We start from the raw sequence: 57,215 nt of genomic DNA on the forward strand, positions 1-57,215 counted from the left end.
AGGCCGTGATGGCTGGGTGTCTTCCTCTTTGGTTACTTTCTGGGGGACAAGCACCAGAAAGTGACTCGCCTAGAGGCGAAAAAACTTACACAATTCCAGCAGCACACTCAAAGAATCATATTAATTACATATCAAACAACAAAAAAAGCGTCACCCCTCAGCATATTCGCTGGAGGCAACGCCTTTTCAGATCACACTAGTTATTGTTTGCGCTGGCGACGGCTAGCAGCCCCCATCAACAATAAACCAGCGCCCATCAGCGCGTAGGTTTCCGGTTCTGGTACCGTAGAAATGCTCACGCTGTCCAGGTCAAAACGCAGGTTGCTGCCACTGAAGCCTGCTGGCAGGCTGATGCCAAGCTGAACGCGGCCTACCTCATCAAATACCGCATCAAATGATTGGCCTGAGAAGCTGGTGAATGCCGGGTTGGATGGGTCAATGACCAGGTCGATGCGCGTCCAGGTGTTAGGCTCTACCCAGGTGGAAACAATCGCGCTGGCGCCAGGGTTGTTGGACGGGGCGGCAATACGGGCATAGGCTTGCAGGGCGATATCGGCATCGTGGCGGAAGTACCAGCTAAATACCAGGTCGTCACGCCAGTCACCTTGGAAGGCGCCATCGCTACAAGCTGCGCTCTCGCAGCGGAATAACACGGCTACCGAGCCAAATGCGCTGGCCGTCGGGCTGGCGGTTGTGCTGAGATAGGCACCACCATCCGCGCCACCGTTGGCAACAATCTGGTTAGGGTTGCTGCCGGTCGTCCAGCCGGAAAGACCGTCTGTGAAGGTTTCGGTGTATGGGGTGGTTAACGCGGCTGCCTGCCCGGCAAAACTCATGGTGGCGATCAACGCCAGGCTGGTAAATAAATGACGATACATGTGTTGTCCTCTTCGTGAAAATTATAATTAGTAATCAACTTGATAATGAGATTGATTATTATTTATTTTAACATGCGGTTTAACGTTAGCTCAAGGGAGTACTATCTGCAGTAATCGCTGCCTGAGCGGCCTTGCTTGTGGCAAAATAACGCCTTGGTTGCCGCTATGATGAATTTACTCTCACTCGAATCCTCCACCGAAACACTGTCACTGGCCTTGCAAACGGGGGCCGGCTTACACACATTTGATGAAGTCACCGGTCCTGCGGCATCGCAACGTATCCTGCCGGAAATTCAGCGTTTGTTGACGCAGGCAAATATCCAGCTGAGCGCATTGAACGGCATTGTGTATGGCACTGGCCCTGGTGCTTTTACCGGTGTGCGTGTGGCTGTAGGTGTGACGCAGGGACTGGCATTTGGTGCCCACCTGCCAGTGGTCGGCATCAGCTCAGTGCTGGCGGTGGCAGAAACTGCCTGGCAAGAGGCGCAGGCTGAAAAGGTGCTGGTATGCCTGGATGCGCGCATGGGTGAGGTTTATCATGCGGCATTTGTGCGACAAGCCGATGGCTGGCAAGAGGTTTTGCCGCCTGTGGTATGCAAGCCGCAAGATGTGCCTGCTGTGGAAGGCGCGGACTGGCTGGGCGCAGGGTCTGGCTGGCGTGTGTTTGAGCAAGTGTTGTCAGAAAAATATAGCGGCCAACTGGTGAGTGTGCGTCCGGAATTGATGCCTAAAGCTAGCGCGATGCTGACGTTGGCACAGCCATTGTTTGCAGCGGGCCATACCCAGGCTGCGCATGAAGCCGCACCATTGTATATACGTAACCGTGTCGCCTTGACGGCCGCTGAGCGTGCGCAAGGGCAAACGCTGTAACTGATATGAGCGCCTTGCCCCAACAGCACGTCACGTTCCGCCCGATGTCTTATGACGACCTGGCTGCGATTAGCCGGATTGAGCCGACGATTTATAGTCATCCATGGACATTGGGAAACTTCAACGATTCACTCAATGCCGGGTATAGTGCCTGGGTGATGGAGATTGCCGAGGATATTGTTGGCTATGCTTTGGTGATGATGGTGCTGGACGAAGCACATTTGCTCAATCTCAGCATTGCCAAGCCATTTCAGGGCCAGGGCCTTGGACGTACTTTGTTGGCGCATATGGTCGATGTTTCGCAGCGTCATCAAGCGGCTAATATGTTTCTTGAGGTTCGCGTCAGCAATACCAAGGCGATTGCCTTGTATGAATCTATGGGATTTTGTGAGATGGGCGTGCGCCGTAATTACTATCCCACCAAGACTGGCCGTGAAGATGCTGTATTAATGGGGTTGGCATTATGAACAGGAGTGCCTGGTGAGTTTAAGCCGTGAAGACATGTTGCGGGAATTGGAGTTGCTGCCAGTCTGGCGAGCACGTTTGCCTGCGCCTGCAAACTTGTCGCCAGTGACTATTGCAGAACCCGTTGTCACGCTGGAAGCTGCTATAGAAGCCACCGCCGCGCCAGTCTCTGCGCCTGTTGTCGAAACTGTGCCAGAAGTGCTGAATACTGAAGTATCTCTTGCGGAGAGGCTTCAAGCGCCACTGGATGCATCGCCTGAGGTGAAAGAGCCCAGCTTGCCGGAAGTGGTTGCCGAACCGTTGGTGCAAACGCCGTGGCTGCTTTATTGCCCGCACGCCAGTGATGCGCCGAGTCAGCAGTTGTTGCAAAATATTTTGCGTGCCTTGCAACTGCCGCTTGAGGAGGTCTCGCTGTACCAACAGCCATTGCAGCTGACACAAGTGAATACCCGCTTTTGTGTATTGTTTGGCCTTGAGCAGGCAAATCAGTTTTTAGCGACAAATTATGTGGAAATGGCGGCTATTCGTGGTCAGATATTGACATATGGCGACATGCTGGTGGTGGTTACTCATCACCCACAGGCCATGCTGGAAAATCCCTTGTTAAAGCGTGAAGTCTGGCAGGATATGTGTTTGTTGCTGGCCAGGCATGCAGCCGTGGCTGCTTGAAGAAATGTCTTTTAGCCCGCATCTATAAAGTAGATGTGGTTTTATGATGAATTTATGTTTTTTGACTGGAGTCTGACATGCGTCGATTATTAAATATGCTATTGCTGGTAGCTACCCTGAGCCTGTCTGGCTGTGGCTATAACCAGTTTCAAAGTCTGGATGAAGAAACCAAGGCCAACTGGTCTGAGGTATTGAACCAGTATCAGCGCCGCGCAGATTTGGTGCCTAACCTGGTGTCTACAGTGAAAGGCTACGCCAGCCATGAAGAAAAAGTGCTGACTGAAGTGACCGAGGCACGTGCCAAAGTGGGTAGCATGCAGGTCACGCCGGAGTTACTGAATGACCCGGATGCGTTTGCCAAATTCCAGGCGGCACAAGGCCAGCTGACCAGTGCCTTGTCGCGTCTGATGGTGGTGTCTGAAAACTATCCTAACCTGAAAGCGGATGCCAGCTTCCGCGATTTGCAGGCCCAGCTTGAAGGCACTGAAAATCGTGTGACGGTCGCACGTAACCGTTATATTGAGTCTGTGAAGCAATACAACGTGTCCGTACGTAGTTTCCCTAATAATTTGACCGCCATGATGTTTGGTTATCAGCCTAAGCCATCATTTACGGTTGAAAATGAAAAAGCGATTTCAACAGCGCCTAAAGTTGACTTTGGCGATGGTAAGTAATCGCTAACATGACTGCTTGCTGGAAATCATTCCTGCTTGTCTGCTGCGTGCTGTTTGGCATCGCAAGCAGCCAGGCAGCCGATGGCCTGGTCGATATTCCGCCACTGCAAAGCGCAGTGACGGATTTGACGCAGACCTTGTCCGCTGAGGAGCAAGCAGCCCTGAATCAGAAGCTTAGCCAGTTCTCACAGCTGTCTGGCTCCCAAGTGGCGGTGCTGTTATTGCCTAGCACGCAGCCAGAGGAAATTTCGCAGTTTGGTATCCGCCTGGCCGATGCCTGGAAAGTGGGCCGCGAAAAGCAGGATGACGGCGTGATTATTATCGTCGCCAAAAACGATAGGAAAATGCGTATTGAGGTCGGTTATGGCCTCGAAGGTGCGATTCCAGATGCGATTGCCAAGCGCATCATCAGCGAGCAAATTGCACCTGCGTTCAAGCAAGGCCAGTTTTACCAGGGCTTGAATCTGGCGACGGATACCTTGATCAAGCTGATTCAAGGCGAGCAGTTACCTGCGCCCACCAAACAAACGCGCCAGGCACATGCGGATGACTGGATGAGCATGCTGCCTATCCTGATGTTTGCCGCGATTATCGGCGGCGCCATCTTCAAGGGCATGCTGGGTGATTTTCCAGGTAGCCTGGTGACCGGCGGTTTGCTGGGTGGCTTGGCGGGCTGGTTAGGCGCGACAGCCTTGATTATGGGGCTGATTGGTTTGGCAGCATTCGTGTTCACGCTGGCCATGGGCGGGCGTGGTGGCGGATCCTATGGCGCGTATCCTGGCGGCTTTGGCGGTTACTCAGGTGGTAGCCGTGGCCCGGACATTTTCAGTGGCGGCGGCGGTGGCTTTGGGGGCGGTGGTGCCTCCGGTGACTGGTAATCAACCTTGAGAGTCGTATGAAACCTGTACACCCGTTCAAACGCTGGTTCAAACATGCCTGGAGTCATCCTCGGCATGTCAAAGCCTTGTTTCCGCAGCATTCGCTCAAGCAGATTGAATTAGCCATTGCACAAAGCGAGCACCATCACGCCGGTGAAATCCGCGTGGTGATTGAATCTGGTTTACCCACCTATGCTATCCTGCGCAGATTGGCGCCAAGGCAACGTGCGATCAATTTATTCGGCCATTTCAATATTTGGGATACCGAGCATAACAATGGCGTGTTGATTTACCTGCTGCTGGCTGACCATGATGTTGAAATTGTGGCCGACCGCGGCATACACCGGCATGTAGGAGAGGCTGGGTGGCAGCACATTTGCCAGCACATGGAAGGGATGTTCAGAAGTGGGCAGTTTGAAGCAGGTGTGGTGTATGGCATACAAGCGATTGGCGAGCAGCTGGCAACACATTTTCCGCCAGAAGCTGTTCCGCGTAATGAGTTACCTAATCGCGTGCTTATTCTTTAGTTTTACTCTGCCTGCCTACGCAGACCTTAACGATATCAACCGTATTTACCATAGCACTCCCTCGCTAGGATCGTTTGAAATCTGCCAGGGCGGGGGATGCACGCATTCTGATGTACTTAGCCTGACGCCAGCTGAATGGGACAACGTCACCAGGCTATTTACCCCATCCCCGCAAACAGCCGAAGTTGAGCGCGCAGCCATCGCGCAAGCCATTGGTGTGCTGGAGGATATTGTCGGCACCAAGACAGGCACTGCCGCTGATCGTGCCGGTACTTTCAATAACAGCGGCTACCTGCATCAGCAGGACTGCAACGACGAAGCGATCAACAGCACTACCTATATGCGCCTGATGCAGCAGGCTGGCCTGATGCAATTTCACCAGATTTTAGATACCCGTACACGCAAGTTCTTTTTGACCGGCTGGCCGCATAGCGCTGCTGTGATTAAAGAGGACAGCAGTCAGGCGGAATACGCCGTAGACAGCTGGTTTTACGATAACGGCTATCCGGCGACTATTGTACCAATGGCCACCTGGAAAGCCGGCTACATCCCTCAAGACAGCCCCATCCTTGAGCGTAATGATAAAGCTGAGCCAGTTAACGGCGAGTAAGCGTGAATCCGAGTTGACGTGGCCGCGCCAGCAACAAGCTGATGCCTGCCAGTAACAAAGCTGCACTATAAGGTTCAGGCACCGTGCTAGGCACATCCACCGGGATGATGGAGCCTGGTGTCACCGCCCAGGCAAACCAGAAGGTGGGTTCTTTGGTATACACCTCCTGATAGCCATAAGTAGCGAAAAACTCAAACGCGCCATCCACGGCGTTGACTACTTCAGTACCCGTCCAGTAAAACGATTGCACCTGGCTGAATGGGGCGCTTATGCCATAGTTTGAGCTGCGAGGGCCGCCGTAGGGCTCGAGCCCGAGCTCTTTGTAATAAAGTTCTGCAAATTCATCACCAGCGGCAGTGCCGTTGGTAGCAGATCTGTAGCCGCAGTCGGTGCCGCCCTCGCTCCAGTTGCAGCCATCATTACCGATATCGGTCACCGTCGGCAGTCGCCATTCATCACTGCCGGCATAACTGATGGTATTCAGGTAATGTACAAAAGCCTGCGCACCCCACCATGAGGTTTCGCCGACATTGCTGAAGTCTGTGTTTGAAAGGGTATAGGGTGTGCTGCCGAAACTGACCCCGGTATTAGCGGCGATGATGGCATCCACTACTGTGCTATAACCACTACTGGTGATCATGGTGGAAAGCAAATTGGCATCTTTTGTCCATGTAACATCGCTAATGCTGCTATAAAACAAGTCGGCACCATCAGATGTATAGCCGACCAGCGCTGCATTGGCGTGTGGACTCAGGGATAAGGAAACCAGGAAAGTGGCGGTAGCGAGTATTGCATGCATGCGATGAGGACGTGACAACATAACAAAGCCTTTCTATTGTTTGAATAATACATCCAAGGACTTCTGAGACATGTTGCAGATCACAACAGGGATTGCGTACAAGCCTGCAAGTGATCAGTCATGAATGTATATTAGTTTTGCATAAATGTAAATTATTGAGTCTGGGCGCGGTTAAGCTGCGCTTGATTGCTTGTGAATATCGGGTGTAGCTTACGGTTTGTTACTGACTCAGCCATGGTTTAAGGCTAAAATCCTGCCTTTAGATTTCAATTTAATTTACTCTTATGCGCGCCTCACAATTTTTCATTGCTACCCAAAAAGAAGCCCCTTCAGACGCCGAGCTGATCAGCCACAAACTCATGGTGCGTGCCGGGCTGATCAAAAAGCTGGGCAGCGGTTTGTATAGCTGGATGCCGCTGGGTTTGCGTGTATTGCGCAAGGTAGAAAACATCGTGCGTGATGAGATGAACAAGGCTGGCGCGCTGGAGCTGTTGATGCCTGCCGTGCAGCCAAAAGAGTTGTGGGAGGAAACCGGCCGCTGGGCGGTGTTTGGCCCACAAATGCTGAAAATCCAGGATCGTCATGAGCGTGATTTCTGTTTTGGCCCGACGCATGAGGAAGTGATTACTGATATCGCGCGTAAGGAAATCAGCAGCTACAAGCAGTTGCCTTTGAATTTCTACCAGATCCAGACCAAGTTCCGTGACGAGATCCGCCCACGTTTTGGTGTGATGCGCGCGCGCGAGTTTTTAATGAAAGATGCCTACTCCTTCCATACCAGTGCAGACTGTCTGGTGAATACCTACAACAGCATGCACACGGCTTACAGCAATGTATTTACACGCCTGGGCTTGAAGTTCCGTGCAGTGAAGGCCGACTCTGGCGCCATTGGCGGTGATGGTTCACAAGAGTTTCACGTGCTGGCAGATAGCGGCGAAGATGCACTGGCGTATTGCGAGCAGTCTGACTACGCCGCCAACGTCGAGTTGGCCGAGGCGGTTGCTACCGGTAGTCGTGCGGCCGCCAGCGAAAGCATGCGCGAGGTCGATACGCCCAAGCAAACGAGCTGCGAAGACGTCGCCAAATTGCTGGATGTGCCAGTGAGCAAAACCGTTAAATCTGTTGCGCTGATGGTAGATGACGTATTTACCCTGGCCTTGTTGCGTGGCGACCACCAGCTTAACGAAGTGAAGTTTGGCAAGGTAGACGGCGTCAAGGACTTCCGCCTGGCGACTGAAGAAGAAATCCGTGCCAATTTGAGCTGCCCACCTGGCTTTATTGGCCCGGTTGGCGTTAATGCCAATGTGCGCGTAGTGGCCGATAGAACCGTGTCACTCATGAGTGATTTCGTTTGTGGCGCCAATAAACCTAAGTTCCACCTGGCGGGTGTGAATTTTGGCCGCGATTTGCCAGAGCCAGTTATCGTGGCGGATATCCGCAACGTGGTAACTGGCGATGCCAGCCCGGATGGCAAAGGTACTTTGGATTTGTGTCGTGGCATCGAAGTTGGCCATATTTTCCAATTGCGTACCAAATATTCCGAGGCCATGCAGGCGACTTACCTGGACGAGAATGGTCAGACGCAAGTGATGGAGATGGGCTGTTATGGTATCGGCGTGTCACGTATCGTCGGTGCAGCGATTGAGCAGGGCAACGACGAAAAAGGCATTATTTTCCCGCTGAGTATGGCGCCGTTTGCCGTGGTCATTTGCCCGATTGGCCTCGACAAGAGCGACGCAGTAAAACAGGCCGCATATGACCTCTACGCCCAGTTGCAACAAGCGGGTGTGGATGTGCTGCTGGATGACCGTGGTGAGCGCCCGGGCGTCATGTTCGCCGAAAGCGACCTCATGGGCATTCCGCATCGCGTGGTGATTGGTGACCGTGGTTTGGCTGAAGGTAAAGTCGAATATAAAGGCCGTACTGACGCTGAGGCACAAAACTTGCAAGTGACTGAATGTGTGGCCTTTTTGCGTGACAAACTTGGTCAGTAATTAGAGGGATTTCATCCCTCTGTTTGGCGCCTGTGGCGGGATGAATTTGATTACAATAGACGCAATGAAAAAAGCATTCTTCTTTTTGTTTGCCTTGTTGCTGGCCGGCCTGTGTGCATGGTCAGCGCCGTCTTTTGCTGGCAACCAGAAAGAGGAGCCGCTTGCCAATAGCGTCAAGGCGCTGATGCAGAAGTCTGTCAGCGACCTCGCTGCGCCAAGATTGTTATTTGATAACGAGCTGTCGGCACAACAATGGTTGCAGGATATGTCTGCCCGCCTGGCCAAGCGTATGCCTGATGCGCAATACCGTGAAGATTTCCTTAAGTCTGTACACTACGAAGCCACACGTGCAGGGCTGGATCCGCAAATGGTGTTGGGCCTGATTCACGTTGAAAGTGGGTTTAAAAAGTATGCGGTATCCAGCGTAGGTGCCCGCGGGTATATGCAGGTGATGCCATTCTGGGTGAAGTCGATTGGTGTCAACGAGCACAATCTGTTTGATATGCGTTTAAACCTGCGTTACGGCTGTACTATTTTGCGCCATTACCTGGATATTGAACGCGGCGATTATTATCGTGCGCTGGGTCGTTATAACGGTAGTCTGGGCAAACCTGATTACCCGAACCTGGTAGTGGGTGCCTGGCGTAATCACTGGCATTATGCGCCTGCTTCAGACACGCCCAAGCTGAATGTTGCGAGTCAATAACCGAATCAAACAGATAATAAAAAACCGCGCCTAGGCGCGGTTTTTTATTATGGTCGTTCAAACTTATTTAACCACTTTAAAGCCATAGTAGGTGCCAAACTCACCTTCTGGCTCGTGGTAGACAAACATCATGCCGTTGGTATACCCCAGGCCATTAAAGTGATTTTGTGAACGTAACTTCATGCTGGCAGGCAGCGCACTTTTGCCGACAAACTGACCATTCAAGTCAAAAATCAATACGGCTTTGTGGTCGACATCCAGTAACGCCAACTCATTGCCAGCGACGCCTGTAAAGGCAATATAGTGGTCGCTGACATCGTCGTGCGCCACTTGTGCTTTGGCAAAGTCGAGTTTGATTTCCTGCAGTTTTTCGCGTTGTTTGGCATCGACGACAAATACCAGGTTGCCTCTATCCTGTTTGGCATAATAGTGTTTGCTCACGGGGTCGTAGCTGGGCATGGTGCCTGCATCGCCAAAGGCCGGGTTGAACTGGGCGACGTCGCCCGAAGTGCCTAACAGCTCGCCTTTATCACCTACATCCAGACTGTAAATGCCGGTATTGGGTGAAAAGCCTACTGCGCTGGAAATATTATAGGTAATGGTTTCCAGCTTGCCCGAGTTCGGGTTGTAATAGAGCGAACGATTGTCGTAGCCAGGTTTGGCCGAGTTGACATAGCTGCCGTCTGCCGTAAAAGCATGCACCTCGGATTTTGAAATCGGCGCTTCAAACTCGCTGCCCATCGGCGCCAATCCACCATCGGCAATGTAGTAGTGTTGATTGCTGGGTAAATAAGCCACGGCCATCGGGCGCGTAGTCGGCTTTTTAGTCAGTGGGATTTTTACGCCGACTTCTGCCTCGGGCAAAATCTCAGCATGGGCGGTGACTGTTAGGCAAAATAGTGCCAGGCTGCTCAAGGTGGTGGTGATGGGTTGCATAACGCCGTGATCCTGTTTTTATGGGTGATGAATAGACTGTTATTCTAACGTGCAAGTTTAAGATTTTGCTGACTGTACGCGCGTAATCAGCATGGCATCGCCATAACTGAAAAAACGGTAAGACTGATCAATCGCATGTGCATAAGCCTTGCGCATCAAATCATAGCCACCAAATGCGGATACCAGCATCATCAAAGTGCTTTTCGGCAGGTGAAAGTTAGTGATTAATCTATCCACCAGCTTGAACTCAAACCCAGGCGTAATAAAAATATTGGTGTCACCATGATGCGCAAACAACTTGCCCACATGCGCCGCACTCTCCAGTGTGCGCAACGAGGTCGTGCCTACCGCTGTGACACGTTTGCCACTTGCGCGCGCGTTGAGAATCGTGCTAATCGTTTCCTCAGGCAAATGGTAAACCTCGCTGTGCATATGATGCTCGGCAATATTGTCCACTTTTACTGGCTGAAACGTGCCCGCACCCACATGCAGCGTCACGTAGCGCACATGCACGCCTTTGTTGATGAGCGCCTGTAATAAGGCCTCATCAAAATGCAGGCCAGCCGTCGGTGCAGCCACCGCCCCCGCATGCTTGGCAAACACGGTTTGGTAACGCGTATCATCTGCGGCATCCGCCTTGTGCTCAATGTAAGGCGGCAACGGCAACTGGCCATATTGTTCCAGAAAGTCATACCAGGACTCATTGCCCAGCAGGCGGATATGAAACATATCAGCATGTCTGCCTAACACCTCAGCCTGATAGTCACCCGACAAATGCAACAAACTGCCCGCTTTGGGCGAGCGTGAGGACTTGATTTGCGCATAAGCCTCTTGCTCAGACAACACACGGTCTATCATCACCTCAATCTGGCCGCCAGTGGCTTTTTGCCCAAACAGTCTGGCTTTGATGACTTTTGTGTCATTGAGAACGAGCACATCGCCCGCCTCAAAGTGGTCGGCAATCTGGCGGAAATAACTGTCCTGGATAGTCTGTTGTATGGCATTGACTTCTAGCAGGCGACTTTCTGAACGGTTGGGTAGAGGATGTTGCGCAATTAAGTGTGCGGGAAGATAAAAATCGAAATCTAGAGTTTTCATAAATCAAAATTATGGTTATAATAGCTGTCTTTGAGATGTCCAACATTATATCCCATGCCGGGATGGCGGAACTGGTAGACGCACTGGACTCAAAATCCAGCGCCGCAAGGCGTGCCGGTTCGATTCCGGCTCCCGGCACCATGTAATGGTACAGAGCAGTCCAATTAATCCCGTAAATCAACGACTTACGGGATTTTTTGTGTCCATAGTAGTCCAAAGTAGTGCATTAGCATCCATGAATATTTAGGGGTAACAAAAATTACCCCAGCAGGAGTTACCCCGAAATGGCACTCACAGATACTGCTTTACGGAATGCAAAACCTGCCGAGAAGCCATATAAGCTCTATGATGAGCGCGGGCTGTAGGATGCTGAAGGTATTCTTTTCCTGCCTCATCCAAAGTTATACCTGACCTGGGTAAATGTAGTGAAGGGGGAGCAAGTAATACACGGTGTCCTTTGCTATGCAATCGGTTGAAAAAATCATTGGCCAGTTTGAATGTGCGATCTAAGGTTGCTTTGGTAACTATAAAGTCCGGCAAATTCTTTTTTTATTGGCTTTAAATATCCCATCTCGGATTCAGGAACACCTTGAAAGTATCCCAATGACTCGGTTAGCAATGGATGTTGGGTATTTGTATTTTTCTCTTTTGATGATTTGGATACTGGCTCGCCTGAGGTATTTTTTGGCAGCTCAAAAGGGAGGTGAGTCGCAGGTTCATATTCTCGACACCATTCGAGTTCATCTCCCAGCAAAGCATCTGGCCTCGCTGGGCGAGGCGGAGTAGCTTTTCCCGATGCTAATTTTGCCCAATAGCCTGTTGGCGGTCTGGGAATATTTAAGCGTTTTAAAACCCGGACTAGATAACTATCAGATACGTCGTGGCGCTTGGCCACTTTAGTGATAGGCTCTGACCAAGCTTGATCGTAAAGCTCCTGCCTGGATACACCCATATCAAATTCCTATGCAAAGAATCTATCGAAATGTAGTGCTATTATTTAATTACAATCTACTAATAACCAATCATAGACTTGGGAGAGGCTATGCGAATTATTTTTTTATTGTTTCTTTTGGCTTGTTTCCAGACGCAAGCAGAAATTTATAAAGACTTTGCGCCATTTACAACTGTCGCACAAATGAAAGCAAAGTATCCAAATGCTAAATTTGAAATAGTTAAAGCTGCATGGGTAAAGGAAAAGGATAAGTTCATCAAAATTACGGGAGATGGCTTACCAGGCACTATATACGTCGCAACCTCAAAATCATCGGATGCTGTAATTACACAACGAATTGAAAGATACAAAGCCCTAATTGCTGAAAACCCAGATCAAGACAATTCAGCTTACAACGCTGGAATTGAATTTAACGAAAAATATCTTTCCCTGCCCGACGACGAAAGATATTCGATTGATTGGCTCAGATGGGTTCCAGATGTGGCAATTCCTCTAGAGCGACTTAAAGCCAAATTTGGTGAGCCCAATAAATATGATTACGGCGAGTCTGATTTCCAACCTTTTGCAGAATGGAGTGCACGAGATTTGCATGTGAACCTATCTGATGACAAGAAGCTAGTTTATTCAATTGAATATCACTTTACTGATGAAGAGTATGACATTGCTTTAGGAGTTAAGGACGCACCTTCCATGCCTGCTGATGCTTTCAAACCAGTTCAGAAAAAGTCAAAACTAAAAACGAAATCTAAGTAGCCATATTGGAAGCATTTTCATTCAGTTGATTTTCACTGCTTTTATTTAACAAAGGTTATTAAAATGTATAAGTACAGACACGACGTAAGCAATCGCACCGTCTATCGTTTCCCTATCGAGCCCTTTATGACTGAAGCTATGCATAGAGGTAAGCGAGCTGGTTGGAATGTGTACATGGAAGTAACTATTACCTGTGCTAATAATAGATTTCTGAACAATCGCTGGGAGAAAGATGTAGTTAACTTCCCACGTCAATTCTTTGATACTCGTTACAGTAGAGAAGAAGCTCTTGCATACTTCCATAGCAATAATGATCCAAGAGGGGAAGAGATTGATCAAGAGCTCTATCAAAGACTGCAAAAGCAATATGAAAATGAGGCTAGAAATAATTCTTAAAAATACGTTATGAGAGTCTCGAGGAACTGGTCGCCATTACCAGCAAGAAAACTCCACGGGCTCAAGCTGACTGGTTTAAAAGTCACTTTGATGTCGCGATGCTGTATATGACTCTCTTGGCGTAATCATTACGCATGATGTTTTCAATGCCATCGTTGCCAAAAGGTATGGTGTATTAATTACCAAAGAAGATAAGGCAGCCGAACCAAGGCCACAAGTAAAACTACTCAAAGGGCTAAGAAAAGCCAGATCCGGGGATAAAGCTTAAAAACAACCCAATGCCTTTACTTAGGGATTCCTGAAGTGCTTGTGTCTTTTCAAGAGTTTCACCTACTATTTTTCCTAAAGACAATTAACCTAATAAAAATAAAAAAAACAGGAGATAAACAATGTCCGTAACAACATTCGCAGATGATCTATTAGAGCTGGAAGCTTTCTCAAAACGGCTTGAAAAGTTTATAGATACTGAGCATCGCTTTGTAGAGGGTGGTTTAGTACTGGCATTGAGCTCAAAATACGGAACAGGCAAAACAACATTCTTAAATATGTGGCGTTCTGCATTGATTGCAGCCGATGATAAAAAGCGAATTGTTGTCTCATTAAATGCCTGGGAAAGTGATTACTTAGGTGATCCACTCTATTCAATTGTTTCTGCATTAGCACATACATTTTCTGAGGCAGGAAAAGATGCTGATAAGGTTGTCGAGGCCGCAAAGGATTTGGGTTGGTTTGTCACAGCAATTGGCTCTCAGGTCGCTGAAAAATTTACAGGTATTAAGCCAGTTGAAGCTGGAGAGTTGGCTGAAAAGAAAAAACAGCAACGGCAGGAGGTAGTTTCAATATCAGATGCATTTTCTGTTTTTGAGAAGCGCAAAGCAGCAATGACGTCTTTGAAAAAGGCAATACAAGATCTTATAGAGTCATCAACACCTAGAGTTTTATTTTTAGTAGATGAGCTGGATAGATGCAGGCCAGATTATGCGATCACTTATCTGGAAACAATTAAGCACATTTTTGACATCAGTGGAGCAGTGTTTATTTTGGCTGCCGATAGAAAACAGCTTGAAAGTTCAGCAAAAACAGCATTTGGACAAGATTTGGATTTCAATGAGTACTACAGGAAATTTGTGCATCGCGAGGTTACTTTACCGCCGATTTCAGCTTCCGCCTATCAAAAGATTGTCGATCAATATGTGAACCGATATTTAGTGATAGAAGGTTCAAGATTTTGTTATATGAAGCTAGATCAAACTCGAGTAGAAGAAATTACCGATTTAATTAAAAAATTACAATTGACACCTCGTCAAATTCAAGAGGTCTTTCGTACTCTAGGGCACCTGCTTGAAACTGGTATCAAAGCTAACTCTGGAAATCTATACTGGGCTATTGGGGTGGGCTCTTTAGCAATGGCAATTTTTAAAATCGGAGCTCCGAATATCTTCTATAAATTGGGCAATAAAAAACTTAAACCAGAGGAGGCATTAGCCTTTTTGAGAACTGTAGAAGATATACATATTGATTGGTGGTTTGCATTAATCTTTACTGGGGATGGGTTAGATGTTTCAGAGAACACAGATTATGATACTTTGCTAAAAGAAATAGGTTTGAAAAGTGCCATTTCTCGATCTGATCTAAATGAATATAGCAACGGTTGGGGCAGGATGAGTAGAAATAGATTTCCTGAAATTTATTCAAAAATTCAACATATTGACCAATGGAAATGATTAGATTGAAGTTCGTTGCTCATAAAAAGACTCGAACTTTAGTTGCTGATTTTTTGAGATATTAAACCGCCTTGCCAAGTGCTAATTAGGCTGGCGGAGAGAGAGGGATTCGAACCTAGTCGGACACTAGAGTTTAAAACTAAGCGCTGATGAGTATTTCAGGAGGCGCGAGCCGGAGTCGAACCGACACAACTGTTCAGCCGAGAGATTTTAAGTCCCTTGTCTTATTGCTTGGAGCACGGATCTTGAGTCGGATACCATCTTAGAGCGTATAGCTGAACTTTTTTATACAGAATGCTATACATTCCACTGAGGGTGAAGTTAAACCTTGGCAGATACGGCGAAGCTTTAAGTGTCAAAACTATACTGGCGACTGGAAAGAGTTATTGGTCGTTAAATAAACTGACTATTACCAAATGCCTTTGGATCATAATGATTTTTTGTTTCTGTTAAGGTTTCTGCATATTTTGCATAGCCAGTAACACCAAATGGCATGTGCTCTAAGAATGCGTAACGCTCGATTAATAGCTTAAATTTAAAATACGTGTCCTGGTCACTACTGCAATAACAATTTATTGCCAATAATTGCGTAACATCGTAGTTAAGAAACGATCTGACGATATTACTGTACATTTTCTCATCGGGTGCAAAAGCAGATTCCTTGATACTGTCTACCGAAAAGTCGGGGTAAATATTGCTATTGGGAATGCTATTGGCAATCAACTTTAATAGTTGATACAAAACTCTAAAATATTGTCCAATAGACGCATTGTAAGTGGTTAGGTCAGTCTTTGCGGAGCTAAGGGTTGGATATCTACGAGCAATAACTATATTGTGTAGGGCTCGGGCTATGTCATTTTGATGAAACTCTAGAAGTTTGTTATGTTGATCCAGCAATGAAAAGAAAGTATTTTCAAACTGCTGTTTAGACTGAGTTTCAAGTTGTTTAGCAAGTGCATCCTGTGCCATTTCCTGAGCGTTTGCAGTCCTTTTTAATTGTTTTGTTGATGCTTTGAGCTCTTTGCGCGAGGCCTTGAGTTCTTTGCGTTGCAAATTAATGGTGGTTAATAATGCAATAAAGCTTAGAAAGCTAAAAAATGGATTTAATGTGCCGCCAACGAAATCCCCAAAGGTTCCCCATTCACCATTGGTCGTGGTAATTAAGTCACCATGAAAGTTGTAAAAATAAAAACCGAATACAAATGCCGCAACTCCCACAGCTATCCAGAAGAAAACCTCAGATTGAAATTTGAGGAGGAAACTATTTTTATTGTTCGCATTCATTGTTTTTAATCGTTAGATATCACAGACATTTGATTAGATCAGATACTAGAGAGCTATGTCTACTAATCCTTAATTAGCGGTTTTCAGTAGTGATAATGTTTGAGAAGAGCTTAGTATGTTTGTGCTTTTTTCAGCTAAACGTTTGTGCTTTTATTTCCCAACGCGTTTGTGCTCTAGCTTTTTTAAAGAACAAACGTACAGAGTGGAAGCGGTTGCGAAATGCTACGGATAGCGGAAAGTGCCGTGAAGATATGCGGAAGCTGGAATTAAGTCGATTAAAAGCGTTATTGGTAGGCTGTTTAATGTTAACTTCCAAGCATTAGCTTAGGCAGTAATTTTTTGTTTTTGAATTGTTCTCCTACTCGACTACAGTCAATCTTAAATTCATAATAGTAAAAAAGTAACACCTCATATATACAAATATGTAGCTCTAAAACTAAGGGTTGATAATGAATAGTATCGTCGAGTTCTTTGAAAAGCTGGTAACTAACTTCTCATGGTCTCGACTAACTTTAACTTTTGTTATTTTGGTTCTTTTGGCAAGTTCTTTGTTTGGTTATGAGGCTTATACTCAGCACTTTGCACTCGGGCGGCTTAACGAGCAGGTAAAGATTTTTGATCAACTAGTTGTAACATCGGAAAAAATAAACGCCCCTGAAAAAGAGCAGCTCATAAATGAGTCATACAAAAAGTTAATGGCTGCTTATAGTTCTCAAATCGACTATAAACAAGTGGTTAGTGTACGTTTAGTTGATGAGCACTCTGATGAGGTAGTAAGTGGTAAGTTGGACAATAATGATATTGAAAAGCAAGAAAATATATCTGATACAACTTTAGTCAGTAAGTATTCGTTCCCCGAGTGGTTCACGAAAAGTGCTTATATTTTACTTCCTTGGTTCATTTTATGGGTTTTGCTATTGTTCAGTTCAACCGCTGATAAAGCTAATGCTCTGGTAGGGGTAATGCTCATTGGAGCCATTTTCCTTGTTATCGGAATGGCTTTGCCGAGCTTCAAAGAATATCCTTGGATCATGAAATGGCTGTATCCATGGTGTGCAATGATTGTATTTGTCTCAATGGTTGTCGTTTGGGATAGGCGAAGAAATAATGTAGCTATTGCTTCCCCAGTTGAATGGGCTGATTGATTCAAAAGCTAGTAGAGTATTCTGTCTAAACTATAAAATCGCTGTAACAATGCTCGGTGGTTTCGCTGGTAATTAAATAATTACCAGCGTTTGTCCTACAGAAAATACAGTGTTCTTCCTATTACTATATTCATTAAATTGTAATAGTCTTCACTTAATGTATATACAAATTAAATTGTAAATGTTTAGTGTCTAATGCCTATAAACATTGACCTGTAAGCGATTTGTATATACAGTTAGGCTATGATCTCAATCGTAATTTCACCTGACATAGCTGAAAAGCTGGAAAACAAGCACAACGTATGTCGTCGTGAGATTGAACAATGTTTTGAGAACAGATACGGCAATTTTCTTGAAGACACAAGAGAAGAGCATAAAACTGATCCCGCTACACAATGGTTTGTATCTCCGACAAACTGTGATCGAAAACTAAAAGTTGTTTTTGTTTTCAACAATGGGAATATTTATATTAAAAGTGCTTACGAAGTAAATGAAAAAACAATTGAACTGTATGAGCGTCACTGTTTCAAATAATCGTAAGTAATTTATCAAATCAAAGTGGAGAGTAATATGAGTGCTGACAAGATCCCAAATACCGTTGAGGCATGGGAAACGGATGCGCTGGGTGCAGATGATGAGTTTGTAAGAGTTTCAAGTGTTGATCTTTCAACAGAAATTGATGAAGCCCTATGCCTTCAATCAATTTCAATTCGTCTTGAAAAACGGTTGGTTGATTCATTTAAGTTGTTGGCAAAGTATCATGGTGTTGGTTACCAGCCACTGATGCGTGATGCCTTGAATCGCTTTGCAAACGCTGAAATGAAAAATATCGTTTCTGGCGTTGTTGAGTCTCAACGCATCCAAAGACCAGCAAAGAAACTGCGAGTAAAGCCTATTGAGCCGCCATTGCAAGAAAGAAAGCGTGCTTGATATTTCAAACAAGTGAAAACCCGCTCCGGCGGGTTTTTTATTGCCCTGTTGGCTGGTGCCCCTTTTCGCGTCCACAATTCACCAGGCTCCAGATCTCGAAAGCTGATATTAATTGCTGAAATCTTGACTTGGTACACCGTAACAATCGTTGGGCTCATGCTGTTTGAAATCCCACAATAAAATCCCTTCAATAGTGTTGAATAGCCTCAATATTCTAACACTCATGCCAACTGCCCACTGAGGTGGTTTTTCATGTTATAACAAATGGCATTTCTATCCCAGAAAAGACAGTTACTTTTACTAAAGTGGGGTANNAGCCTCAATATTCTAACACTGTGTTCACCATTATGAGCTGAGCATCAATTCCAGTATCTACTGAGCACTAAATCCGATATGAGTGAAGCAGTGATTCCAGTTGAGTGGAGCAGTAACAAGGATGACGATTAAATTTCATATCACAAATGCCTACTCTATATCATTGAAGGCTATTAAAACCTATACATTGCTGATATTCACTTGTAATCAAACTTGAAGTAAGCTAATTTAGCTCTAGAAATTGCTTTACTAAACTAACAATAAATTTGAATAAAAACATCGAATTTCCGGCATGAGGGTTCAATGCTGGACTGACTACTTCAGGGGGTAGCTTATGTTTCACAATCTGACTATCAACAGAATCATTATCCATGAAGTGCATCGAAGAGATGTCAATCGCAACATAGTAGAACCCAATTATGGTCAGCAGCTTATTCATCTTGAGAACGATGCGAAAAGCGCACTTCAGATCCGAATTACTGAAGCTTTAGGTGAGTCGTCCCATGGCATTGAGATGCAAATCCAAAATACCCTAAATAACAGCCTTTGGGATTTAGCAAATCAAATTATTCAAACTACAGGCAACGATAATGCGTTTATTAACCTTTCACAAACTGTGACTGCCAATTTGGCAGAAGCGCAGAAGAGCAAAGGGATTCCTGGTGGTATCGTAGTAGTGATCGAGGGAACATGCGGTCATCCAGCACGCAATTTAATGTGCGTGATTAAAGCTGAGCCACATGCGGGATTTATTAAACGGCAAGAAGAAGGACAGCTATTACTTCAATATTTAAAGGATTTAATTCTTACTCCGCAGGCCAAGCTCTACAAAATTGGTGCATTCATCCAAGCGAATATTGATGCAGTGCCGAGTCCTGAAAACCCGTCAGCCCAATGGAAAGGATTTCTATTTGATGATCTTGCCACAAAGGGAAATCGTNNCGTCAAGGTGCGGCACAGTACTTTTACGAAACCTTCTTAGGATTGGCTTTTCCAACGGATAGTGCATTCCAAACAAAACAGTTTCATACGTTGACTAAGGACTTCATTAAGAGAGCGAATATTGATGAGGAAACTAGAAGTGATTTACTGACTGCACTAACAACATATCTCAAAGTGGATAATACAGCGACAGTGCAAGTTTCAGCTTTCTCGGAGGCTTATATTCCCACCGCAGAATTGCAAGACGCATATCGACAGCACATGGTGCAAAACAGCTTCACATTAAATGCGATCCACAAAGATCTAACTGAAGTGGCGTCAGCACTAAAACAACGCAAAATCGTGTTTGGCCACAATATCAAATTGACTGCTCCACCAGAGACATTTGAGGACTTTGTGAACATGAGCGTAATTGATGGCGAACCCACCGCAGATGGCCAAACACCTAAGTGGACCCAGATAATTATCCGGGGTCGAATTATGGATCAAGAATGACGGAACAGGAGTTCCTTAAGCGCTGGGAACAGGAGAAACCGGTTTACCAGGCTTGGGCTGATTTCATTAAATACACGATTGAGCAGGCTTTAAAAACGTCCATTGCTCCGACCCAACTCGATTACTTTCTGAAGGTTCCCGTAAAACCGAGACTTAAGCTTGACTCTACTTTGGTGGATAAGGCTTTCTATCGCAAGCAATACGCAAATCCTTACGATGATGTTACCGATAAGGTCGGTATGCGGTTTGTCGTTCTACTGACTAGCGACATCAAAAAGGTCTGCCAAATTATTGAGGCGCCAGAAAACAAACTGTTCTGGGATGCTTCCAAGGACAGAGATTATGAAGCTGAGCGCTTAGAGAAACCGTTAGAATTCTCATACCAATCGGTGCACTTCGTACTTCGCGCGACAAAAGGTAATAAATTTTCGGGTATTGAAATATTAGAAAATACTTCCTGTGAGGTCCAAATAAGGACATTGCTGCAACATGCCCATAGTGAACTGACTCACGACACGCTATACAAGCCTAAAACGGTTGCGCAGCCAGGCGTTAAAAGAACTGTTGCAAAAAGTATGGCTTTGATCGAAGCAACAGACGAGTTCTTCGAACAGGCAATGCAAGACATTGCGAAGGCAATCAAGCCACAAAACGATATCCTTGATTTATTAAAGGATAGATATCAAGCAAATATTCACCAAAATGTGGGTGAGGAACCATCAAATCAACTTTTAGTAGATACTTATTTTGAATTACTGCCTGAAAATCCGATTGCAGATATTTCAGCGTTCTTGGATAAGGTTGGCTATATCTACCCGAAAATAAAACAATACCGTGAAATCCGACACATATTTTCACAACCAGCCATATTGCTTATTTATTACTTAGCATCTCATAGTCCTGCCAGGACTGTGGAGATGTGGCCTTTAGATAGGGATGACCTTAATCTGGTGTTTAGTGATCTCGGCATCAAGTTACCAGATTAAGAAATCGATTTCATTAGTCTTAGGAACCAAACTGCCGCTTCTACTTTATCAAGCAGCAGTTTGGATTAAACAAAGTATTATTGACCAGTAAGCTTTTTCTTTGCGCGCAATTTACGCATAGATTCCCCCTTCAAATGAAGTACATGTGACTGATGCACTACCCGATCCAGGATAGCGTCTGCCAGTGTTGGATCCGGAAATAGGTCATGCCATTGCTCAAAGGGATATTGAGTTGTAAACAATAGAGAGCCTGAGCGCATCCGTTGATCGATAATATCCAGAAGGACATGGCCAACGGATATATTGATTTGTCCATGTCCAAAATCGTCAATAACTAATAATGCCGGTTTAATGAGTTTAGTTTTTAGACTGGCTAGTGACCCGTCAGCTAGTGCTGTCGCAATATCTGAAAGCAGCTGATTACTACGTATGTATATCACCGATATGCCGAGCCTGCATGCTTGAGTTCCAATAGCAGTTCCAAGCCAGGTTTTACCAGTACCAGTCGCGCCGCGGATGGTTAAATTTTGCTTTCGATGTATCCACTCGCATGTTGCCAATGTTGAAATCAATTGTTTATCCAAGTCTCTACTAGGTCTGTCATCCAGATCTTCTAAAGAACACCGTTCCGGAAAGCCAGCTGACTTAATAAAACGTTGAATACGTCGAGTTTCCCGATTGGTTATTTCGTAATCAACCAGCATGGCAAATCTTTCATCGAACGATTTTACATTCAAATTTGGTTGATCAAGTTGCAAGCTGTAAGTGTCAGCCATTCCAGATAGTTTAAGTAATCGAAGGTTCGATAAAGTTTGTTCAACGATTGACATCTTATTCTCCAAAATAATTTGGTCCTCGAACATCAGAGTGCACCGTTCGATTTATAGTCTGTGAAAGTGCTCCAATATGGCGAGCCCTCAAATCAGCATCATTTTTAATAATGGATTCAATGCTACGAAGTGCAGTTATATTCAAGCTTAGGGCATAAGTACATACAGCTTCAAAGCGCTCCTCTCCATAAAGCTTCGAGATCTCCCGCATTTTTCTTGCCGCCCTGATGCCGTTGGTTGGATCGTGTCGTTCGGTTAAATGATAGGTAATCATTCTTTCTGCATTTTCGCCTACGCTCTTCGCCCACCTGAGTAAAGCTAAAGGCTCACCTTCAAGAACGTTACGATGCGCGGCTGGCATATGATCTTCTATTCTGGAAAGGCCTCCAATTTCATTGATGATTGCATGAATTGCGATACGTACATTTTTACGGAATACTTCAATCATCCGATCATTGAATCTGACATCTACTGTTTCACCACGATACCTCCATGGAACTGAATAAAAAGATTTCTGGTGTTCGATAAGATAATCGTCTCCAACCCGAACTGCATATCGCCAATTGGCATATACATATCGTGTTTCGGAGAGCGGGCGTAAGGCTGGCAAATCGAGTGCTTCGAATCTACTTTTCCTGCACCCTTCCATTTTCTTAAAAGGGCGTTCATTCAGAGCAATATTTAATCGACGAATTTCTTGATTTGCTTCTTCTAGGCTAAAAAATATCCGATCTCTTAAGGCAAACAAAACCCATCGCTGTGCGATCTGAACGCCAGCTTCGGCTTTAGCATTTTGCTTAGGTGATTTAGGCTTAGTTGGTAGTGATGCTGCTCCATAGTGTCGGAGAAATTCCGAGTAAGCAGGATTGATAGTTATACGATCACGCTCCCGTCGACTTACAGCAGCCTTAAGATTGTCACTGACAATCCAATTCGGAATTCCTCCAAAAAACTCCAAAGCATTAGTTTGAGCACTCACCCAACACTCTGATGTTTGTTGCCAAACGGCTTCAAGATAGGTGTAGTTAGAACATCCCATTACAGCAACAAAGAGTTGTGCGTAACGGGAAGCCTCTCCAGACATGCTACGAATTTCAATGGTTTGGCCAGCGAAATCAGTGAACATTTTGTCCCCAGGGCGGTGAATTTGGCGCATGACCAGTCTTTGAGCACCAATCCATTTTCTATACCCGGCAGTAAATTGAGAGTATCCAATACCGTTAGGATTGTTTTCTTTCCATTCCCGCCATAATTGTTCTCTGGTTGCTTCGGGTCGAAGCATTTCCTGATGTATGTGTGCCCAATCAGGATTTTCTTTTGTTGTCCTAGTTCTCTGTGTAAGACTCAGAGCTACTTGCCACGCATCATCATCTAATTCGTTCAACTCTTCAGAACTTTTATTGCTTTTTTTAATGGCATCAACAAGCCTGGATACTGTATTGGCTGCAACACCAATAGAGCGGCTAATCGCACGAGATGATTGTTCGGGGGTATGAAAATACAGCCGTGAGATTTCACGCTGTAAATGTATTGGAATCCGCATCAGGGATTTTCTCCTTTATTTAGAATGCGAGAACAGCTGCTTAACGCAATCTTTTCAATCACAGGGATGAAAAAGCCCATCACGCGTGACTTGACATCTTCACGCGTGGCGCAGATACTACAGTTTCAAGTCGATTACTTGATAGCAGTTCGCAACCCGAGGCCGGAATCCTCGGGTTTTGCGTTTTATGGGCCCACAATGGATCAATCAATTTCATCAGGGCATTTCACGTCTCCTTCCAATAATACGCATGCATTCATAGCGTCCTTCTGAGTTGTACTTTTTCTTGGCTTAAACACGTAGCGCTTCGGCCATAAATCTTCTATTTCACACTCCAACAATCGCGCAATATGGCTTGCTACCGCATAAGCAGTAATTCGATCATGAATTACATTGCTCACCACACCACTGGCTACACCAAGGGTGCGTGCAATTTTCGCTTGGGTTATTCCAAGACGTCGAAGCCGATAATTGATTTCAATTCCATCCATATTGGAGATGACAAAGTCCGTATTAAAGAGTAACCTATCTCTATTAAGTATTTTATATCTCTTTAGAGATAAATTAATATATCTTATACTGATATGAATAATCAAGCCATACGTTCAACTTCCTTATCTAATCTTGATAGCATTGGAACAAGATTATCTTCGCTATTAGCTATGTTTGGATTGAGCCAATCTGAATTTGCTGCAAGGGTTAAAGTGTCGCAAGGTTTTGTCAGTGATGTTCTGAGAGGCATCAAAAAACCTGGTGCTGAATTTCTCTATGCCTTAAAAATTGAATTTGGCATCTCAATAGATTGGCTTTTGACTGGCGAGGGCACCATGAAAGGTGAAACTCAAATTGATATTTCTTTCTTACGAATGATTCAGCTTCAAATATCAATTGCCAGAGGGGCTATTCTAAAGAAAGATATTGCAGCAAAAGCTATCATGCTCCTAATCCAGAATAACAAGTTAAATGAGGCTGGCACGGATCCTGAAATCAAAAAGTTCTTGGATGGGATAAAACCTGATATTGAAGATTTTGATTTAGCGATTGAGCTTTATAACGGTCATTTGTGGACTGATGAGACATTACGTCAACGTAATATCATGGCCGCTGTAGCAGCGCATTTTGAATCCAAAAACACTGTAGATCCTTTGAGTTTACTAACCCAACAGCCAACGTCGATTAGCATCAACATTAATTCTATTCAGCGTAATGCTGGACGAGACTACTACGAAGGATGATTATTTAATCTCTGATACTGCATACACTCATCATGACTAATCAAGCTCAAAATATAGAATTGAACATTGCTGAACAACAAAGAAATGCCAACCGGGACTACTATGAATTAAATCTACCCGTATCAATGAAGGTGTATATGGCGACTCGTTCAGATGAGGAGCTGGACCGAGTGGCATTGGGTAATCAAAGAATGTTTAAGTATCGCTTCGGATTGAATGCTAATTCGGTAGTACGTACTAAAATCATTGCAATCAAAAATCGATACAACTTAACCGACATAGAGGTAAAAACATTGATCAAGTCTGGTCAAATTAGAGTGAATCAGAATAAAGTTCTTGTCACACCAGACAAAGTGTCGCCTATTATTGGTTTCGTTATATTGGTAATCATCAGTTTCGTTTGTGGGATTAATTTGTTTGCCATTACTGGTTCATCCAGCGTATCCGTATGGGGAATACTTTTGGCACTAGGCACGATCCTAAGTGTATGGGGTATTTGTATTTATCATATTAAGAAATTCATGGTTGCACCTTGGCAAACTCTAAAACATTCCGGGGTTCTGAAGGACTTACCAAAAATAAAAATCTTGGATAGCCTACGCGTACGTTCGTTTACGATTGAGTAAGCTAACGATTTAAACTGATTTTATTTTTTCCAACTCACTTGAGATTTTATTTTGCAACTCAGCAATATTTAATTCTTTATCCAAGATTAAATACGATAGTGTAAGTATTGTCAGAGGGTGTATTCCCATGGCTGTCGCCAAGCTATCAATCTTCTCTATGGAAGGTCTCTTTTTTCCATTCTCCAGGACTGACACATAAGTTCTGCTTGATATGTCACTAAAAAACTCTTGCGTTAATCCTTTACTTATTCGAATCTCTTTGATGGCTAAACCCAGCGCTTTTTGAATTTCCATACGAAGCCCCTATAAAGGAGCTTATATAGCCAAAATGTGTCCTAAAGGACTATAATCTAAAGGACACATTCATCGAATATTCCGAAATAATGTTAGTAACAATTGATGAGGATAATATTCCGCATACTAATATAGGCGATCTTAATCCCAATTATTGGCGCTACGTCTATCTTGTTGATTGTGATTATTGGTTTCACGCAAACTGCACTTCCATTAAAGGAAGCTCTGAATCAATTGAAATAATTATTGGTGCAGATGATGATTTACTGAGTTTGATCAAAAACACAGAATTAAAAATCAACCATATTTATCTGATGAACTCTTTCACATTAGATGGCGCCAGGACATGGCAAAAAGAAATAATTAAATCAGTGTATCAAAACAAAACCGATGATACAGAAAAGGTCACGATCGAACTAAACGACGGGCGCCTCTTCAGTCTGTCAAAGAAAGAAAGCCTCGTGCAAATTAATAAAGTGTACTCATCAATTAGTTAGCATAGGACACATTATTAGGATGCAAATTATCACACTAACCGTAGCAGTCGGAGGACGAATAACCCTTAACCAGGATTTCATGAATCACCTCCGCATTAAACCAGTAGGTTAATATGATTGTAGAGTCTAACAGTGCTGCAAACCTTGTACAGATTCGTGCTTTGGCTCTTCATGCCTTCGGTTCCGAACCGGTTGCTGAGTCTTGGCTCAATCAATATCACGCCTTGTTAGGGGGTGCTCCTATCGTTATGGCCAAATCATCCTCTGGATTTGCTGAGGTTCAGAAAATATTAAGTGCCATAAATTATGGCGGAGCGGTTTAAGCTCAAGCGATTCAAGAATTCAGCTGAAATGTTGTTCGATGATACTGTTAACACATAAAAGAAATGAGTCAAAGATGGCTAAAGAATTCTCGGATATTCGGTTAAATATGAGATCTGAATCGCAGCTGCGTTCTCAAGCTATGACAGAACAACTTTTAAGAGAGTTGCCACTTCATCAATTAAAGCAAGCATATGGCCTCTCTCAACTAATGCTGGCTCAAGTATTGAATGTTCAGCAACAATCAATTGCAAAATTAGAAAAACGCGCAGATATGTATTTATCTAGTTTGAGGACCCATATCGAGGCAATGGGTGGCGAGTTGGAAATTGTCGCTTGTTTTCCTTGTGGCGCAGTAAGTATAAGCAATTTTTCAGACTTGAAAATTGAAGTTGCGCCTGACAAGAGCGCGCCACTTTAATGCATAAGGTCTAGTTGTCAGATGATCTCTTGATCATCAGGTTTCTAGGTCAAAGTGGTATGCGTCTGATTTATGTACGTTGATGTATACGGACAATAAAGTTTAGGCATAAACAATAGAGTTTAGTGGTAGTTTCAGGCTGGAGTTGATATTGCAAAAAGCCTGTAATATCCTGCAAAGTCAGGTATTTTCAATTAATTCACAGAGGGCTTGAATATGAGAAGTGACTCAGAGAATGAAGAATTTAATGACTCTTTGACTCCCTCAACCCGCAAACTGCATCAATTGTTAGCAAAGAGAGATCTAAATAGCTCTCGGATGCTGACTGCAGAAGAAATCGATTTATTGAGAAAAAGCCAGCGCGAAATGTCTGAGACTTACGCAAAATTGTCTGAATCACATTTCTTCGGAATGTTGGCCGAAAAGACCAACAATGTAGCTTCTCTTGATGAAATCAAAAAGGCGATCTCAGATGGTTGGGCTGGGATAAATAAAGAAAAGTGATAAGTGAGCCATGCTTAATGTAGCGATTTACCTAAGTATTATTGGTACCATCTTTGCCATTGGATTGTCCATTTTTGCCTACAAAATGCACAACTATAAGAAAAAATTAGAAAACAAAAAACAAATTCAATAAGCTCACTTAATCCGGAAGCCAATGAAGTGCAGCTACAGATTAATAATGAATGAACTATGTTGATGAGTTTACCCCCTTAGGTCAGATTGAGAGCTTCTAATTATCTGCGTGGATTCACCGACTTTAGTAATTCCTGTGATCAATATTTCCGTCAGCCCTCAACCATAGGATTATCAGGATTGGCTTGACCTTACCCATATGGGAAGGTTTAAAGTGTGACTCACGACTATGCAAGGAGTCCGTGATGACTACAGAACGCATCGAAAACAAGAGTTCAAATCCTGACATTATCAATTTGCCCATTGACGGTATGACCTGCGCCAGTTGTGTAGGTAGAGTGGAAACTGCATTATCAAAAGTGGATGGTGTAGGCAGTGTATCAGTCAACTTAGCCACTGAACGTGCAGATATTCACTTGGTAAAACCAGTGGATCGCAAAGAATTAATCACCGCAGTTGAAAATGTGGGATATAGCGTGCCAAGCAATACGATAGAGCTCTCTGTAGAAGGAATGACATGCGCCAGTTGTGTAGGTCGCGTGGAAAGTGCCATCAAAGGAGTGCCAGGTGTTTCTGAAGCCACAGTAAACTTAGCGACCGAACGAGCAACCATTAAAGGAAATGTTTCAGCGAATGAACTGATTTCCGCGATCACTAATATCGGATATGAGGCAAAAGAGATTTCTTCAGGATTTGAGCCTGATAACGATGCCAATAGTCTCAAAAAAGATGCTGAAAGAGCAGCGCTAAAACGCGACCTGTACTTAGCCACCGCCTTCGCTTTACCCGTGTTTCTACTTGAAATGGGCTCTCACTTCATTCCGGGCGCGCATGAGTTGATTCTTTCTACAATTGGCATGGATTGGAGCTGGTACCTGCAGTTCGCATTAACAGCAATTGTATTGACCATACCTGGACGGCGTTTCTACCAGAAAGGCTTTCCCGCCCTTTATCGCCTAGCCCCAGACATGAACTCTCTTGTTGCTGTAGGAACTACGGCTGCATTTGGATATTCTGTTGTCGCGACATTCATCCCTCACCTTTTACCTGATGGCACAGTCAATGTTTACTACGAGGCTGCAGCGATCATTGTTGTATTGGTTTTGCTTGGTCGTTATCTCGAATCGAAAGCTAAAGGTCGTACATCAGAAGCGATTAAGCGATTGGCAAAAATGCAAGTCAAAGAAGCGCATGTGATGCGTAATGGAAGTTTTGTAAGTATTGCAATCAATGACGTAGTAATAGATGACATGATTGAAGTAAAACCAGGCGAAAGAATACCCGTGGACGGCACAGTCACTGATGGTCAAAGCTTTGTAGATGAATCAATGATCACGGGTGAACCAATACCAGTTGAAAAAACACAAGGTTCACGCGTTGTAGGCGGAACCATCAACCAAACAGGCGCTTTTAGAGTGCGTGCTGAAGCCATTGGTGGACAGACCATGCTTGCACAAATCATCCGTATGGTTGAACAGGCACAAGGTTCCAAATTGCCTATTCAAGCGGTCGTCGATAAGGTCACTATGTGGTTTGTGCCTGCGGTTATGCTTGCAGCCGTTATCACCTTTATAGCTTGGATGATATTTGGGCCATCTCCAGCTTTGACATATGGACTGGTCAATGCCGTGGCTGTATTGATCATTGCTTGCCCGTGTGCGATGGGCTTGGCCACACCAACCTCTATTATGGTCGGTACTGGCCGAGGTGCTGAATTGGGTGTGCTTTTCAAAAAAGGCGAAGCCTTGCAAATGCTGAAAGACGCTCAAGTAGTGGCCGTAGATAAAACCGGCACGTTAACGGAAGGTCGTCCAGTGCTGACCGATTTAGAAGTCGCAATAGGCTTTGACCGCAGTGATGTTCTAGCAAAAGTGGCAACCGTGGAATCTCAATCTGAACATCCAATTGCCCGTGCCATTGTGGCCGCAGCTAATGAAGAGAGCATTATATTGCCGGAATTGGACGATTTCGAATCCATTACCGGTATGGGAGTTCGAGCAACGGTAGGAGGGGCGAAGATTGAGATAGGTGCCGACCGATTTATACGTGCACTCGGTCTAGGGGTAGAAAACTTTGCAAACACAGCTGAACGACTAGGCAAAGAAGGCAAGTCACCTTTATATGCGGCGATTGATGGAAAACTGGCAGCGATTATTGCAGTCGCTGATCCCATCAAAGCTAGCACACCACTAGCGATAGCCGCATTGCATCAACTAGGCCTGAAAGTGGCTATGATTACCGGTGACAATGCCCGCACAGCCCGTGCAATCGCAAATCAGTTGGGTATAGACGAAGTCATCGCTGAAGTAATGCCTGAAGGTAAAGTCGAAGCAATTCGTCGCTTGAAATCGAGTTACGGGTATACCGCTTTTGTGGGAGATGGTATCAATGATGCGCCGGCACTGGCTGAGGCTGATGTCGGCCTCGCCATCGGTACCGGAACCGATGTGGCTGTGGAGTCAGCCGATGTGGTTTTGATTTCTGGCAATCTTCAAGGCGTTCCAAACGCTATTGCCTTATCAAAGGCAACCATAGGCAACATTCGGCAAAACCTGTTCTGGGCCTTCAGCTATAACACGGCATTGATACCGGTTGCTGCTGGGGCATTGTACCCAGCCTTTGGATTATTGCTGTCGCCAATCATTGCAGCTGGCGCCATGGCCTTATCGAGTGTATTTGTACTTGCAAATGCTTTGCGGTTACGTCGTTTCCAGCCGCTAGTTGCTTAAGAAATATGTACATAAAAAAGCCTGTTGATAAATTCAACAGGCTGATGATTTACTACTGGCGAGGTGGGAAGCCGGCTTTTTCCAAAGCAGAAACTATCAGACCTGGAGCAGCAGAGCTTTCAACTGTCACCGACCTATTTGGCGGGTCAGTCACGATATTGGCTTCTGGGTCTACATCTTTAATGGCCTTGGTGACACCCCGGGCACAACCGCCACACGTCATATTTTCAATATGTAATTGCATAATGAACTCCTTGGTTGAAGTTGATAGTATCTTAAGCATAGACCTTCCAATGATTGGAAGGTCAAGCGTTTTAGTTGATAATAAAATGAAGCAGTACAAAAGAATGTTCGCGTTACATTAAGGAGCCATCATCATGAGTCGGTTTTTCAACATCGGTCAGGCTGCCAAACAATCCGGAATATCTGCGAAAATGATCCGGCATTATGAAAGTGTTGGCTTGCTACAAGCGGCTTCACGTACTTTGTCTGGATATAGACAATATTCTGAGAAAGATGTGCATACGCTAACTTTCATCCGTCATGCACGCGATCTTGGGTTTTCAATTAAACAAATAGAGGATTTACTTGGTTTATGGGGAGACCCAGACCGGTCGAGCAGTGATGTAAAAGCACTGGCCCAAAAGCATGTACAGGATTTGGAGCAAAAGATTACACAATTAGCGAAAATTAAATCTGAGCTAAAAAAGCTGGTGGACTGCTGTCATGGAGATGATCGGCCAGAGTGTCCTATTATTGACGGTTTATCGGATCACGTTGCCTGATGTGGTTAGCCTTGAAGAATGCTTGTTATTAAAAATGTTTAATCGAGCTGTGAGGGTGATGACTTCAGAATTGAAGAGTGTTTAGGGCCATCACACTGGCATGCTCCGGCCCTATTTTTATCAGTTTGTTTTTCTTATGAGCAACATATAGGCTGCAGGTAGTACAAAAAGTGACAGTAATGGGGCAGTTAACATTCCTCCAACCATAGGAGCTGCTATCCGACTCATTGCCTCAGAGCCAGTTCCGTCCCCAATCAATATCGGAATCAAGCCAGCCAAGATCACGGCCACTGTCATGGCCTTAGGGCGTACTCGCAAAGCAGCACCTTCAATCAAGGCATCATGCCAATCTTGCTTGCTGTTTAGTTTTCCGGCTTGCCTGTAACGGTCTACAGCCTCATCCAGATAAACCAACATGATAATGCCGAATTCAGCAGCCAGACCGGATAAGGCAATCATGCCAACACCACTGGCAATAGAAAAATGGTAACCAAGCAGGTACAGAAACCAGATGGCACCCACCAAAGCAAATGGCAGGCTGGTTAAGATTAACAAAGCAGGCCCTATCCGTTTAAATGCCATAAACAGCAGTATGAAAATGATCCCTATGGTCATGGGCACCACATAACTTAGTCGTTTAGATGCGCGTTCAAAATATTCAAACTGTCCAGACCAGTTGAGTGAGTAGCCAGCTGGAAGTTGTAATTGTTTATCCAATGTGGCCTTGGCTTCGTTAACAAAACTACCCAAGTCTCTATCCTGTATATCAACATACACCCAGACATTGGGGCGTGCATTTTCACTTTTGATCATCGGCGGACCGTTGGTGTAGCTAACCTCTGCTATGGCTCCCAAGGGTACGCTGGCACCTGACTCTGTAATGATAGGCAGCGTTTTGAGCTTATCGGCGGAGTCCCGGACCTCCCTCGGAAAGCGCAGATTGATCGGAAAACGTGCCAGCCCATCAATCTTCTCGCCGATATTGTCACCGCCAATTGCGCTAGAAACCAGTTCGTTGACATCGGTAATATTCAAACCGTAGCGTGCTGCCTTCAATCTGTCGATGCGCACATCCAGATAACGTCCACCAGTAGCTCGTTCAGCAATAACCGAACCCACGCCGGGGACCGTTTTCATGATGCGTTCTACTTCCTGACCGAGTTTCTCCAAAGTGGCCAGATCCGCTCCTCCGATTTTAATACCTACCGGACTTTTGATCCCAGTAGATAGCATGTCAATGCGATTGCGTATGGGTTGCACCCAGACATTGGCCATGCCAGGTATTTTCAATCTGGTATCTAGTTCATGGATCAGTTTCTCGGTGGTCATGCCCGCACGCCACTCCGAACGTGGCTTGAATTGAATGGTTGTCTCCAGCATTTCGAGGGGCGCAGGGTCAGTAGCTGTTTCTGCACGACCTGACTTACCGAATACCGATTTCACTTCAGGCACCGTCTTAATCAGGCGGTCACTTAACTGCAAAATTTCGGAAGCTTTGGACGCAGATAGGCCTGGTAAAGCAGTGGGCATGTAGAGCAAATCTCCTTCATCAAGCGGAGGCATGAATTCACTACCCAGTTTACCGAGTGGGATCAATGTCATGACGACCAGGAGTACTGCCACCCCCAAGGTCAGTACCGGATGCTTGAGTACTTGCGAAAGCATGGGCTTGTAAATGGCGATCAACCAGCGATTTAATGGATTATCAGCTTCGGGGCGTATCTTGCCACGAATGAAAAAGGTCATTAATACGGGAATCAATGTGACTGACAGACCAGCTGCTGCGGCCATGGCATAGGTTTTGGTATAAGCCAGCGGTGCAAACAATTTTCCTTCTTGGGCTTCCAGCGTAAATACCGGAATGAATGACAAGGTAATAATCAGCAATGAGAAAAATAAAGCCGGGCCAACTTCGCAGGCCGCCTCAATAATCACCGCTGCTCTTTGTCGCTGATCAGGCTCCCCATTTGCTATGCGAAACTCTTCGAGTTTGCGGTGCGCATTCTCTATCATCACAATGGCAGCATCGACCATGGCGCCAATGGCAATCGCAATACCACCCAGTGACATGATGTTGGCATTGATGCCCTGATAGTCCATAACTATAAAACTGATCAATATACCCAGTGGCAATGCGACAATCGCCACCATGGCTGACCTGAGATGCCATAAGAACACCAGGCATACTAGCGCTACGACGAGAAACTCTTCAATCAGCTTATGAGTGAGATTATCAACTGCACGCTTGATTAGTTGGGACCTGTCGTAAGTCGTGACTACCTCGACGCCTGCAGGCAGGCTCTTTTTTAGTGTTTCAAGTTTTAATTTGACGGCATCAATCACCTGTAATGCATTTTGACCAGCACGGACGACAATCACGCCACCTGTAACTTCCCCCTCACCATTCAACTCAGCTATGCCACGGCGCAATTCTGGGCCTAGCTGCACGCGGGCAATATCCGCTAGCAGAATCGGCGTCCCCGCTTCCGAGACACTGATTGGAATGGCTTTGAAGTCTTCTAGCGTGTCTAGATAACCGTGCGCCCGTATCATGTATTCCGCCTCGCCCAGCTCAATCACTGCACCACCTGTGTCCTGATTGGCATTTTGAATGGCCGCAGTCACTTTCGATAATGGGATTCTGTAGTTACGCAATTTATCTGGATCCACCTGTATTTGATATTGGCGAACCAGACCACCTAACGTCGCTACCTCGGCCACGCCAGGGATGGTTTTCAACTCAAATTTGAGAAACCAGTCCTGCATGGCCCGTAATTCACCAAGATCATGCTGACCGGATTTATCCACCAATGCATATTCGTAAACCCAGCCCACACCAGTTGCGTCCGGACCCAAGCTAGGTGAAGCACCTTTGGGTAGGCGCGAAGATATCTGGCTTAAGTATTCCAGTACCCTCGATCTGGCCCAGTATTGATCTGTGCCATCATTAAACAAGATATAAACAAATGAATCGCCAAAGAAAGAATAGCCGCGTACTGTTTTCACCCCAGGTACGGAAAGCATCGTCGTCGTCAACGGATAGGTAATTTGGTTTTCGACAATCTGTGGTGCTTGGCCGGCCCAGGGCGTACGGATGATAACTTGCGTGTCAGACAAGTCAGGGATGGCATCCAGAGGGGCTCGTAGCATGGCAAAAAAACCCCAGGCCGTGATTATTAAGCTAACCAGAATGACCAGAAGTGGGTTGGCAGCCGACACCTGGATCAATCTAGTGATGACGCCAAGTGTGTGAGATGGTTGTTTAGGTGTATGCATGGTTACTTCTGCCCCTTCATCACACGCGCTTGGTCAGACTGTTTGTGGATATGCTCGATGTCGTACTGTTCCGTTACCGGGTCAGACTTTAGGTCGAAGCTCACTTGGTCGCCTGGTTTAAGCGTATCCAGCTGCATGACATCCTTTACCTGAAAGGCCATGGTCATAGCTGGCCAACCCAAGTCAGGAATCGGATCGTGCGCGAGGGTAACCTGACTATTTTTGCGATCTATGGCCGTCACTTTGCCGCTACCCTGTGGCATTTTCTGAGCAGACTGGGGAGTGTTGTGTCCATCCATCTTCATCGATATTTCGGTTGCTTCTGAGGGTGTTGTCTGTGAGAGCTTTGCAAGTACTCCTGAGAGCGAAGCTTCCGAGTCAATCAGGAACTGACCGGATGCCACAACCTGGTCACCGTCTGACAAACCAGAAAGTATTTCGGTATTGCCAGCATATTCTTCTCCGGTAGTCACCTCGACCGGTTTAAACCCGGTTGGCAGTTTGACGATCACCACTTTACGGGTGCCCGTCACGATGACCGACTCACTCGGAACAGCAATTGATTCATGCTTAGCACCTGCCAGCATAATATTGGCAAACATGCCGGTGCGCAGCTTGCCCTGTTTATTTGGCAACTCAATGCGTACCTGCATAGTGCGTGATGTGTTATCCAGCGTGGGATAAACATAGCTGACTTTACCTTTTAATGTTTCACCTGGCATGCCTTGTAGCTGGATGTCTGCTTCGCTGCCTAGGTGTACGCGGCCTACATCCCGCTCCGGGACTTCTGCTATTAGCCATACATTCGAAAAGTCAGTGATTTGCATCAAGCTGCTGCCGGGCATCAGTTGTGCCCCTTCGCGCAAGCCCAATTCCGTCACGATGCCGGATGCCGGGGCATAAACACTGAAGCGTGCATTGGCACGGCCAGCATGGGTGATGGCTACAATTTCGCTCTCGCTCATCCCGAGTAACTTCAGACGGTTACGTGCAGCCTGTGCAAGGTCGCGGGTATTGAACGACATTTCACCGGCGTTAGCATTCTCTGAACCAGGCTGATATGCCAATAGAGCTAAATACTCCTGTTGTGCGGTCAATAATTCAGGCGCATATACCTCTGCGACTTTTTGTCCTTTGACAACATTATCTCCGATGGCGCGTACGCTTAAGCGCTCTACAAAGCCTGGCACACGGGTTTGTACTACGTAGTACCCGCGCTGGTTTGGTTCAATGCGGCCGACTGCCGACAAGGTTTCCCCAAATTGGGACATACTGGCGGTTGCTAAGCGTATTCCCAGATTTTGCTGAATTTGCGCTGGGATAGAGACCCCAGCATTTTCAGTATTCGCTTCCATGTATTTGGGTTCCAGTTGCATGTCCATAAACGGTGACTTGCCTGGCTTGTTAAATTTCTGCGTAGGGACCATAGGGTCATACCAATATGCAACGGTTTTGCCACTACCGTCCTGTACTACACCATTGATCATTGGTGCAGATGTCTCAGCTTTGGGTGTTGTTTCCGATGAGGGAGCAGAGCCATGCGACTGCAACCACCACAACCAAATTCCCATATTGACCAGCGCAAACAGTATGACAAGTGATATCTGGTTCAAGCGTTTCATGGGTGACTCCCTGCAGGTGATTGTGCGGTGAAAAAATGTTCGTCATTCAAGAGGAATGCAATATTGATTGCTGCACGTTGTAGTTCAGTCTGGATATTCAAATGCTCAATCTGTATTTCCAACACATCTCGTTTTGCTTCCCAGACCTCTGCCAAGTTAGGCTTGCCTGCACGATAGGCAGCTTCTAGCAATTTGAGCCTGGCATCCGCAGCAGGAATGAGACGCTGCTGATGTTCGAGTTCGCGAGCCTCAGTGATTTCCCAGTCTGCACGTGCAGCCTCCAGTGCTGCTGACAGTTCTAAGCGGCGATCCTCTGTTAGCTTGCGCGCCCGTTCTAGCAACAACTGTTTTTCGGCCGTACGCTGATCCTGGCGGTGCGCTCTATCTGTTTGCAAATCAAAGGCAACCTGGAAAGTCACCATGTCACTTGCGCCTGCAAAACGCTTGCCGTAACCGACCTCCCAACTCCAGTTCGATAGCTTGCCTAGTTGAGCGCGATCAAGGTCAGAGACTGCCACAGCCTCTTGTTGTCTTGCATTGAGTAATTGAGGGTTATCTTCCAGTTCTGAACGCTGGTCTAGGATGGTTAGCTGCGGGCGTTTGGGCGTATAAAGACGCATCTCATCGCTGAGCTGTCTTTTGGCATCATTTCCCAGCCAACGTGCGAGTCCTGCACGTGCTTTTCTTTCTTCCAACTGAGCCATCAGGGATTTGTCCCTGGCAGACGCTAATTGAGCATCCAGTTTAAGGATGTCACTCAATGGCTTGCCACCGGTACTGGCTGCACCAAGTGCGGCCTTGCGCTCGGCATGCATGGTTTCTATGATTTCCCGATACAGTGCAAACTTGTGTTGGGCAGCGTAGGTGTCTAGCCAAGCGATGGCAACCTCTCTCTGTATGTTGCGCTGGCTGACTAATTGCTCCGTTTCATATTGTCTAGCCTCAGCATTCAAATACTGCGCTGTGGCCTCACGTTTGGCCTGCGGAACCATTTCCTGCTCTAGGCCAATACTGGTCATGGTCATTTCTTCACGGTCAAATCGAAATGCATCCCGATTTGTTGCCGGAAGATTGATAATGCCAAGTTTTACTTTTGGATCCGGCAGTTGTGCTTCTGCGATAGCAGAGGTTCTGGACGCCTTGGCAGCATCTACTAGTGACTGCAGTAATGGTTGCCTTTGAATTGATAATTCAATAGCCTCGCCTAAAGAAAGACTATTCGCTGAGGCGAAGCCTCCATGCATGGCATGTTCTGCATAGACTGAATAGGTGAAAAAGAGCGACCAGCCGCAAAGTAGGCGCATACCTAGAGATAGGATTTTCATAAAACACTCCTGAAATACTCAAAATGACAAACAAGGGGCACGTATGGGCCCCTGAATATCAAATCAAGCCGGAGGTTTTATCGGGGGAGGGAGTTCTGCGGAACGTCTAAAGTCATTGAAGTGCAATAGCTGATGCTCAGGAACATTCAGCATGAAATCCTGTTTGTCTAACTCCAGGGTGGCCGCGATTGAAAAGTGGCAGCCAGCCATAGAACAATGGTTATGTTGCTGTGACGAGTCTTGAGTGTCGGAAGGCTGGACGGGTGGCGATTGCTGCATATGCTCACAATGACCGACATCCATAGATGGCATGGCAATTTCAAACTTATCCTGTTGCATGTGTCTAGCTTGATCCAATGCGCAGGAGACAGAGCACACTGACGCCAGTACTGGACTAGAGGCCAGTATCAGTATCAACAGCATGGTCGTTATGCGCATCAGCTTCATATAGTTGCCGAATATAGCAGTCAAGTTACATTCCAACAAGTGTTTGGGTCGTTATTGTTTCAGGCTGGTGATAACGTAATCTTGACCAGATGGAGCAAGTGTAAATGTCACGTTGTCACCTATCTTTACTTTGTCGAGTAACGCTTTCTCTTTGACCTTAAATTCCATATTCATCGCCGGCCAATTCAAAGCTGGGATTGGCTCATGTTTGAGTCTAATTTGATTGGTGGATTTGTTGATAGACATCACCTTACCCTTGCCAGTGATTACCTTTTCTGAAACCTTTTCAGACGACATAGGCATATCATCCATGGTAAAGCCGGGAATTGCTATTGCGCTTGCAATCAGAACAAACACACTTGTAATGATTTTTTTCATATTTAATCCTTGTGATCTCTAATTAATGGGGGTCTTTCAATACAATGTTACACATCATTGATATTCCTTGGCATCTGAGGAACACGGTCATCCTAAAGCTTTCCATAATGGTAAGGTCAAGAGGCATTTTCGACGATTGTTAGATTAGCCTTTGGTTAAAGTGATTTCGAACCTAGTCGAATGTTGATCAGAAACGACACGAATTTTGCCTTGATGAGCTTCGATGATTGATTTTGTAATTGCCAGCCCTAAGCCTGCGCCATCGCTGGTTTTCTGTCGGGATGGATCTACGCGATAGAAACGGTTGAACAACAAAGGTATATGTTCCGACGGGATCTGCTCTCCTGAATTCTCAACCGTCAATGTCACCAAATTTGGTTGGGTTTCAATCCGAACTATGACTTCACTATTTTTTAAAGTGTGTCGAATCGCATTAGAAAGAAGATTGCTTAGAGCTCTTCTCAACATCAACTTATTGCCTTTAGTGGTTGCCTCTCCCAATACAGTCAGCACCACATTTTTCTCTTCTGCCACCGCTTCATAAAACGCAAAAAGTTCATTTACCTCATGCGCCAAATCAATTAATTCTGTATCTGGAACAAGTTGACCATTATCAGCTTTGGCCAATAACAACATGTCTGAGATCATGCGAGCCAGGCGTTTATACTCCTCCAGGCTTGAATATAGTATTTCCCTATACTCGTCAGCAGAACGCTCACGTGACAGCATGACCTGAGTTTGGGTCATCAAGTTACTAATCGGAGTCCGTAATTCGTGAGCAAGATTAGATGAGAATTCCGAAAGACGCTTAAAGGAGCTTTCTAGCCGTGCCAACATATCATTAAAATCGAGCGCTAACCCATTCAACTCAAGTGGAACAGATTCAAGGGGAATACGCTCTCCTAAATGACTTGCAGAAACACCTCTGGTCACTTCCGCCATTTCACGAACAGGGGCAAGACCACGCCTAGCAGCGAACCAGCCTAATAGAATGGTTAAGACAATACAGGCACAAATCGCTAACCACAGGTTGCGATGGAATGCTGCCATGAACTCTTGGTGATGTTCTATATTAGTGGCCAAACCAATTAACATTTTTGGCTGCCCTGGTATGTCAGTGGCGGCATATGCAGATAGGCCTCTATACATTTGAACATCATGATTCAATATCACCATTTTTGAATGTTGAGATGATATTTTTGATGTCAACCTGCTCATCAGGTGATCGGTCAATGCTTTATCTGTCGTTGAAAAAACAAGGTGTTGTTTTGCGTCCAGAATGGCAGCAAATAGACCTGCATGACCAACAAGCGCGTCATTTAACTTACCGGGTAATTCAGTCATATCCATGTCAGAGTGGACATTTGCTAAAGCATGCCTTATGAGCTGAAGCTTTCCTTCAAGCTCAGTTTGGTCCATATGTTCAAAGTGTGACTCTACTAGTGAGTCAACTAATAGCCCGATCAAAAGCAAAACTATAGTTGATGCTGTCGAGAAAAACAGAGTTAGCCGAAAGGTAATCGATTGCGGGCGCATCATTTTTCAGGGGTTTCTAAAACATACCCCATCCCTCTTATGGTCTGGATGAGCTTGGGTTCAAAGTCATCGTCCACCTTCATACGCAGGCGTCGCATGGCGACTTCAATGACATTGGTATCGCTATCGAAATTCATATCCCAAACTTGGGAAGCAATGAGCGAACGTGGCAGTACCTCACCTTGGCGGCGAAGCAATAATTCCAGTAATGAAAACTCTTTGGATGTAAGTTCGATTCGTTTACCTGCTCGGCTGACTCGTCGGCGTAATAGGTCCAACTTTAAATCGGCAGCTTCCAATACTTCTGCCTCTTTGATTTTACCGCGCCTTAATAGCGTTCTGACACGTGCAAGCAATTCAGAAAAATCAAATGGTTTAACCAGGTAGTCATCGGCACCTAATTCCAACCCTTTAACACGGTCTTCAATCTGATCACGTGCGGTAAGAAAGAGGACAGGCATTTCTTTGCCGATTTGCCGCACAGTCTTCACAACTTGCCAGCCATCCATGCCAGGCAACATGACGTCAAGAATAATTAAATCGTAATCTTCTGTCATCGCCATATGCAAGCCATCGATGCCATCGCGCATGATATCAGTCACAAATCCTGCTTCGGACAAGCCTTGTTTCAGGTAGTCTCCGGTTTTGGTTTCATCTTCAATAATCAGGATTTTCATATGCAATTTGCACCGAGCTTAATGCTATCAATTGTGCATGAGATTTAACGGCTCTGGCAAAGATTACAAAGATGTAATGCGCTAGTCATCAATCAGTTATGGAACATCTATCAATATAGGCATTTTTATGATGTCAGCTTTTGTTCGCACTAGACAGCATGACAAGTTTGTAATATTGCCGTCAGGTTGTGGTCAACAAGCCCAGCGCAAAATGGTAACTGTCATTTCAATGCCAAATGATAAGAAGTAAAGCTCAAGGCATAAATACTTAAATTATTTAAGAAAGGCTTCAAGATGAATAAGCAAACTTTGAATCGTATGATGATCGTGATTGCACTTTGTGCTGCAGGCTTCTTTTCACTCGCAAATGCTGGCATGGATGAAGCTCAACGCCAGCTTATCCAACGTGTCACCCAGGCAAAGCAAGTCCAACAACAAGCACAGGCAGCCAAAGGGGCCGAACGGCAAAAACTTTTAGACAACCATATGAAATTAATGCATGAGAATATGGATACCTGCCGGTCTATGAAACCAAAAGCAGGCATGACCGAAAAAGAGCGGGATGACTGGTTTGCCGAGCACCAAAATATCATGAACCAAATGATGGATCAGATGATGACTGATTATCATATGGTAACCGAATTAAATGGCAGCTCTGCAGAATCCGGTACTCATAAACACTAAATCTCACCAGGCCAGCCTACAACAGGCTGGCTATTAGTTCACGAAAGTTGTTATGGCATTCATTGAAAGACCACACGGGGCAAGAGTCAATATCACTTACTCTTGGTTTAAATATATCTTATCGGCCGCAAGTGTCATTCTGTTATTGTCCGGTCAGACGAGCGCCGCCGGGGATAGTCAATCCGAACAGTCATATCAGTCTGCGTTTGATGATTACAAAGGTGACACTGAACAAAAACGTACAGATTGGATGGATGCCAATACACCAACTTCAAGTGGTCACGCAGGACATGACATGCGCAATATGCCATCTAATGACTTGTTAGGCATGGATCACTCGCAGATGAACCATATGGACCATTCGCAACATGGCACAGAAAAGTCCTCTCAGAAAAATCAATTAGCCAAAAGTAATGTAGGCCAACCAATGAATATGGATCATGCCACTATGCATGATCATAGCCAGCATGAGCACGTGAATTCACAAGCTCACGCTAAAGAGTCACCAACATCCATGAATGAGTCTATGCCGCAAGAACATCAACATGATGACATGCCAGCAATGGAAACGCATTCAGCAGAGCAAACGGAGCCTAATAGTGAACATAACAACCATGATCATGGGAGTCATAACCATGAGGATCAAACAAATTCGGCAGATAACCAGCCTGATTCAAAGCCCTCCACCCAAACTACAGGGTTTGAAATAATCCCCAATGTACATCCGGCAATTGTGCATTTTCCGATTGCATTGACACTCGTTGCATTTTTGCTGGGTTTGATCGCCTACCTTACTCGCCGGTACGCCATTACAGAACATTTTTCGGTGGCCTCTCATATGAGTTTATGGCTCGCTGCATTGGGTGCAATAGGTGCAGTTATTTTTGGCTGGTTGGCTTTCAATTCTGTTAACCATGATGAAGGAGGCCATCTGGCCATGCTGACTCATCGGGTGTGGGCGATCCCAACTGCTCTAGGTCTGGTTGGAGTCGCAGTGTGGGATATCGCTAAGAACGGCTTCAAAAAACCAGTATCTCTGTTTATGGTAATTCAATTATTGGTACTGTCGATTGGTATTAGTGTCACTGCTTGGTTAGGTGGTGAAGTGGTTTATCGTCACGGTATTGGCGTGTTATCTATACCCGCTACTTCAGGTACTGGCCATAGTCATCAGCATGGTACAGAAGGAGCTCAGCATGAACATTAATGATACTGCATTGAAGCATAAAGGAATATTGCTAGCGCTTGCTTCGGTGTTCGTATTAACCGGATGTGCGACGTTCACTAAAGACGGTGGTTTTGACAATGTACAGCAGATCGCCAAGAAACAACTTAAACAGGAAATTGCTTGGCCTAAATCTGAAAAGGAACATGAAAAGATCAATGAGCGTGTCCAGTCATTACTATCCCAGAAAATCAACGCGGATGCCGCTGTCCAGATTGCACTACTGAACAATCGAGGCTTACAGGCTGCCTTTTATGATTTAGGTATATCGGAGGCTGATTTGGTACAGGCCGGCAGATTGCCTAATCCACGCTTTTCAATGTTGTATGCCAAAAATGATGGCGAGTACAAAATCGAACAGGCCTTCACGTTTAACATTTTTTCTTTGATTACCATGCCAAAAGCTGTGGAAATTGAAAAGCGGAGATTTGAGCAAACTCAGAAGTCTACTGCCATGGAAGTGCTTAAGTTGGCAAACCACACCCGAGCTGCATATTTCAATGCAGTAGCTGCTGCTGAGCTCACCCGATACAGCGAACAGGTGAAAGAGTCAGCTGAAGCTAGTGCCGAGCTGGCTAAACGAATGTTTCAAGTGGGTAACTGGAATCAGATACAACAAATGCGTGAGCAAAGTTTTTACGCAGATGCTGCATTAGATTATGCCAATGCCAGAAACAAACAGGTCAAAGCCTATGAGGCTTTGGCCCGGCTATTGGGTGTATCAGTTACAGAACTTCACTTGGAAGAGAGGCTGCCAGATTTACCGAAGACCATTAATGATTTACAGCCTTTTGAGCAGAGTGCATTTGATCAAAGACTGGATTTGCAGGAGGTTCGTTTGGAAACGGAGGCCGTCGCTAAACAACTCGGACTTACCAAAACCACACGTTTTATCAATGTACTCGAAATCGGCCCGGCTAGAGTGCTAGAAGGTAAGCGTAGTGATCCTTATAAAAAAGGCATCGATCTTTCTTTTGAAATTCCACTTTTTGATTGGGGAACCGCCCGTGTAGGGAGAGCAGAAGCCATTTATATGCAGGCAGTGAATCGGACGGCACAAACTGTCATCAATGCGCAATCAGAGATCCGTGAATCCTATAACACGTATCGAACTTACTATGACACAACCAAACACATCCGCGATGAAATCGTGCCTTTGCGCAAGAAAACCCTGCAGCAGAGTTTACTCAGATATAACGGCATGCTTACCAGTCCGTTTGAGTTGTTTGGTGACGCCCGTGCGCAAGTTCAAAGCGTCAAAGGATACATTGAATCATTACGCGACTTTTGGGTGGCTGACGCTGCGCTACAAGCTACTTTAGTGGCAAGTCCTCAAATGATGGAAGGTCAATAAGCATGAGTAATCCAGGTTTAAACAGAAGAAGTTTTTTTAAATATGCAGGTCTCGGGATGGCGGGTGTTGCGATCTCTAGCGTCAGCAAAGTTGCAATGGCTGCGCTGCCCGAAATAGTAACTAGTGATGCGGCCACTACTCAACCCCCACTACATCCTACGACCGGTAGACCTTATAATCCCGTGGTCACATTAAATGGCTGGACACTGCCATGGCGTATGAACAATGGAGTTAAAGAATTTCATTTGGTAGCTGAACCTGTTGTGCGTGAAATTGCACCTGGTATGAAAGCACACCTATGGGGCTATAACGGCCAAAGTCCTGGGCCAACTATTGAGGTGGTGGAAGGCGACCGAGTACGAATATATGTTACCAACAGGCTTCCTGAGCGAACCAGTATACACTGGCATGGTCAACGTTTACCGAATGGCATGGATGGAGTAACTGGCTTGACGCAACCTGCGATTGAACCCGGTAAGACATTTGTCTACGAATTTGAAGCAAAACGTCCTGGTACATTCATGTACCACCCACATGCTGATGAAATGCTGCAAATGGCAATGGGCATGATGGGAAGTTGGGTGACACACCCTAAAGACCCGAATTTTATGCCGGTTGACCGTGACTTTATCTTCTTGCTCAATGCATATGATATTGAACCAGGCAGTTACACGCCAAAAACCAATACCATGCTGGATTTTAATCTTTGGACGTGGAACAGCAGAGCATTCCCAGGTATCGATTCTATTGTTGTTGGCAAAAATGATCGCGTGCGAATCCGGATGGGCAATCTAACCATGACCAATCATCCCATTCATATCCATGGACATGAGTTTGAAGTGACAGGCACTGATGGTGGATGGATACCAAAAACGGCTCGTTGGCCTGAGGTTACGACCGATGTGGCGGTTGGTCAAATGCGGGCGATTGAATTTATTGCAGATGCGCCGGGCGACTGGGCATTCCACTGCCATAAGAGTCACCACACAATGAATGCGATGGGTCATGATGTCCCCACCCTGATTGGAGTGAAACAAGGAGACCTCATCAAGAAAATAGGGAAATTGGTACCTGACTACATGCCAATGGGCGAAACAGGCATGTCAGAGATGACTGATATGGCTGAGATGATGGATATGCCTATTCCCGAAAATACCTTGCCTATGATGATGGGCACAGGCCCATTTGGTGCCATAGATATGGGTGGGATGTTCACTACTGTTAAAGTCAGAGATGGACTGAAGCGAGATGATTACAAAAATCCAGGAAATTATAAACATCCGGCGGGCACTGTGGCTCATGCGGTGGATAGAGAAGCGCCACCGATTGAGCGTAAGAATACAGTTAGTACAAATGATGCAGACGTTAAGGTTAGAAAGCCAACAGGCCACTCAGGGCATTAACTGATTTGGGTAGTATATGGTTGGTTTTAGTCGGTTGAAAGACGCTACACAGGCCAATCATATGCTCTAGAATCGTTACTGATTCCGCTTCAGGTCTGTTATATAACCTTTCATTTCATCTATCTCCTTGCGCTGCGCTTCAATAACTTCGTCCGCCAATTTCCTTACTCTAGGATCAGTTATTCTTGCCCGTTCACTAGTTAATATAGCAATCGAGTGATGAGGAATCATCGCACGCATGTATGCAACATCATCGACTGTAGTCTGACTTCGTACTAACCACAGTGACACCCCAAAAACGAGGACGCTAGTCCCTAGAATGAGTATATTGATTTGTTTGTTGGGGTACATATTCCACATGAAAGCTAGCATAACAAATGCCATGGTCGCCCCCATGATCAGTGCCATGTATGCTCTAGTTTCACTAAAGAAAACATGATCAACCGAATAAACATTCAGATACATTAGCCCAAACATGACAATTGTGCCTACCACAATCATTAGAACAAATTTTGAGTATTTCATTGAACCCATCGGGTGGTTGTGATGAGATGCAGTAGAGTTTTGCATTGGCTTCTCCTGGTCAGTTGTCTGATTTAAGAGATGACATGGTTTTAAGTGATGAGTTCAAGATCTTTGCCGTCATAAAATGGCATGGAGATTTTAAGCTGAGAGTCTTTTAAAAAAAATTTTTAGAAAGATGAGGTCAATTAGTTGCTCGGCAGTGGAATGCGTGGTCACATGAATGAAATACGCCCCATCGTAGTGATGCGAACTTCTCTTCGGCTACTCCCATGCGGGAGGCGATAACACAAATTCCAAAACCAACAAACTTGCCAGTGATCATCAACGGCATACCATTTAACAAAGCATCGCGACCTGCGGTTAACTCATGACCTAAAACGCTATAGAGTCCCTAGCAGCAGCACTGCTAACAAACGATATAGTGTTTTAGACTTTAATTAGTGGCCCATGAAGCACCATAGGAACGTTCAAATATTACCAATGAGCTGTAACTCTTGCTTAAGTCTCTCTTTATCATTCAAGATGTCTGGACTTAAGTTAAGAAATGCCTCAATCCTCTTGCGAAGTATTGAATAAGCCTGAACGAATGAAGCTTCTATCTCAGCATCTGTGCCTGTTGCTTTGGCAGGATCATCCACTCCCCAATGCGCTCTTAAGACATTTCCCAGATAGGCCGGACAGGTTTCCCCTGCTGCATTACTGCAAACTGTAATAACGATGTCTGGGGTCACCGGCAGGCTATCCCATGACTTGCTATAATAGCCTTCTGTAGATATGCCTTCACGCTTTAACAATACAATAGAACGTGGATGCACCTCGCCTGTAGGCTGGCTTCCGGCGCTCATTGCTTTCATGCCTGTTGGTGCCAGAGCATTGAATGTTGCCTCAGCCAAAATTGAACGGCATGAGTTACCTGTACATAAAAATAGAATATTCATTGATAGCTTTCGATTATTAGGCACTCTCGTACCAATGACGGCTACGATTCACAATTGCGATGACTGACAACATGACAGGCACTTCAATCAGCACACCTACAACGGTAGCTAGAGCGGCGCCTGAATTAAATCCAAAGAGTGCAATAGCCGTTGCGACAGCCAACTCAAAAAAGTTTGAAGCACCAATCAGCGCGGATGGAGCAGCTACGCAGTGCGCTACCTTAAGTTTTTTATTCAGCCAGTAAGCCAGCATAGAGTTGAAATACACCTGGATAATAATAGGCACTGCTATCAGGACAATAACGATGGGCTGGGCAAGTATTTGCTGGCCTTGAAAACCAAAAAGCAAAATTAAGGTTGCCAGCAAAGCGGACAAAGAAATAGGCTGAATACGCTTAAGTAATGCATCAAGTGATTTTGGGCGGCCAGACAATATTACCTCTCGCACAAATTGGCTGATTACCACAGGTACAATAATGAAGAGTACTAGAGACAGGAAAAGCGTGTCCCATGGCACAACGATATTCGAGAGGCCTAATAACAACCCTACAAGTGGTGCAAAAGCGAACAGCATAATGGCGTCATTGAGTGCAACCTGAGATAACGTAAACTTGGGTTCACCGCCACACAAGCCGCTCCAAACAAAAACCATAGCCGTGCATGGGGCAGCAGCTAAGAGAATCAGTCCGGCTATGTAACTATCAATCTGGTCTGCGGGCAACAAGTCACCGAAAACATGACGAATGAATACCCAAGCGAGTAAAGCCATAGAGAAAGGCTTTACTATCCAGTTGATGAACAAAGTAACACCTATCCCTTTGCTGTGGGCCAAGACGTCTCCCATGGTCTTGAAGTCGATTTTTAGCAGCATCGGGATAATCATTAACCATATTAGGGCAGCTACAGGCAGGTTGACTTCTGCAATCTTGAGACTTCCAACAGCCTGAAAGAACTTAGGAAAGGCTTCACCTAATCCAATCCCGACCAGAATGCATCCAAGAACCCACCATGTCAGGTTGCGCTCAAAGCTGCTTATTGAGTTTGGTTGAGTGATGGCATTCATTTAGCAACACTGCTTTCTAGTAGCAAACTCTACTTTCTGGGCAGCGGGCACACAACATGCAGCGCTAGGCTCAGTTGTCTCTTGGCCGCTAAATGTCGGAGCACTGTCTAAGGTCCGATAGGTTTCCCAGGCAATCCCCGAAGGGTCTTGTACCCAATGCTTATCTGACTTAGCGTAGCAGCAAGTCGTGCCTTCTTCAGTAAGCAAGCTCAGCTCAGCCTTATCTAAGCGGTCTTTGATTTCTTCAAGCTCTGACTCACTCTCAACCTGAATACCAATATGGTCTAGGCCAGCTTTAGCGCCACGTTTGCTAATCGCAAAATTGACTAGAGGATCATCTAACATCCACTTGGCATAATCCGGTTTCGATACTGTGGGCGAAGCACCAAACAGATTGCTATAGAAACCTACACTTTGATTGATGTCATCAACGGAGATGTGCAAATGCATACGTTTCATGGTTCATTTCCTTTCTCTTGATTGCAGATTGTTATATCAGGACAGCACTCGTTCACACCTGCACAGCAATTTTCAGTGAGGTAGGCAAGTAAGCCATTCATTGCGGCATAGTTGGCGGTGTAGTAAATGAATCTACTAACCTGGCGTGAGTCAATCAGTCCGGCATGGCTTAGCTCTTTAAGGTGAAATGAGAGAGTGCTGGGCGGAATATTAAGCTTCTCTCCAATGCTTCCCGCTGGCAGCCCTTCAACCCCCGCTTGAACAAGCAAGCGAAATATCTCTAAGCGAGCCTCTTGGGCAATTGAAGAAAGTTGCGTCACTGCTGATTTGATGTCCATGTATTCTATATTTCCATAATTATGGAAATAATGCAACCATTAGATGGTTTGAATGAAGCAGAGGATTAATCAAAATCAGTAGTAATGTAAAAACAAAATACAACAACGGTGAAGTCGATTTTTATGTGATTATCGCTAAATCGACATTTCAACTGACATCCCCAAAGTCACACTCAAAATTAATTTCCAAGCTACCAGGTTACGCTGCAAGTGGGGTACAAGTGTGTTGGTACGTTCTATGGGTGCCTTTACTATATTACGTCACCTACCTTCTAGAGGTAGGTAATTTAGATTACATACATCAAATAATGGATGGTTGATGAGGAATCATTGCACGCATTTATAGGTATTAAAAAGACTAATAGATGACAACGATTAGACTCGGACAATACCTATAGGTAAAACTTAGCTGGTAGAGCCTTGATCTTCAACTGCAATTACATCGTGATCTAATGAGTTGTATAGGTGTTTAGCTGACTCCACATAAGGCATACAAACATTCGAGCGGAAGTCATATGCTACTAGTAAAGAGCAAAAAACATCATCATGGCTAAGCGCAACATTTTTGTGTTGTCTTAAATGACTTTGGGGAAAGGATGAGGTATTACCTGTCCAAACGATGAGCGGAACTCTAGTCTGTTCTTTGGGAGCAATCATCACCGGCGCTGCATGAAGATACATTCCGTATTCCCCAAGCGATTCACCATGATCTGCTATATACATCATTCCAACATCATAGTTTTCTTCATAGGGTTTCAAAAACTTAATGACCTCTGACAAAAAGTAATCGGTGTACAAGATTGCGTTGTCGTAAGCATTGTCGATTTCCTGTTTAGTGCAATCCTTTAGCTCTTTGGATTTACAAACAGGACTAAATTTCTCAAAGGCAGCCGGATACCTTCTGAAGTATTCTGGGCCATGATTTCCCATTTGATGTAACACAATCAAAATGTCTTTATCACTTTTAGACTGAATATGCTTATCAAGACCATCAAGCATTCCAACATCTCTGCACTCAGGGTCGCAGATGGGATTTAAGGTCGTAGATTGAAAATCTTGGTATTTGACTCTCAATGCAACCCCTTTTGAGTCAGAGTTGTTATCTCTCCATAGTACGTCGATACCATTTCTGGCAAGCACATCAATGACATTTTCCTGATTCACTGCAGCTTTCTTATCGTAATGTCTTTTACCCAAGGATGAAAACATACAAGGAACCGAAACACCTGTTGAAGTGCCGCAAGATGAAACATCATCAAAACTAATTACATTGGCTTTAGCCAGATTGGGATTCGTTAGCCGTTGATAGCCATTGAGGGAGAATCTGTCAAATCTGGCAGTTTCACCAACTACCATAATCACTAACTTATGTTTATTGCTGGTTGTAGAGGTTTTTACAGCGTCTTCTGCAATCTTTTTGAGAGGTGTATTGCGTGCTTCATAAACATTAGCTTCTTGATTCAAGTACTTGTATGAAGAATAAATAGAGTAAGTTGGATTTGCATAAAATCTCACAATTTTATGTTCTCGAATGAACGACGCATAACCCGCGGTAAATGGCATCACGACTATTAGGGTGGTTAAGCTTAAAGTTGCTACAGTTTTGAGTCGCCCTTTGATTTCTTGATTAAATGCTCCTGCCTTTGGAAAGGACTTAATAACGAAATACGCTGGTAGCAATCCAAATAAAATCAATCTCATTAATAGTTCGATACTAATTAACCCTTGCAGCTCTTTAAGATCAGTTTGAGCTACGTTATCCATCATAGTGTGATCAATGACCACTCCAAAGCTATCCATAAAATAAGCATTAATGGAGGAAACAATTATTAACAAGGCTAAAATCCATTTGGCAGATTTTCCAATGCAAAGAATTTGGAAAACAATTGCGATCGTAGCAAAAAAGAAAATAACTAAGGAAATTAGAAAAGGTAAGTTATGGAAATTGAATGGGTAAGTCTTTAGGAGGTTTTGGAAAAGAGAAAGGTTATCAGTCACCATGATAAATAACGAACCTGCCAAAATCCACGTTGTTTGTGTATTTGGTAGAAAACAGTATTTTGCAATCCGAGTTTTGAAAGTACTTAAGAGCATTTGGCTCATTTTCTATTGATATCATTATCCACAAGCAAGCCGGATGCCAATTCATAACATACTGATAATTAATAATTTATTTAAATATTCTGTTCTGAATGCTGCAATTTTTGCAGGACTTTTATTTTTCTTCTGCAATTTTTGCAGAACTGTCAAATTTCATTAATGCCTTACAATCGTTACATACGACTAATTGACTAATTGACTAATTATTGTTAGATTTGAAAGGGCATGTATCAAATTCTGAAAAAATTTATGGTTTTTCTTGCACTGGTCTCAGTAATGAGTTCATCAGGGTGGGCTTTTTCGCCAGAAGTTTTGTTTGATGATGCCACGACGTCTCAAGCCATAATGCAAGATGTACACTTGATTAATAAGTCGCATGTCAATTCCATTTCGGATAATGGGAATGTGCCAATGCCGGAGCAGTTCTGTAATCATGCTTGCCATATCTCTGCGCACATGACGGCCATTGAAACCAGTGAAATTATTAATTCACTACCAGAATTAGATTCAACGATTTTCAAAATCGAATCTAAAGATCAATTCACTAATCCTGTCCTAAAAAGTCTCTACCGACCTCCTGAACTCGCTTAATCAATTTTTCTAAGATGCTGCTTTATTCGGCATCTTGATCATTGATCTAACGAGAAAGGTCTTCCCGTGTTTGAATCATCTTTTAAAAGATGGCTATTGCTTTCAATAGCTTTCTTGTCAGCCCCATCTATACAGGCGGAACCGTTAACATTGGACGCAGCTTGGAATATCGCTGCCCAGAACAATCCCGATCTGAAGCGCATGATCGCCAACCAGAGTATTCCTGCCGGCGAGTTTCAGGATGCATCCGGTCCACTTTATTACAACCCAACGATGAGTTTGGAAGCCAGAACACGCCGAATTGCGCAAACAGGCGGTTCAGACCCGTATCGCGGTGAGTATGGTATTGGTGTTTCCCAGACTTTTGAGATTGCAGGCCAACAAGGCTTCCGTAGACAAGCGGCCGAAGAAAGCAAAACGGCCATTAGTCAGGATATCGCTGAAGAGTACCGGCTCTTGCATGCACAATTAGAAGAGCAGTTCATCAACGTACTTGCGCTACAAAAGCGTATAGACGTTGAAAGGCGCATTCTCAAACTCATCGAACAGAACACCTCACTCTCACGTAAACGGGTTAGTGCCGGCGAGGATAGTTTGCTTGATGGGAATCTGGCCATCGTGGACGCAGAGCGCGCAAGAAATCAGCTGATCTCCCTCAATGAGCAATTATTGCGCGCAAGAACTCAACTGGCTGCAACACTGCAGCTTAATGCAAATGACTTTCCTGAAGTCATGGGCGAGTTAACGCCAAATCAAACGCAATATACGCTGCAGGATCTTTTCAGTAAGCTAGATACACGGCCAGGCATCCAGGCACTTACCAGTAAAGAAGCTTCGGCACGTTCTCGTTTAGAACTGCAAAAGAGCATGCGTTACCCAGACTTAACTGTGAGCCTGATCAATACGACCGAGGCTAGCCTGGCTGGTAGCGACAATATCTCTTCGATTGGTGTATCTATGCCTTTGCCTATTTTCCGCCGAAATGCAGCGGGTATTGGTCGGGCGTCAGCTGAACTCACTCAATCTGAAATCAATCGGGCCTCTGGTACTCGTAATGCAAAAGCGACTGTAGAGGCGGCATGGCTGCGTCGTGAAAACATCAAAGACCGCGTCAGACGCTTGAATAGCGAGGTATATCCAAAGCTTGAAGAGAACCTGAATTTATCTAAGTTAGCGTTTGAAAACGGTGAAATTGGTCTGCCTCAGTTGTTAATCGTTCAACGACAAGTCGTTGATGCTCAGCGGGATATTATTGACGCTCAGAAGGAGCTTCGCCTTGTGCAAATTGAGCTGGAATACATCTCAGGCTGGTTATCCCCTGTCGCTGCGGCCAATCAATACTAGGAAATCAAAATGCTAAAGTTCTTCAAAAATTTATACGTCGTAGCGCTGGCATGCTCAGTCATCATTTTCTTGCTACTTTTAAGCGGGTGCAGCTCAAAAAGCAACCAAGCTGCAGAAGCAAAAGCAGAACCTTCAACAGTTGCCACAGAGGCCAAGACTGACGAAGACTTAATCAAATTGAGTAGCACAGAAATTCAGCAAAGCAGTGTCACTATTGCTAAAGTCACCAAGCAACCCATACAGGATCAACTCAGTTTTACGGCTAATATTCTGGCCAATCAGAACAAGCTGGCGCACGTGACACCCCGTATTGAAGGCAAGCTGTCTAAAGTCATTGCCAATCTTGGGGACCATGTCAAAACAGGCCAGACCTTGGCTGAAATTGACAGTATCCAGATGGGTGAAGCTCGTGCCCAATTCAGAAGCTCTAAAACTGATCTAGCGCTCGCCCAAGCAAACTTCGACCGTATATCCAAGCTGTATGAGGATAAGGTTGTTCCACAAAAGCAATTCATCGAATCACAGTCAGCATTGGAGCGAGCTAAATCGGCACTTTATGCAGACTCCGAAAGGTTGAGAATGTATGGCGGGCTGGGGCAGCCGAGTGGTTCTACTTACGTCTTGAAAGCACCATTCAATGGCATTGTGATTGAGAAAAATGCGGTCATTGGTGAGTTGGCTAATCCAGCAGATACCATCTTCACGATTGCCGATATGTCCACAGTCTGGATTGATGCTGATGTCCCCGAGCGAGACTTGCGATATCTTGAGGTCGGCAAAACAGCGAGTGTAACCGTGACTGCTTATCCTGATGAGGTCTTTACCGGTAAAGTAAGTTATCTATCCAGTGTCGTAGACAAAACCACGCGTACGGTGAAGGCACGTATCGAGCTCCCAAATGCAGATCAAAAACTCCGCATTGATATGTTCGCCAAGGTTGTGCTGGACCATTCTGGTAGCAAAGAAGTCTTGGTTGTGCCTAATACCTCCGTCGTGATGGTACAAGGCATTCCAAATGTCTATGTCAGCGAAGGTGGCGGTTTCAAAGCAAGAGCGGTCGAACTAGGTGATCGATATAACGAGTACGTCGAAATTAAAACTGGGCTGAGTGAGGATGAAAGTATCGTTCAGACCGGTGTATACGCGCTTAAAGCTCGACAACTCAAATCACAAATCAGTGATGAGCACTAGGAGAACAGCATGTTGAATTGGATATTAGATGCTGCTCTTAAATACAAGCTACTTGTGATTCTGGCATTTATTGTCGTGGTTTTTTTCGGCGTAAAAGCATGGCAGGAAGTCCCTTTAGATGCTTTCCCCGATGTGACGCCTGTACAGGTGAACGTTTATACCGAATCTCCCGGACTTGCTTCAGAAGATGTCGAAAAGCTCATTACCTTTCCAGTAGAAAGTTCACTGGCTGGCCTTAAAGGTATAGAGGAAATTCGGTCTGTGTCATTGTTTGGTTTGTCCTATGTCAGTGTGTATTTTTCTGACACAACTGATATTCAACAAGCTCGATTTCTGGTGGGTGAAAAGCTAGCGGATGCTCGCTCTAGAATGCCAGCAGGCTATGGTGAACCAACGCTTGGCCCCAATACCTCGGGTTTAGGTCAGGTACTCTGGTACACCTTGAAGTCAGACAAGCGATCCACAATGGATCTGCGCACATTGCATGACTGGAATGTGAGGATGGTGATGCGTACTGTACCAGGAGTGGATGACATCACATCCTGGGGAGGTAACGAGAAACAATTCCAAGTGCAAATAGACCCACAAAAGCTATTCAAGTATGACCTGACCTTTTCCGAAGTCATTGACCGTTTGGTAACAAATAATCATCAGGTTGGTGGTCAGTACGTCAATATTGGCCAAGAGCAGTTTTTGGTGCGAGGTTTAGGGTTGGTTAAGAACAGCAGCGACATTAAGCGTGTAGTCGTCTCTGAGAATCAAGGTACACCAGTCTATATCGAAAACATTGCCAACGTCGTTGAAGGCGCAGGGCCTCGTTTTGGTGCTGTGACGCAAGATGGTAAAGAAGTGGTGATGGGAATGGTACTTGCCAGGATTGGTGAGAATGCTCAGCAAGTTGTTGACGCCGCTAAAGAGAAGCTGAATCTGGTTAAGGCCACTTTGCCTAAAGGCGTGACGCTGGAAACTGTTTATGATCGCACCGCGATTATCGACAAAGCGATTCGTATGGCAGACCGCGCCATGATTGAAGGCGCATTACTAGTGATTGCCGTATTATTCATGCTGCTTGGCGAAGTTCGCTCCGCTCTGGTCGTGGTTGTCGCCATTCCTATGGGTCGTCTGATTGCTTTTATCTTTATGGAGAAATATGGCATCTCAGCAAATTTGATGTCATTAGGCGGCCTCATCATTGGCTTGGGTATGACCATTGATGGGCCGTTAGTACTTGTTGAGAATTGCTTCAGACGCTTGGCGCATTTCGCTGGTCAGAAGGTGGATAGATCCAAAATCGTCCTGGATGCTTCACGTGAAGTGATCAATCCCATCACTTTTGGTGTACTGATCATCACTGTGGTTTTCCTGCCTATCTTTTCCTTGACTGGCTTAGAAGGGAAGCTGTTTAAGCCGCTCGCCATCAATATGACTTTCGCCATGATTGGCTCAATGATTCTGACGCTCACACTGATCCCTGTGTTGTGCTCTCTGGCATTGAAACCAAAAGAGGAGAGAGACCCTTGGCTGATACGCTTGATTAAGCCTAAGTATGTCTCACTGTTAAAGTGGTGTTTGTCACATAAAAAGTTAGTCGTCGGCTCAACTGGTATTGCCTTCATAGCCGCATTAGCGATGTTTCCATTCTTGGGTAAAGAGTTTATGCCTAATCTGCAAGAACAGGACATTCTATTCCGCGTAACAAGCATCCCCTCAACGTCTTTGGATCAATCCATTGCAGTCTCTGATCGAGTTGCAAAGAGTTTGAAAAAAATGCCGCAAGTACAAAGTAGCCTAGCGATGATTGGTCGTGCTGAAAAAGGCGAAACTGCTGACGTGAACTACATGGAAGTATTGGTGCATCTAAAGCCAGTTGGTGCATGGCCAAAAATGATGACCTATGGTGAACTTGCGCAAGAGCTTCAGGACCAATTAGAGAAGGATGTGCCAGAGGCTGTTGTAGGCGCAACGCAACCGATTCAAATGCGGGTAGAGGAGCTCATCTCTGGGGTGAGAGCTACACTTTCAGCCAAAGTTTATGGCGAGGATCTGGCAACCATAGATCGTATTGCTACTGAGGTACGGTCAGTCATCGCCAAGGTCAATGGTGTTGCTGATTTGGCATTGGAGGCGAATATTGGCAAACCTCAACTCATTATTAATGTAGATCGTGAGGCCATTGCCCGTTATGGCATCAATGCAGACGATGTGCTGCAGATTGTTCAATCAGGGATTGGTGGCAAGACAGTCTCTACCCTGATTGATGGGGTAAAGCGGTTTTCCATACAGGTATGGCTGCAGCCTGAATATCGCAGTGATATCCGAGCGATCAACGATATTCCTATCTCTACAACGCAAGGTGCATTGATTCCACTGTCGCAAGTAGCCAGTGTCGATGTGGAGGAAGGCTACTCATTCGTCAGGCGTGAGCAATTGCAACGTTACGCCGTCATCCAAATGGATGTTCAAGGGCGTGATATTGATGGTTTCGTTAAAGAGGCCCAGACCGCGATCGAACAGCAAGTAAAACTGCCAAGTGGATACTGGATTCAATGGGGCGGCGCATTTGAGAACCAGCAAAGAGCCATGTCTAAACTGGCAATTATTGTGCCGCTCACGATTGGCTTGATATTCGTGCTGCTCTATACAGCCTTCCATTCACTCCGCTATGCCGGGCTGATTATTGCCAACGTACCTTTTGCAGCTATTGGCGGGATTTTCTCGCTGGCGATTGCCGGGCAGTATCTGTCAGTGCCTGCGGCAATTGGTTTCATTGCCGTATTCGGGGTTGCCATGCTGAACGGTATTGTTTTGGTGGAGTTTATCAACGGGCTCCGGGAAGAAGGTAAAACCGTAGATGAAGCTGTACTAGAAGGTACAACGCTCCGATTAAGGCCTGTGATGATGACAGCCATGGTTGAGATTTTCGGTCTAATTCCATTCCTACTGGCAACCGGTGTGGGCTCAGAAATCCTCAGGCCGCTTGCTGTCGTGGTCATCGGAGGTCTGTTAACCGCCACTGCATTAACCCTGGTTTTCCTGCCAGTTGCATACGACTGGATGGAAACAAGAAGGGAGCTCAACGAAGCCAAAATCATCAATTGATTTGGAGTTTTGGTTAATCAATCGCTTGTACCAGGTTGCCGTTTGAACAGCCTGGTCATCTTAAACACATGTTTCATGATTCCATCTAGGAGAATATCGTGAATAGTTCTAAAAGTCATATAAATGAAAATGTGCCGTGCCCGGACTGCATGGATAAAGAATCAACAAAGGTAGCTGGAATCTCAGAGGACTCATCACTCCACTCAGTTTCTGCAGACGATAATGCCGCAAGATTTCGTATACCTTCCATGGACTGTGCCTCAGAGGAGTCTGAAATCAGGCGTGCACTCGCTAAGATTGATGGAATTAAAAGCTTAAGATTTAATCTGGGGGCGCGGGAGTTAATCATTAATGCCGACGTTGACAGCATCCAACTTGCCGTCGAGGCAATCAAAAAGGCAGGTTTCAATTCAGAGTTAATTTCTGATGCAGAGAGTTTTGAAAGTGGTTCAGAGCTATCAAAAGGATTCTGGAATACATGGGGCAGGCCAATCAGCGGTCTAATCTTGGCTGTGATTGCTGAAGTCCTTGAGTTTGCATATCCGGATATTCAAGAAATTAAATATCTTGGAATGGCTTTAGCCAGCATATCCATCATACTCGCTGGACTGGATGTCTACGTAAAAGGCCTCAAAGCCTTCGGTGATGGCCGCTTAAACATCAATGCATTAATGACAGTTGCTGTCACAGGCGCCTT

General features: G+C 45.1%; 59 protein-coding genes and 1 tRNA gene (1 of these 60 running past the window's edge). 37 read left to right on the forward strand and 23 right to left on the reverse strand.

The features are described from left to right. Window positions 1-200 precede the first annotated feature (200 nt). Entirely contained in the window at window positions 201-878 is a 678-nt protein-coding gene (locus B3355_RS06740; protein ID WP_292781813.1) for a PEP-CTERM sorting domain-containing protein, read from the reverse strand. A gap of 168 nt (window positions 879-1,046) precedes the next feature. Between B3355_RS06740 and tsaB the strand changes: the two genes are divergently transcribed. The 7 genes from tsaB (at window position 1,047) to B3355_RS06775 (ending at window position 5,571) form a co-directional block, all read left to right on the forward strand. Continuing rightward, window positions 1,047-1,748, forward strand: coding sequence for a tRNA (adenosine(37)-N6)-threonylcarbamoyltransferase complex dimerization subunit type 1 TsaB (gene tsaB, locus B3355_RS06745; RefSeq protein WP_292782079.1), 702 nt, complete (start codon window positions 1,047-1,049; stop codon window positions 1,746-1,748). A 5-nt stretch (window positions 1,749-1,753) separates the two neighbouring features. Next, entirely contained in the window at window positions 1,754-2,215 is a 462-nt protein-coding gene (gene rimI / locus B3355_RS06750) for a ribosomal protein S18-alanine N-acetyltransferase (protein ID WP_024930685.1), read from the forward strand. 13 nt (window positions 2,216-2,228) lie between these two features. Continuing rightward, the gene (locus B3355_RS06755; RefSeq protein ID WP_292781816.1) at window positions 2,229-2,882 is read left to right on the forward strand and encodes a hypothetical protein; all 654 of its coding nucleotides are present in this window, start codon (window positions 2,229-2,231) and stop codon (window positions 2,880-2,882) included. Window positions 2,883-2,959: 77 nt separating this feature from the next. Continuing rightward, complete coding sequence (locus B3355_RS06760) at window positions 2,960-3,556, forward strand: LemA family protein (protein ID WP_024930687.1); 597 nt, start codon at window positions 2,960-2,962, stop codon at window positions 3,554-3,556. 8 nt (window positions 3,557-3,564) lie between these two features. Further along, a complete protein-coding gene (locus B3355_RS06765; protein ID WP_292781821.1) occupies window positions 3,565-4,434 on the forward strand; it encodes a TPM domain-containing protein in 870 nt (289 codons plus the stop codon). 17 nt (window positions 4,435-4,451) lie between these two features. Then, window positions 4,452-4,961: a TPM domain-containing protein gene (locus tag B3355_RS06770; RefSeq protein ID WP_047516408.1), complete on the forward strand. Its 510-nt coding sequence runs from the start codon at window positions 4,452-4,454 to the stop codon at window positions 4,959-4,961. Further along, complete coding sequence (locus B3355_RS06775) at window positions 4,930-5,571, forward strand: hypothetical protein (RefSeq protein ID WP_292781826.1); 642 nt, start codon at window positions 4,930-4,932, stop codon at window positions 5,569-5,571. The genes B3355_RS06770 and B3355_RS06775 overlap by 32 nt, the downstream gene beginning before the upstream one ends. Here the strand turns inward: B3355_RS06775 and B3355_RS06780 are convergent. Next, window positions 5,558-6,391, reverse strand: coding sequence for a PEP-CTERM sorting domain-containing protein (locus B3355_RS06780; protein ID WP_292781829.1), 834 nt, complete (start codon window positions 6,389-6,391; stop codon window positions 5,558-5,560). The two genes, B3355_RS06775 and B3355_RS06780, sit on opposite strands and share 14 nt — an antisense overlap. Window positions 6,392-6,654: 263 nt before the next feature. Between B3355_RS06780 and B3355_RS06785 the strand changes: the two genes are divergently transcribed. Beyond that, window positions 6,655-8,364, forward strand: coding sequence for a proline--tRNA ligase (locus B3355_RS06785; RefSeq protein WP_292781832.1), 1,710 nt, complete (start codon window positions 6,655-6,657; stop codon window positions 8,362-8,364). A 64-nt stretch (window positions 8,365-8,428) separates the two neighbouring features. Beyond that, the gene (locus tag B3355_RS06790) at window positions 8,429-9,070 is read left to right on the forward strand and encodes a lytic transglycosylase domain-containing protein (protein ID WP_292782081.1); all 642 of its coding nucleotides are present in this window, start codon (window positions 8,429-8,431) and stop codon (window positions 9,068-9,070) included. 63 nt (window positions 9,071-9,133) lie between these two features. On the opposite strand, the gene B3355_RS06795 is transcribed toward B3355_RS06790, so the two are convergent. Continuing rightward, the gene (locus B3355_RS06795; RefSeq protein WP_292781835.1) at window positions 9,134-10,006 is read right to left on the reverse strand and encodes a hypothetical protein; all 873 of its coding nucleotides are present in this window, start codon (window positions 10,004-10,006) and stop codon (window positions 9,134-9,136) included. 57 nt (window positions 10,007-10,063) lie between these two features. After that, window positions 10,064-11,104 (reverse strand): tRNA preQ1(34) S-adenosylmethionine ribosyltransferase-isomerase QueA, encoded by a 1,041-nt coding sequence (queA, locus tag B3355_RS06800; protein ID WP_292781837.1) that lies wholly within the window; start codon window positions 11,102-11,104, stop codon window positions 10,064-10,066. 56 nt (window positions 11,105-11,160) lie between these two features. On the opposite strand from queA, the gene B3355_RS06805 reads away from it, so the two are divergent. Beyond that, window positions 11,161-11,245 (forward strand) — tRNA-Leu (locus B3355_RS06805). Window positions 11,246-11,585: 340 nt separating this feature from the next. Here the strand turns inward: B3355_RS06805 and B3355_RS06810 are convergent. Then, window positions 11,586-12,056: a hypothetical protein gene (locus B3355_RS06810; RefSeq protein WP_292781840.1), complete on the reverse strand. Its 471-nt coding sequence runs from the start codon at window positions 12,054-12,056 to the stop codon at window positions 11,586-11,588. Window positions 12,057-12,146: 90 nt separating this feature from the next. On the opposite strand from B3355_RS06810, the gene B3355_RS06815 reads away from it, so the two are divergent. From B3355_RS06815 to B3355_RS06835, 5 genes are all read left to right on the forward strand, one after another. Beyond that, window positions 12,147-12,809 (forward strand): hypothetical protein, encoded by a 663-nt coding sequence (locus B3355_RS06815; protein WP_292781843.1) that lies wholly within the window; start codon window positions 12,147-12,149, stop codon window positions 12,807-12,809. Between the two features lie 174 nt (window positions 12,810-12,983). Next, window positions 12,984-13,205, forward strand: coding sequence for a hypothetical protein (locus tag B3355_RS06820; RefSeq protein ID WP_292781846.1), 222 nt, complete (start codon window positions 12,984-12,986; stop codon window positions 13,203-13,205). 35 nt (window positions 13,206-13,240) lie between these two features. Then, window positions 13,241-13,330, forward strand: a complete 90-nt coding sequence (locus tag B3355_RS13640; RefSeq protein WP_292782084.1) for a hypothetical protein — start codon at window positions 13,241-13,243, stop codon at window positions 13,328-13,330. 264 nt (window positions 13,331-13,594) lie between these two features. Next, entirely contained in the window at window positions 13,595-14,929 is a 1,335-nt protein-coding gene (locus tag B3355_RS06830) for a KAP family P-loop NTPase fold protein (RefSeq protein ID WP_292781849.1), read from the forward strand. A gap of 299 nt (window positions 14,930-15,228) precedes the next feature. After that, window positions 15,229-15,330 carry a DUF4113 domain-containing protein gene (locus B3355_RS06835; RefSeq protein WP_292782086.1) on the forward strand — a complete coding sequence of 34 codons (102 nt, stop codon included), beginning with the start codon at window positions 15,229-15,231 and terminating at the stop codon, window positions 15,328-15,330. Here B3355_RS06835 and B3355_RS06840 read toward each other — a convergent pair. After that, window positions 15,323-16,213, reverse strand: a complete 891-nt coding sequence (locus B3355_RS06840) for a putative phage abortive infection protein (protein WP_292781852.1) — start codon at window positions 16,211-16,213, stop codon at window positions 15,323-15,325. The genes B3355_RS06835 and B3355_RS06840 overlap by 8 nt on opposite strands. A gap of 449 nt (window positions 16,214-16,662) precedes the next feature. Between B3355_RS06840 and B3355_RS06845 the strand changes: the two genes are divergently transcribed. The 5 genes from B3355_RS06845 (at window position 16,663) to B3355_RS06865 (ending at window position 21,026) form a co-directional block, all read left to right on the forward strand. Next, window positions 16,663-17,358 (forward strand): hypothetical protein, encoded by a 696-nt coding sequence (locus B3355_RS06845; RefSeq protein ID WP_292781854.1) that lies wholly within the window; start codon window positions 16,663-16,665, stop codon window positions 17,356-17,358. A 243-nt stretch (window positions 17,359-17,601) separates the two neighbouring features. Then, window positions 17,602-17,892 (forward strand): hypothetical protein, encoded by a 291-nt coding sequence (locus tag B3355_RS06850; protein WP_292781857.1) that lies wholly within the window; start codon window positions 17,602-17,604, stop codon window positions 17,890-17,892. Between the two features lie 36 nt (window positions 17,893-17,928). After that, window positions 17,929-18,288, forward strand: a complete 360-nt coding sequence (locus B3355_RS06855) for a hypothetical protein (RefSeq protein WP_292781860.1) — start codon at window positions 17,929-17,931, stop codon at window positions 18,286-18,288. Window positions 18,289-19,587: 1,299 nt separating this feature from the next. Continuing rightward, window positions 19,588-20,040, forward strand: coding sequence for a nucleoid-associated protein (locus B3355_RS06860; protein ID WP_292781863.1), 453 nt, complete (start codon window positions 19,588-19,590; stop codon window positions 20,038-20,040). Further along, complete coding sequence (locus tag B3355_RS06865; RefSeq protein WP_047516642.1) at window positions 20,037-21,026, forward strand: GTP pyrophosphokinase; 990 nt, start codon at window positions 20,037-20,039, stop codon at window positions 21,024-21,026. The genes B3355_RS06860 and B3355_RS06865 overlap by 4 nt, the downstream gene beginning before the upstream one ends. A gap of 77 nt (window positions 21,027-21,103) precedes the next feature. Here B3355_RS06865 and istB read toward each other — a convergent pair whose 3' ends face one another. The 3 genes from istB to B3355_RS06880 all read right to left on the reverse strand — a co-directional run bounded on the left by istB (window position 21,104) and on the right by B3355_RS06880 (window position 23,890). Beyond that, window positions 21,104-21,856 (reverse strand): IS21-like element helper ATPase IstB, encoded by a 753-nt coding sequence (istB, locus tag B3355_RS06870; protein ID WP_047516645.1) that lies wholly within the window; start codon window positions 21,854-21,856, stop codon window positions 21,104-21,106. A gap of 1 nt (window position 21,857) precedes the next feature. Beyond that, window positions 21,858-23,399 carry an IS21 family transposase gene (istA, locus tag B3355_RS06875; RefSeq protein ID WP_047516648.1) on the reverse strand — a complete coding sequence of 514 codons (1,542 nt, stop codon included), beginning with the start codon at window positions 23,397-23,399 and terminating at the stop codon, window positions 21,858-21,860. Between the two features lie 203 nt (window positions 23,400-23,602). Continuing rightward, entirely contained in the window at window positions 23,603-23,890 is a 288-nt protein-coding gene (locus B3355_RS06880; RefSeq protein WP_152604422.1) for a helix-turn-helix domain-containing protein, read from the reverse strand. 93 nt (window positions 23,891-23,983) lie between these two features. On the opposite strand from B3355_RS06880, the gene B3355_RS06885 reads away from it, so the two are divergent. Continuing rightward, window positions 23,984-24,634: a helix-turn-helix domain-containing protein gene (locus B3355_RS06885; protein WP_081979325.1), complete on the forward strand. Its 651-nt coding sequence runs from the start codon at window positions 23,984-23,986 to the stop codon at window positions 24,632-24,634. Window positions 24,635-24,666: 32 nt separating this feature from the next. After that, window positions 24,667-25,260, forward strand: coding sequence for a Got1/Sft2-like family vesicle transport protein (locus B3355_RS06890; RefSeq protein WP_047516654.1), 594 nt, complete (start codon window positions 24,667-24,669; stop codon window positions 25,258-25,260). 9 nt (window positions 25,261-25,269) lie between these two features. On the opposite strand, the gene B3355_RS06895 is transcribed toward B3355_RS06890, so the two are convergent. Then, window positions 25,270-25,554 (reverse strand): helix-turn-helix domain-containing protein, encoded by a 285-nt coding sequence (locus B3355_RS06895; RefSeq protein ID WP_047516657.1) that lies wholly within the window; start codon window positions 25,552-25,554, stop codon window positions 25,270-25,272. 89 nt (window positions 25,555-25,643) lie between these two features. Between B3355_RS06895 and B3355_RS06900 the strand changes: the two genes are divergently transcribed. The 5 genes from B3355_RS06900 (at window position 25,644) to B3355_RS06920 (ending at window position 30,158) form a co-directional block, all read left to right on the forward strand. After that, window positions 25,644-26,051, forward strand: a complete 408-nt coding sequence (locus B3355_RS06900; RefSeq protein WP_047516660.1) for a hypothetical protein — start codon at window positions 25,644-25,646, stop codon at window positions 26,049-26,051. A gap of 113 nt (window positions 26,052-26,164) precedes the next feature. Then, on the forward strand, window positions 26,165-26,374 hold the full coding sequence (locus B3355_RS06905; RefSeq protein ID WP_047516662.1) for an MbcA/ParS/Xre antitoxin family protein: 210 nt from the start codon (window positions 26,165-26,167) through the stop codon (window positions 26,372-26,374). A gap of 74 nt (window positions 26,375-26,448) precedes the next feature. Further along, window positions 26,449-26,793, forward strand: coding sequence for an XRE family transcriptional regulator (locus B3355_RS06910; protein WP_047516666.1), 345 nt, complete (start codon window positions 26,449-26,451; stop codon window positions 26,791-26,793). A gap of 216 nt (window positions 26,794-27,009) precedes the next feature. Then, window positions 27,010-27,297, forward strand: coding sequence for a hypothetical protein (locus B3355_RS06915; protein WP_152604423.1), 288 nt, complete (start codon window positions 27,010-27,012; stop codon window positions 27,295-27,297). 377 nt (window positions 27,298-27,674) lie between these two features. Continuing rightward, window positions 27,675-30,158, forward strand: coding sequence for a heavy metal translocating P-type ATPase (locus B3355_RS06920; RefSeq protein WP_047516671.1), 2,484 nt, complete (start codon window positions 27,675-27,677; stop codon window positions 30,156-30,158). Between the two features lie 52 nt (window positions 30,159-30,210). Here the strand turns inward: B3355_RS06920 and B3355_RS06925 are convergent, their stop codons facing one another. Next, the gene (locus B3355_RS06925) at window positions 30,211-30,402 is read right to left on the reverse strand and encodes a heavy-metal-associated domain-containing protein (RefSeq protein WP_047516674.1); all 192 of its coding nucleotides are present in this window, start codon (window positions 30,400-30,402) and stop codon (window positions 30,211-30,213) included. Window positions 30,403-30,535: 133 nt separating this feature from the next. On the opposite strand from B3355_RS06925, the gene cueR reads away from it, so the two are divergent. Continuing rightward, window positions 30,536-30,943, forward strand: coding sequence for a Cu(I)-responsive transcriptional regulator (gene cueR, locus B3355_RS06930; RefSeq protein ID WP_047516677.1), 408 nt, complete (start codon window positions 30,536-30,538; stop codon window positions 30,941-30,943). A gap of 120 nt (window positions 30,944-31,063) precedes the next feature. Here cueR and B3355_RS06935 read toward each other — a convergent pair whose 3' ends face one another. The 6 genes from B3355_RS06935 to B3355_RS06960 all read right to left on the reverse strand — a co-directional run bounded on the left by B3355_RS06935 (window position 31,064) and on the right by B3355_RS06960 (window position 40,204). Further along, window positions 31,064-34,219: an efflux RND transporter permease subunit gene (locus B3355_RS06935; RefSeq protein WP_052179063.1), complete on the reverse strand. Its 3,156-nt coding sequence runs from the start codon at window positions 34,217-34,219 to the stop codon at window positions 31,064-31,066. A gap of 2 nt (window positions 34,220-34,221) precedes the next feature. After that, the gene (locus B3355_RS06940; protein WP_052179066.1) at window positions 34,222-35,841 is read right to left on the reverse strand and encodes an efflux RND transporter periplasmic adaptor subunit; all 1,620 of its coding nucleotides are present in this window, start codon (window positions 35,839-35,841) and stop codon (window positions 34,222-34,224) included. Beyond that, window positions 35,838-37,166 (reverse strand): TolC family protein, encoded by a 1,329-nt coding sequence (locus B3355_RS06945; protein WP_081979326.1) that lies wholly within the window; start codon window positions 37,164-37,166, stop codon window positions 35,838-35,840. The genes B3355_RS06940 and B3355_RS06945 overlap by 4 nt, the downstream gene beginning before the upstream one ends. Window positions 37,167-37,664: 498 nt before the next feature. Further along, window positions 37,665-37,991 (reverse strand): copper-binding protein, encoded by a 327-nt coding sequence (locus B3355_RS06950; RefSeq protein ID WP_052179068.1) that lies wholly within the window; start codon window positions 37,989-37,991, stop codon window positions 37,665-37,667. Between the two features lie 144 nt (window positions 37,992-38,135). After that, a complete protein-coding gene (locus B3355_RS06955) occupies window positions 38,136-39,530 on the reverse strand; it encodes a heavy metal sensor histidine kinase (RefSeq protein ID WP_292781904.1) in 1,395 nt (464 codons plus the stop codon). Then, window positions 39,527-40,204, reverse strand: a complete 678-nt coding sequence (locus B3355_RS06960; protein WP_047516687.1) for a heavy metal response regulator transcription factor — start codon at window positions 40,202-40,204, stop codon at window positions 39,527-39,529. The genes B3355_RS06955 and B3355_RS06960 overlap by 4 nt, the downstream gene beginning before the upstream one ends. 294 nt (window positions 40,205-40,498) lie before the next feature. Here B3355_RS06960 and B3355_RS06965 point away from each other — a divergent pair, with 294 nt between their 5' ends. From B3355_RS06965 to B3355_RS06980, 4 genes are read left to right on the forward strand one after another with little or no spacing between them, the layout of a single operon-like run. Continuing rightward, on the forward strand, window positions 40,499-40,888 hold the full coding sequence (locus B3355_RS06965) for a hypothetical protein (protein ID WP_292781907.1): 390 nt from the start codon (window positions 40,499-40,501) through the stop codon (window positions 40,886-40,888). A 52-nt stretch (window positions 40,889-40,940) separates the two neighbouring features. Next, window positions 40,941-42,095, forward strand: coding sequence for a DUF2231 domain-containing protein (locus B3355_RS06970; protein ID WP_052179071.1), 1,155 nt, complete (start codon window positions 40,941-40,943; stop codon window positions 42,093-42,095). Next, complete coding sequence (locus tag B3355_RS06975) at window positions 42,085-43,467, forward strand: TolC family protein (protein WP_047516698.1); 1,383 nt, start codon at window positions 42,085-42,087, stop codon at window positions 43,465-43,467. Before B3355_RS06970 ends, B3355_RS06975 begins: the two co-directional genes overlap by 11 nt. Window positions 43,468-43,469: 2 nt before the next feature. Next, window positions 43,470-44,870: a multicopper oxidase family protein gene (locus B3355_RS06980; RefSeq protein ID WP_047516701.1), complete on the forward strand. Its 1,401-nt coding sequence runs from the start codon at window positions 43,470-43,472 to the stop codon at window positions 44,868-44,870. 75 nt (window positions 44,871-44,945) lie between these two features. On the opposite strand, the gene B3355_RS06985 is transcribed toward B3355_RS06980, so the two are convergent. The 6 genes from B3355_RS06985 to B3355_RS07010 form a co-directional block, all read right to left on the reverse strand. After that, the gene (locus tag B3355_RS06985; RefSeq protein WP_235273071.1) at window positions 44,946-45,440 is read right to left on the reverse strand and encodes a DUF305 domain-containing protein; all 495 of its coding nucleotides are present in this window, start codon (window positions 45,438-45,440) and stop codon (window positions 44,946-44,948) included. A 422-nt stretch (window positions 45,441-45,862) separates the two neighbouring features. Further along, window positions 45,863-46,333 (reverse strand): arsenate reductase ArsC, encoded by a 471-nt coding sequence (locus B3355_RS06990; RefSeq protein WP_047516704.1) that lies wholly within the window; start codon window positions 46,331-46,333, stop codon window positions 45,863-45,865. A gap of 16 nt (window positions 46,334-46,349) precedes the next feature. Then, entirely contained in the window at window positions 46,350-47,396 is a 1,047-nt protein-coding gene (gene arsB / locus B3355_RS06995) for an ACR3 family arsenite efflux transporter (protein WP_047516707.1), read from the reverse strand. After that, window positions 47,397-47,855 carry an ArsI/CadI family heavy metal resistance metalloenzyme gene (locus tag B3355_RS07000; protein ID WP_047516709.1) on the reverse strand — a complete coding sequence of 153 codons (459 nt, stop codon included), beginning with the start codon at window positions 47,853-47,855 and terminating at the stop codon, window positions 47,397-47,399. It abuts the gene before it with no gap. Next, window positions 47,852-48,193, reverse strand: a complete 342-nt coding sequence (locus tag B3355_RS07005; protein WP_047516712.1) for an ArsR/SmtB family transcription factor — start codon at window positions 48,191-48,193, stop codon at window positions 47,852-47,854. Before B3355_RS07005 ends, B3355_RS07000 begins: the two co-directional genes overlap by 4 nt. Before the next feature lie 405 nt (window positions 48,194-48,598). Next, window positions 48,599-50,287, reverse strand: a complete 1,689-nt coding sequence (locus tag B3355_RS07010) for a phosphoethanolamine transferase (protein ID WP_047516715.1) — start codon at window positions 50,285-50,287, stop codon at window positions 48,599-48,601. A gap of 231 nt (window positions 50,288-50,518) precedes the next feature. Here B3355_RS07010 and B3355_RS07015 point away from each other — a divergent pair, with 231 nt between their 5' ends. The 5 genes from B3355_RS07015 to B3355_RS07035 form a co-directional block, all read left to right on the forward strand. Next, a complete protein-coding gene (locus tag B3355_RS07015; RefSeq protein WP_047516718.1) occupies window positions 50,519-50,884 on the forward strand; it encodes a hypothetical protein in 366 nt (121 codons plus the stop codon). 66 nt (window positions 50,885-50,950) lie between these two features. Beyond that, window positions 50,951-52,228: a TolC family protein gene (locus B3355_RS07020; protein ID WP_235273074.1), complete on the forward strand. Its 1,278-nt coding sequence runs from the start codon at window positions 50,951-50,953 to the stop codon at window positions 52,226-52,228. 9 nt (window positions 52,229-52,237) lie between these two features. Further along, window positions 52,238-53,419 (forward strand): efflux RND transporter periplasmic adaptor subunit, encoded by a 1,182-nt coding sequence (locus B3355_RS07025; protein WP_047516724.1) that lies wholly within the window; start codon window positions 52,238-52,240, stop codon window positions 53,417-53,419. 9 nt (window positions 53,420-53,428) lie between these two features. Then, window positions 53,429-56,518, forward strand: coding sequence for an efflux RND transporter permease subunit (locus tag B3355_RS07030; RefSeq protein ID WP_047516727.1), 3,090 nt, complete (start codon window positions 53,429-53,431; stop codon window positions 56,516-56,518). Between the two features lie 149 nt (window positions 56,519-56,667). Continuing rightward, window positions 56,668-57,215, forward strand: the 5' end (the start) of a protein-coding gene (locus B3355_RS07035) for a heavy metal translocating P-type ATPase (RefSeq protein ID WP_414683414.1). The gene runs 1,651 nt beyond the window's last position; only the first 548 of its 2,199 coding nucleotides appear in the window; the start codon lies at window positions 56,668-56,670; the stop codon falls past the right edge of the window.

Source organism: Methylophilus sp. UBA6697 (genome assembly GCF_002454655.1).
Taxonomy (GTDB): domain Bacteria; phylum Pseudomonadota; class Gammaproteobacteria; order Burkholderiales; family Methylophilaceae; genus Methylophilus.

Excerpts from the sequence above, each read along its gene's own strand:
- B3355_RS06740 (WP_292781813.1), bottom strand. The coding sequence starts at position 878 with ATGTATCGTCATTTATTTACCAGCCTGGCGTTGATCGCCACCATGAGT.
- tsaB (WP_292782079.1), top strand. The coding sequence starts at position 1,047 with ATGAATTTACTCTCACTCGAATCCTCCACCGAAACACTGTCACTGGCC.
- rimI (WP_024930685.1), top strand. The coding sequence starts at position 1,754 with ATGAGCGCCTTGCCCCAACAGCACGTCACGTTCCGCCCGATGTCTTAT.
- B3355_RS06760 (WP_024930687.1), top strand. The coding sequence starts at position 2,960 with ATGCGTCGATTATTAAATATGCTATTGCTGGTAGCTACCCTGAGCCTG.
- B3355_RS06765 (WP_292781821.1), top strand. The coding sequence starts at position 3,565 with ATGACTGCTTGCTGGAAATCATTCCTGCTTGTCTGCTGCGTGCTGTTT.
- B3355_RS06770 (WP_047516408.1), top strand. The coding sequence starts at position 4,452 with ATGAAACCTGTACACCCGTTCAAACGCTGGTTCAAACATGCCTGGAGT.
- B3355_RS06775 (WP_292781826.1), top strand. The coding sequence starts at position 4,930 with ATGAGTTACCTAATCGCGTGCTTATTCTTTAGTTTTACTCTGCCTGCC.
- B3355_RS06780 (WP_292781829.1), bottom strand. The coding sequence starts at position 6,391 with ATGTTGTCACGTCCTCATCGCATGCATGCAATACTCGCTACCGCCACT.
- B3355_RS06785 (WP_292781832.1), top strand. The coding sequence starts at position 6,655 with ATGCGCGCCTCACAATTTTTCATTGCTACCCAAAAAGAAGCCCCTTCA.
- B3355_RS06790 (WP_292782081.1), top strand. The coding sequence starts at position 8,429 with ATGAAAAAAGCATTCTTCTTTTTGTTTGCCTTGTTGCTGGCCGGCCTG.
- B3355_RS06795 (WP_292781835.1), bottom strand. The coding sequence starts at position 10,006 with ATGCAACCCATCACCACCACCTTGAGCAGCCTGGCACTATTTTGCCTA.
- queA (WP_292781837.1), bottom strand. The coding sequence starts at position 11,104 with ATGAAAACTCTAGATTTCGATTTTTATCTTCCCGCACACTTAATTGCG.
- B3355_RS06810 (WP_292781840.1), bottom strand. The coding sequence starts at position 12,056 with ATGGGTGTATCCAGGCAGGAGCTTTACGATCAAGCTTGGTCAGAGCCT.
- B3355_RS06815 (WP_292781843.1), top strand. The coding sequence starts at position 12,147 with ATGCGAATTATTTTTTTATTGTTTCTTTTGGCTTGTTTCCAGACGCAA.
- B3355_RS06820 (WP_292781846.1), top strand. The coding sequence starts at position 12,984 with ATGGAAGTAACTATTACCTGTGCTAATAATAGATTTCTGAACAATCGC.
- B3355_RS06830 (WP_292781849.1), top strand. The coding sequence starts at position 13,595 with ATGTCCGTAACAACATTCGCAGATGATCTATTAGAGCTGGAAGCTTTC.
- B3355_RS06840 (WP_292781852.1), bottom strand. The coding sequence starts at position 16,213 with ATGAATGCGAACAATAAAAATAGTTTCCTCCTCAAATTTCAATCTGAG.
- B3355_RS06845 (WP_292781854.1), top strand. The coding sequence starts at position 16,663 with ATGAATAGTATCGTCGAGTTCTTTGAAAAGCTGGTAACTAACTTCTCA.
- B3355_RS06850 (WP_292781857.1), top strand. The coding sequence starts at position 17,602 with ATGATCTCAATCGTAATTTCACCTGACATAGCTGAAAAGCTGGAAAAC.
- B3355_RS06855 (WP_292781860.1), top strand. The coding sequence starts at position 17,929 with ATGAGTGCTGACAAGATCCCAAATACCGTTGAGGCATGGGAAACGGAT.
- B3355_RS06865 (WP_047516642.1), top strand. The coding sequence starts at position 20,037 with ATGACGGAACAGGAGTTCCTTAAGCGCTGGGAACAGGAGAAACCGGTT.
- istB (WP_047516645.1), bottom strand. The coding sequence starts at position 21,856 with ATGTCAATCGTTGAACAAACTTTATCGAACCTTCGATTACTTAAACTA.
- istA (WP_047516648.1), bottom strand. The coding sequence starts at position 23,399 with ATGCGGATTCCAATACATTTACAGCGTGAAATCTCACGGCTGTATTTT.
- B3355_RS06880 (WP_152604422.1), bottom strand. The coding sequence starts at position 23,890 with ATGGATGGAATTGAAATCAATTATCGGCTTCGACGTCTTGGAATAACC.
- B3355_RS06885 (WP_081979325.1), top strand. The coding sequence starts at position 23,984 with ATGAATAATCAAGCCATACGTTCAACTTCCTTATCTAATCTTGATAGC.
- B3355_RS06890 (WP_047516654.1), top strand. The coding sequence starts at position 24,667 with ATGACTAATCAAGCTCAAAATATAGAATTGAACATTGCTGAACAACAA.
- B3355_RS06895 (WP_047516657.1), bottom strand. The coding sequence starts at position 25,554 with ATGGAAATTCAAAAAGCGCTGGGTTTAGCCATCAAAGAGATTCGAATA.
- B3355_RS06900 (WP_047516660.1), top strand. The coding sequence starts at position 25,644 with ATGTTAGTAACAATTGATGAGGATAATATTCCGCATACTAATATAGGC.
- B3355_RS06905 (WP_047516662.1), top strand. The coding sequence starts at position 26,165 with ATGATTGTAGAGTCTAACAGTGCTGCAAACCTTGTACAGATTCGTGCT.
- B3355_RS06910 (WP_047516666.1), top strand. The coding sequence starts at position 26,449 with ATGGCTAAAGAATTCTCGGATATTCGGTTAAATATGAGATCTGAATCG.
- B3355_RS06915 (WP_152604423.1), top strand. The coding sequence starts at position 27,010 with ATGAGAAGTGACTCAGAGAATGAAGAATTTAATGACTCTTTGACTCCC.
- B3355_RS06920 (WP_047516671.1), top strand. The coding sequence starts at position 27,675 with ATGACTACAGAACGCATCGAAAACAAGAGTTCAAATCCTGACATTATC.
- B3355_RS06925 (WP_047516674.1), bottom strand. The coding sequence starts at position 30,402 with ATGCAATTACATATTGAAAATATGACGTGTGGCGGTTGTGCCCGGGGT.
- cueR (WP_047516677.1), top strand. The coding sequence starts at position 30,536 with ATGAGTCGGTTTTTCAACATCGGTCAGGCTGCCAAACAATCCGGAATA.
- B3355_RS06935 (WP_052179063.1), bottom strand. The coding sequence starts at position 34,219 with ATGCATACACCTAAACAACCATCTCACACACTTGGCGTCATCACTAGA.
- B3355_RS06940 (WP_052179066.1), bottom strand. The coding sequence starts at position 35,841 with ATGAAACGCTTGAACCAGATATCACTTGTCATACTGTTTGCGCTGGTC.
- B3355_RS06945 (WP_081979326.1), bottom strand. The coding sequence starts at position 37,166 with ATGAAAATCCTATCTCTAGGTATGCGCCTACTTTGCGGCTGGTCGCTC.
- B3355_RS06950 (WP_052179068.1), bottom strand. The coding sequence starts at position 37,991 with ATGAAAAAAATCATTACAAGTGTGTTTGTTCTGATTGCAAGCGCAATA.
- B3355_RS06955 (WP_292781904.1), bottom strand. The coding sequence starts at position 39,530 with ATGATGCGCCCGCAATCGATTACCTTTCGGCTAACTCTGTTTTTCTCG.
- B3355_RS06960 (WP_047516687.1), bottom strand. The coding sequence starts at position 40,204 with ATGAAAATCCTGATTATTGAAGATGAAACCAAAACCGGAGACTACCTG.
- B3355_RS06965 (WP_292781907.1), top strand. The coding sequence starts at position 40,499 with ATGAATAAGCAAACTTTGAATCGTATGATGATCGTGATTGCACTTTGT.
- B3355_RS06970 (WP_052179071.1), top strand. The coding sequence starts at position 40,941 with ATGGCATTCATTGAAAGACCACACGGGGCAAGAGTCAATATCACTTAC.
- B3355_RS06975 (WP_047516698.1), top strand. The coding sequence starts at position 42,085 with ATGAACATTAATGATACTGCATTGAAGCATAAAGGAATATTGCTAGCG.
- B3355_RS06980 (WP_047516701.1), top strand. The coding sequence starts at position 43,470 with ATGAGTAATCCAGGTTTAAACAGAAGAAGTTTTTTTAAATATGCAGGT.
- B3355_RS06985 (WP_235273071.1), bottom strand. The coding sequence starts at position 45,440 with ATGCAAAACTCTACTGCATCTCATCACAACCACCCGATGGGTTCAATG.
- B3355_RS06990 (WP_047516704.1), bottom strand. The coding sequence starts at position 46,333 with ATGAATATTCTATTTTTATGTACAGGTAACTCATGCCGTTCAATTTTG.
- arsB (WP_047516707.1), bottom strand. The coding sequence starts at position 47,396 with ATGAATGCCATCACTCAACCAAACTCAATAAGCAGCTTTGAGCGCAAC.
- B3355_RS07000 (WP_047516709.1), bottom strand. The coding sequence starts at position 47,855 with ATGAAACGTATGCATTTGCACATCTCCGTTGATGACATCAATCAAAGT.
- B3355_RS07005 (WP_047516712.1), bottom strand. The coding sequence starts at position 48,193 with ATGGACATCAAATCAGCAGTGACGCAACTTTCTTCAATTGCCCAAGAG.
- B3355_RS07010 (WP_047516715.1), bottom strand. The coding sequence starts at position 50,287 with ATGCTCTTAAGTACTTTCAAAACTCGGATTGCAAAATACTGTTTTCTA.
- B3355_RS07015 (WP_047516718.1), top strand. The coding sequence starts at position 50,519 with ATGTATCAAATTCTGAAAAAATTTATGGTTTTTCTTGCACTGGTCTCA.
- B3355_RS07025 (WP_047516724.1), top strand. The coding sequence starts at position 52,238 with ATGCTAAAGTTCTTCAAAAATTTATACGTCGTAGCGCTGGCATGCTCA.
- B3355_RS07030 (WP_047516727.1), top strand. The coding sequence starts at position 53,429 with ATGTTGAATTGGATATTAGATGCTGCTCTTAAATACAAGCTACTTGTG.